Below are 55,280 nucleotides of genomic sequence, written 5' to 3' on the forward strand. Positions count from 1 at the left end.
GCTGACGCCGCATCGCGTCGACATGCTGTTGTCGGCGCTCGATCATCGTGACCGGGTCTACATCATCGAGACGTTTCACCGGCTCGGCCTGCCTGACGAGGTGATCGAGCGGCTGCTGTCGCTCGCCCGGCGCATCAACCGCCAGCCGCTCGCGGTTGCAGCGGGGTTGCTGGTGACCGCGCTTGAAACCGTGGAGGCCCAAGGCTGATGGTCAAGGCGCGTTCCACCGACCAGCTTGCGTTCGCGTTCGAGGCGCCGCGTCCCGCGACGCACGCCGCGGCGCTCGCGGGCATGGACGCGCGGATCGCGCGCATTCGCGCACGCTGTGGCGCAAGTTCCAGAAGGAAGTGCCCGAGCAGGTCGTCGTGTTCCGCCGCGAGGGCGAGGAAGCGCTGCGCAAGCTGCTACCCGCGCAAATCCGGTCGGTGCGCGAACTGCATGCCATGGAGCTGGTCAATATCGACGGCCACCGCTGCGACGTGTTCGTCCGCTGGCCCGACGGCCGCATCATCCGCCCGACGATGATCGCGATCCAGGACGTTTACTCGCGCAAGTTCCTGAGCTGGCGCATCGCAGAAACCGAGGACATGGTCACCGCGCGGCTCGTATTCGCCGACTTGTTCGCGAAATGGGGCATCCCCAAGGCTTTGCTCGCCGACAACGGCCGCGCCTTCGCGTCGAAGTGGCTGACGGGCGGCGCGAAGACGCGTTTCCGCTTCAAGGTGCGCGATGAAGACCCGACCGGCCTCCTGACCGCGCTCGGCATCCATATCCACTGGGCGAAACCCTATCGCGGCCAGTCGAAGCCGATCGAGCGGGGTTTCCGTGACCTGTGCGACGCGCTCGCCAAACATCCCGCGTTCGAGGGCGCCTACACCGGCAATCGCCCCGATGCGAAACCCGAGAATTATGGCAGCAAGGCGATCGACCTCGACACCTTCCTGCGCGTGTGGAACGCCGGGATGGAAGCGCACAACCAGCGCCTCGGCCGTCGCAGCGAAATGGCGATGGGGCGGCTGAGCTTCGATCAGGTGTTCGAGGAAAGCTACGTGCGGGCGCCGATCGGCAAGGCGACCGAAGAGCAGCTGCGCATGGCGCTGTTCGCGGCCGATCAGGTTCGCACCGACCGCAAGACTGGCGCGATCAATCTGGCGGGGAATCGCTATTGGTCCGCGGAGCTGGCCGAGCTGGCGGGGCAGCCGGTGACCGTGCGCTTCGACCCCGAGCAGCTCCACGCGCCGATCCACGTCTATGACCGTCAGGGCCGTTTCCTCGTCACCGCGCCGCTGTGGGAGGCCACCGGCTTCCTCGATATGGCGGCAGCCAAGAAGCGCCAGCGCCTCGAACGCGATTGGAAGAAGAAGACCAAGGCGGCGACCGATGCGCTCGACCTGCTCAGCGCGGACGAGCTTGTCGCGCGCATGCCGGAATATGACGAAGGTGATGCCGCGCCGACGCCGACCGTGGTCCGTCCCGTCCGTCATCGCGGCAACACCGCCGCCGCGCTGAAGCCCCTCTCACAAGCCGCTGAGCAGCCGCTGAGAACCCCCGCAGGTGAAGCCACCATCGACCGCCTTGCGCGCGCGGCCGAGCGGCACCTGCGTGCTGTCGATTAACCGCCCGTCCAAAGGAGAGAGAAGTGAACAATCCCGACGATTTTCCCGTCGATGAAGCCGAGATCAAGGCGTGGCTGTCCGAGCGCCGCACCACGACGGGTATGTCCTGGAAGGCGATCGAAGCCGAAAGCGGCATCCCGTCGGGCACGCTCTCGAACTGGGTGAACAACACCTATGCCGGCAAGGGCGAGAATGTCGCCCGCAAGGTCTTCCGCTATCGCCAGATGCTCGACAGCCAGGCCGAGCGCGCCGCCGATCGGCAGAGCGCCGGATTGACCGACGCCCCGTCCTACATCGAAACCGCCACCGGTCGGCGTCTGCGCGGCCTGATGACGACCGCGCATAGCGGCGAAATCACCTATGCCGCGACCGGCCCCGGCACCGGAAAGACGAAGGAAGCCGAGCAATATATCGCCTGCGTCGCCAACGCCTACATGGTGACGATGAAGCCGACGACGAAGAGCGTCACGGCGATGATGGGCGAGGTCATCCGCGCCTTGGGCGGAAAGTCGGGCACGAGCTGGGCGCGGCAGATGTCGGCGCAGGTCGTCGATATGGTCAAGGGGCGCCGGACGCTTCTGATCGTCGACGAGGCCAATTATCTGGAGTTCGAGGCGCATGAGGAGCTTCGCGCCTGGCACGATATCGCCGGCCTCGGCATCTGCCTGCTCGGCAACGAAGAACTGCATGCCACGAGGCGTTCGCCGTCGGCCGCATCACGGCCGAGTGCTGCGGATGCGGCTTGCCGCTGGCGATCGTCGCTTCCCGGAGGATCATGTGATGGATGCACGACCGGAACGGGTCCGCTGCGAACGGCAGATCGGAAAGGACGGCCTTCACGCCACAGAGCGCGAGGTACTGAGCCTTTTCGATGCCGGAGCCGGCATCAAGAATATCGAGTTCATCACCGGGCTGAAGAAGGCGACGATCCTGGCGATTACCAACCGCTTCTCCGTCACCGCCCTGGAACCCTGGAAAGAAGATGCCCGTCAGGGCAGCGCAGCGCTGCTCGCGGCGATCCGCCTGCACCATCCCGGCCATTGCGGGGTGGCATCATGAGCGCCGCCATCAAGATGATCCATGTCGCCAAGCGCGAGCTGGGGATGGATGACGACGACTATCGCGCCGTCCTCGGCCGCGCGACGCGCGGCGCCGCGACATCGCTGCGCGCGATGACCGACGGGCAGCTCCAGTTGGTCATTGGCGAGATGAAGAAGCTCGGCTTTGTTCCGTCGTCGCCCACGGGCACGAGCCGCAAGGTCAAAGGGCCGTTCGCGCCCAAGCTGCTCGCGCTCTGGCTGTCGGGCTGGAACCTCGGGATCGTTCATAGCCGCGACGATCAGGCACTGATCCACTTCGTCGAGCGGCAGACGGGCATCGCGCACGTCCAGTGGCTCCGCGATCCGCGCGATGCCGCCAAGGCGATCGACGGGCTGAAGCTTTGGATCGCGCGCGAAGCCGGCGTCATATGGCCCAAGTCGACGGTCGCGACTGGCCGGGAGATGAAGGTTGCGGTGATCGCCGCGCAGCATCGCCTGCTCGGCCTGGGCGAACATTATCGCGACAGCGCGGAAGTCTCCGACGCGCAGCTCGACAAGATCATCGGGGCGCTGGGCGCGAAGATCAGGGGCGCGAAGAATGGCTGAGCGTTCCCGCGCCGACGAGCTGCGCCGCCACCGTGAGGCGTTCGAATATGCCCGTGAGCATAATCTGACGCTCCGCGACGCCGAGAAGGCCATCGCGGCCGAGCGCAGCCGGATGGCGCGGGAAAGGCTCGCAGCTGTCCGGCAATGCGGCCGCAGCGCCGCCGCTCCGCTCGCCGCGATCGGTGCCGATCAGCCGCCGCGCCCGATCCCTGAAAACGCACCCTGGATGATGAGAGACTGATAGATGAGCGCTCCCCGCCTTTCCGATACGGCCGTCCTCCGCTTTCTTGAGCGATCGGGGGTGCAAGTCGAGCAGCTTCGCGCGACACTCGAGTCGGCGCTCGATCGTGCCGGCCACGCCGCGGCCGAACTGGGGGCGAGCGAGTATCTGATCGTTGTGGATGATCTGACCTTCGTCGTCCGCAACAGCACGGTGACCACGATCTTGCCCGATGGCTCGCCCAGCTCGCGCGCTCGCGCTCTCGCGGGCGGATATCTTCAGCGCCTCGCGTTCGGCGGGAAGGTCGAGGGGCGCAATTTCGGCGTGACGCGGACCGGCCCGGCACGGTTCGACCTGACAAAGCTGGTGCCGATGCTGGAAGCGGTCCACGAGCGCCTAGCGCCAGTTCATATCGAGCGGCTTCCCTTTGAGAAGCTCATCGCGCGCTACGATCGCCCAGGAGCGCTTTTCTATTGCGATCCGCCCTATCATGGGTGCGAGGATGACTACGGCCAGGGCGTGTTCTCACGTGCTGATTTTGCCCGTCTGAGAGACCTCTTAGAGGGCGCGAAAGGGCGCTTCATTTTGTCGATCAACGACCATCCCGACATCCGCGACCTGTTCGCCGAATGCGCGATCGAGGAGGTCGGCGTCACTTATCGTGTCAGCGGGCAGGTGACGGCCGCACGGGAACTGATTATCTCGGGCGGCAGAGGAGAATCGGAATGACCAACGACGTCGCTTTCATCAATACGCTGAACGAGAAGATCGCGGGCGAGAAGGGCGCTGGCACCAGATGCGTCGTGTTCGTCGATGGCTTTCCGAAAGGAATCGGAGGTGTGTCTATGATCGCCGTTGAAGGCGATGTCGCCATCATCGTTGCGGATGAAGAGGTGGCCTATGTGGACCCCGCGCGCGTCGTCGGGTTGAAGGTCATCGACTGAGGCAAGGCGCTTTCGAGTGCTACAACTTGTCTTGTCAGACACTCAAAAAGCTTTTGTCGCGCTTCAGGAGCCTCCGGCGGATCGGGGTGCTAAATTAGCGGCTAGCCAAGCGCGCTGCGTTCGTCCTATGTTCCGCCGATGACCTTGCCCCTGATCCTCGCCGTCGTTGCCGCCCTTGTCGTCGGTGCCGTGATCGGCTGGCTGTTCGCCGGACGGCAGGCGGGCGGGCTCAAGGCCGAACGCGACGGGCTCGCCGAACGATTCAGGATCGCCGTCACCGATCTCGCCGCCGAAGCGGAGGCACGCAAGGCCGCCGATATCCAGCTCGCGTCGCTGCTCGCCGAACAAAAGGCGCGCGACGCGGCACACGACGCGCAGGTCGCGCAGCTCAAGGAGGCACAGGCGGCGCTCACCGCGCAATTCCGCGAGGTCGGGCAGGCGATGCTGGGCGAGGCGCAGAAAAACTTCCTCGAACGCGCCGATCAGCGGTTCCGCCAGAGCGAGGAAAGCGCGGGGCAGAATCTGAAGGCGCTGCTCCAGCCGGTTCACGAGCGGCTGGAGAGATATGAGAGCGAGGTCAAGAAGGTCGAGGCCGAACGCCGCGACGCCTTCGGGCTGCTGCACGGTCAGATCGCCGCGATGCGCGAAGGCACCGAGCGGGTGTCGAGCGAGGCGGCGAAGCTGGTCAACGCGTTGCGCAACGCGCCCAAGGCGCGCGGCCGCTGGGGCGAGCAACAGCTGCGCAATGTGCTCGAAAGCTGCGGCCTGTCCGAACATGCCGATTTCCAGACCGAAGTAAGCGTCACGGATGGCGAAGGCGGGCGGCTGCGTCCCGACGTCGTGGTCAAGGTGCCCGGCGGGCAAAGCCTGGTCATCGACGCCAAAGTGTCGCTCAACGCCTATCAGGACGCGTTCGGCGCGGTCGACGAAGCCGAAAAGACCGCGCATCTCGCCGCGCATGCCGCGGCGATGAAGGCGCACGTCAACACGCTGAGCGCCAAGGCCTATTGGAACCAGTTCGACGACACGCCCGACTATGTCGTGATGTTCGTCCCCGGCGAACATTTCCTCGCCGCCGCGCTCGATCATGATGCCGAGCTTTGGGATTATGCCTTCGACCGCAAGGTGCTGCTCGCCACGCCGACCAACCTGATCGCGATCGCGCGCACCGTCGCGGCGGTCTGGCGGCAGGAAAAGCTGGCGGGGCAGGCGCGCGAGATCGCCGCGCTCGGCAAGGAGCTTTATGCGCGCATGGCGACGATGGGCGGGCATATCGCGCGCGTTGGCAAGAATCTCGATCAGGCGACCGGCGCTTACAACGCCTTTGTGGGTAGCTTCGAAAGCCAGGTGCTGACGCAGGCGAAGCGTTTCGAGGCGCTCGACGTAGAAACAGGCGGCAAGGAAATTCCCGTGCTGCCCGTCGCCGAACAGGCGGCGCGGCCGCTGGCGAAGCTTGCGGCGGCACCGGCTGCGGTGAACGACGCGAGCGAATGACCTATCGCCCCCGCTCGGGCGGAGGCGATATGGCGCGTCAGATCACGCGCTTCAGCACCGCCGTCTGGCCGCTTTCACCGATCAGCACCATCGTGCCGTCGGACGGGAAGCTCAGCCGCACCGGCGTCTTCATCAGGTCGAAGAAGGCGCGTTCCTGCGCCATGCCGGCGCCGGGGCAGGCCATCAGCGTCGCCGCAAGCTGTCCTGCGGTCAGCACGCCGTCCTCGACGGCATAGCTGCCTCCGAAGCGGTTGCAGCCCGCGCTGCCGCTCATCCGTTCTCCCTCGAAGGCGAGGTCGGTGGGGCGATCGGCGGCGACCGGCGTGCCGCCAATCGACACGAAGGTCCAGCGGGTGCCGGTAAGATCGGCGGCCGGCAAGATCGCACCGCCGCAGCCCTTAACCGTCTTGCCGTCGGCGGTGACGGTCACCGTGTCGCGATACCGGCGGTCGCTCATCCCGTCGCTGCACGCGCTGTGCGTCACATCGACGTTCAGCCGGTCGGTCACATAGCGCTCGCCGTTGAAACTCGGCCGCGCGCCGGGGTTGGCGACCGCGATCCGCGTCGCGCCATAATCGCCATTATAGGCGAGGCGCGCGGGCGTGATTTCCAGCGTCCAGCCCGGCTCGGTACCCAGCGCCATATAGGCCTCGGTCGGCGGAGCGGGCGTCGCGGGTCCGGTGCCGGTGGCAGCGCAGCCGGCAAGCGTCGCTGCGGCGGTTAGGGCGGGGACAAGCAGCATTTTCATGACAGATCCTTTCGCAGCGGCGGGTACATCGGGTCCAATGGCCGGCCGCTGAACAGGTTGCATGGCCAGCGTTCAGCTTCGCTGCTGGTTCAGCACTTCATAGGCCATGACCGCGGCCGCAACGGCCGCGTTCAGGCTGTCGGCCTTGCCCATCATCGGCATTTTTACGCGCACGTCGGCGGCTTCGGCATAGGCTTGCGGCAGGCCCTGCGATTCATTGCCGATCAGGATGAAGGTGGGGGCGGCATAACGCACCGCCTGATAATCCTTGGTGTCGTCGCCGAGCCAGGTTGCGACCAGTTCGCCGCGCCCGCTGCGCAGCCAGGGCAGAAACTCGTCCCATTCGGCCTGCACCAGCCGCTGGGTGAAGATCGCCCCCATGCTCGCGCGCACCGCCTCGACGCCATAGGGATCGGTCGATTCGCCGAGCAGGATCAACCCGCCGGCACCGACCGCGTCGCCGGTACGCAGCATGGTGCCCAGATTGCCAGGATCGCGCAGCCGTTCGGCAACCAGCCAGATCGGCGCCGCGTCGCGATCGAGGTCGGATAGCGCAGTCCGCGGCTCGGCATAGATGCCGACGACGGTCTGCGGATTGTCCTTGCCCGACAATTTGGAGAGGATCGCCGGCGTCGTGTCGATCACCTCGCCGCCGCTCGCCAGCGTCGCGTCGATCAGCGTCCGCGCGAGCGGATGCGCGGCGCCCTCGTCGGCCAGAAACAGCCAGCGCGGCAATATGCCCGCCTCGCGCGCTTCGGTCGCGATACGCAGCCCTTCGGCCAGGAACAGCCCTTCGGCCCGGCGATGCCGCTTTTCGCGCAACAGCCGCATCCGCTTGACGAGCGGGTTCGACAGGCTTTCGATTCGGGAACGGCGATGGGTCAACTCTGGTGTTCCTTGGGATTCCGTCTCCCTGAGCGAAGACGAGGGGCCCCTTCGAGCGAAGCGAGAACCCGCAATGTCCTTGCCTCGACTTCGCTCGCCATGCCCCCTCGTCTTCGCTCGGGGATGCGGCAGAAGGGAGGAGCGTATCTAGTCCTCGCCGAAGCTGTCCTTGACCAGCCCGACGAGCTTGAGCATCGCGGCTTCGGCGCCGTCGCCGCTGGTGTGGATGGTGATGCTGTCACCCTTCGCCGCGCCCAGCATCATCAATCCCATGATCGACGATCCCGATACGCGCGACCCACCCTTTTCGACCTCGACCGACACGGTTTCGGGCAGGCGGCTGACGAAGGTAACGAACTTGGCGCTGGCGCGGGCGTGCAGACCGCGCTGGTTGGTGATTTCTACCGTTTCGCTGATCTGGTTCATGGCCCCACCCCCAACATTTCCGATGCGACGGAAATATATTTCTGGCCTGCTTCCTTGGCCGCGATCACCGCGGCACGCAGGTCCATCGTCTTGCGCGCGCTTTCCAGCCGGATGAGCATCGGCAGGTTGACGCCGGCAATGACTTCGGTTCGCCCGCTTTCCAGCAGGCTGATGGCAAGGTTCGACGGGGTGCCGCCGAACAGGTCGGTCAGTATGACGACCCCGCGCCCTTCGTCGACGCGCTGGATCGCTTCGGCAATTTCGCCGCGGCGCACTTCCATATTGTCATTGGGGCCGATGCACACCGTCGCCACCGCGCGCTGCGGTCCCACCACATGTTCCATCGCCGTCACCATTTCCTCGGCGAGGCGGCCGTGTGTGACGAGAACCATTCCGAGCAGCGGCAGGGCTTTATCGGTGGGCATGAAAAGCGAGACCCTTATGTTTGTCCGCCGGGTGCGGGAGATGCGGGCGGGGGCTTGCCCTCAAGCCCATCTTGCGGGGCCGAGTCAAGGTTGCGGTGGGTCACCGTGGGCTCGTGGCCCGCGGCGCGTAGCGTTCGGGCAACACGATCGGCGACATGGACCGAACGGTGGCGCCCGCCGGTGCAGCCGAAGGCGATGGTGACATAGCTTTTCCCTTCGGCGCGGTAGCGCGGCAGCAGGGTGAGGAGCAGGGTTTCGATCTGCGCCACCGTCGCTTCATAAGCGGGATCGGTGCGGATATAGGCGGCGACGTCGGGGTCGAGCCCGGTGTGCGGGCGCAGCGCCGCGTCCCAGTGCGGATTGCGCAGATAGCGCATGTCGAACACCAGATCGGCGTGGCGAGGCAACCCGCGCGCGAAGCCGAAGCTCAATATGTTGAGCACCGGCGCATCGTCGCCGCCGCCGCCGAAGCGCTGGCGCACCTCTTGCTGCAGATCGTTGCTCGTATAGTTGGTCGTGTCGATGACATGCTCCGCCCAGCGGCGGAGCGGCTCCATCATCTCGCGTTCGCGCGCGATGCCGTCGGCGGCGGGGCGGTCCTCCGCCATCGGGTGGCGGCGGCGCGTCTCCGAAAAGCGCCGTTCGAGTTCAGCGCCCGCGCAATCGAGGAACAGCGTCTGCATGTCGCGCCCGCCCGCTTCGCGCAGTTCCTTCATGCGTTTGACGAGCAGCGCCGGCTTGAAACCACGGCTGCGACTGTCGATGCCGACCGCGATCGGCCGGTTCGCCGCGCTGCGCTGCACCGGCGCGTCAATCAGCGCGTCGAGCAGCGCGAGCGGCAGATTGTCGACAACCTCCCAACCCAGATCTTCCAGCACCTTGAGCACGGTCGACTTGCCGGCGCCCGAAAGGCCGGTGACGAGCAGGAGACGCGGTGCGGCGGGATCGCTCATGCGGCTGGCGCCAGCCGTTCGAGCGCGAGCAATATCTTGATCGGGGCCGATACTTCGAAGGCCGAAAGCAGCAGTGCGGGCAGGGGATGGCCGACAACCATTTCGACCTGATTCACCGCGGGCATGCGATCATAATGGTCGGTAAGCCGGACCGCGAGAGCCAGCGGCACCGGAGCGGTCCACGGTCGCTCGATGATGCCGATGCCGCGCACTTCCAGCTTTCCGGCCAGATTTTCGGGCGGGCGGCACCACAGGCGTCCGCGCTCGTACCATATGTCGCAGCGGTCGTCGGCGACGAGCCGCGCGCCCCGGTCGAGCAGGCGGAGCGCAAGATCCGACTTGCCTTGACCCGAATTGCCGAGAATCAGGACGCCGCCATTGCCCGCTGCCACGCAGCTCGCATGGATATTGTGGATCTCGGCCCTGGTCCTGCTCGGGAACATGGGTGCAGGCTTACCGGCGACGAAGCGGGGCTGCAAGGCGATAGGCGCCCGCGGCAAGTTCAGCCTGTGGGATCGGAGCCTTCGCGCGCGGGCAGGGTGATCAGCAGGCTGGCGCCGGGCCGGCCGTCGTCGCGGTCGCGCGCCGAGATGGTGCCGCCATGCCCCTCGATGATCGTTCGCGCGATGGCGAGGCCCAGCCCGCTATGCTTGCCGAACGCTTCCCCCGACGGCCGTTCGCTATGGAAACGGCGAAAAATTGCTTCGCGTTGCGACGGTTCGATCCCCGGCCCGTCGTCGTCGACCCGCACGTGAACCTCGTCGCCCAGCCGCGTGGCGGCGATGCAGACGAGGCCGCCTGCGGGCGAGAAGCTGATCGCATTGTCGATGACATTGTCGATCGCCCGCTCGATCCGATGGCCGTCGCCCATCACCGCAGTCGTCCCCTTGCGCGGCCGCGCAAAGGCGATGCGCGGTCGATCTTCGTTCTGGCTGTTGCGGGCGCAGCGCGCGGCGAGCATCGATTCGATCATCAGCCCGACATCGACGGGTTCAAAAGACGCGCGCGACAATTGCGCGTCGATCCGGCTTGCGTCGCTGATGTCGGTGACGAGGCGGTCGAGCCGGCGGACATCCTCGTCGGCGATAGCGAGCAACTGGGTGCGCTGCGCGTCGGACGTGACGCGCCCCAGCCCTTCGATCGCCGATCGCACCGATGCGATGGGATTTTTAAGCTCGTGGGTCACATCGGCGGCGAAATGTTCGCCCGCGTCGATGCGCTCGCGCAGCGCCTGCGTCATGTCGCTCAGCGCGCGTGCCAGCGTGCCGATCTCGTCGCGGCGGCTCGGCAGGCGGGGGACGACCACCTCGCGCGCGCGGCCCAGCCGGACGCGAACGGCGGCGCGTGCCAGTCGGCGCAGAGGGCGAACGATCGTGCGCGCCAGAAACAGCGACAGCAGGACCGATGCGATCACGACCATCGCGATGACGATCGCGAGGCGGAAGCGCTCGGCGCGCACCGTGCGCGTGATGTCGCGCGCGTTGAGCGTCATCAGCATCACCTCGGGTGTCTCCAGATCGACGACGCGGGTGGCGCTGAGCAGCGGGGTGCGTTCGGGGGCATAGCGGAATCGCGCTTGCGCTTCGCCGCTGCGCAATGTCGCTTCGGCCTCGGGCCAGGCGGCGAGCGTGTCTTGGGCCGGTTCGGTAAATTCGGGGTAGCTCGGCGCGCCGACGATCCAGTCGATGCCGCGGTCCATCGCGCGCGCCGCATCGCGCTGCCACGCCTGCAAATCGGGATCGCGAAGCGTATAGGTCGGCGGCCCATGATCGAAACTGTCGGACAGCTTGCGGCCATCGGCAGCATAGAAGCGCAGCCGCGATTCGGTCGCGCGCGTGAATTCGCCGATCAGCCGCGCACGCTGGTCGGGGCGCGCCGCCTCGAGCGCGCTGTCGAGCAGGCCGAGCTGGTCCTGCATTTCGGAAATGCGCGTATCGACGAGGCGGGTGCGATAGGTATCGAGATAGAAGAATCCGCCCGCCAGCAGCGCGATCGCCAGGATGTTGACGGCCAGGATGCGCGTCGTCAGCGACCAGCGCGCCGACCAGACGAGCGGCGCCTCTTCCTGTTCGGCAATCGACGCGTCAGCCATCATCGGAGAAACGATACCCCGCACCATAGAGCGTCTCGATCGCGTCGAAGTCCGAATCGACCTCGCGGAACTTGCGGCGCAGGCGCTTGATGTGGCTGTCGATGGTGCGATCGTCGATATAGACATCGTCCTGATAGGCCGCGTCGAGAAGCTGGTTGCGGCTGCGCACGATGCCCGGGCGGCTGGCAAGCGTCTCCAGAATCAGGAATTCGGTGACGGTCAGCGTCACATCCCTGCCGCCCCAGCTCACCTTGTGCCGCGCCGGGTCCATCGCGAGCCGGCCCCGCACGATCGGTTCGGCCGCAGGCTCGTCGTCGGCGGCCGCGGCATTGCGGTTGAGGTCGACGCGGCGCAGGATCGCGCGGATGCGGGCGATCAGCAGCCGCTGCGAAAAGGGTTTGGAGATATAGTCGTCGGCACCCATCGCGAGTCCCAGCGCCTCGTCGATCTCGTCGTCCTTGCTGGTGAGGAAGATCACCGGAAGCTGGCTTTTCTCGCGCAGGCGGCGCAGCAGCTCGAGCCCGTCCATGCGCGGCATCTTGACGTCGAAGACGGCCAGATCGGGCGGATTGTCGATGAGCGGCTTCAGCGCGGCTTCGCCGTCCGAATAGACGCGCGTGACAAAGCCTTCGGCCTGAAGCGCGATCGACAGGGATTGCAGGATGTTGCGGTCGTCGTCGACCAGCGCGATGGTTGCCGTCATGCTCTTTCCATTGGGCGGACCCGGCGCCGGACTAGCCGATCTGCCGCCCAGCGACAACTGCGCACAGCCGGACCGCGATTCACCTTTTAATCTTTTGACCTCGGCCTCGGCTATCGCTAACGCGGCCGGGATTTCGGAATCGGCGTGACGTCGGCACCCCATGTTCATGCGGGCCCATCGCTTTCGCATGGCATGTCCTGCATACCTATGCAAAGGTGCGCGCGGCGCAGAGGAAAGGCGAAGCAAATGACCAAGGTTGTGATCGGCACCGACACCGTCGAAACCAAAGCGGATGTGGCCGAAAACTGGGGCACCGCGCAGCTCGTCGAGGATGCCGTGCGCAATGGCGAAGGCCTGCTCGCGAAGGACGGCCCGCTCGTCGTCGCCACCGGCAAGCACACCGGGCGCAGCGCCAAGGACAAGTTCATCGTCCAGGATGCCGAAACGGCAGATACCATCTGGTGGGGCAAGACCAATGTGCCGATGACCCCCGATCATTTCGCCGCGCTCAAGGCCGATTTCTTTGCCCATCTCGCATCGCGCGACCGCGTCTATCGCCAGCAGCTGTTCGGCGGTTCGCAGCCCGAATATCGCGTCGGGGTGCAGGTCATCACCGAATTCGCCTGGCACAGCCAGTTCATTCGCACGCTGCTCTGCCGTCCGACGGCCGAGGAACTGGCGTCCTTCGCGACCGAATATACGATCATCGACCTGCCGAGCTTCCGCGCCGACCCGGCGAAACATGGTTCGCGCACCGAAACGGTGATCGCGGTGAACTTCTCCGAAAAGCTGATCCTGATCGGCGGCACGCAATATGCCGGCGAGATGAAGAAGTCGGTGTTCGGCATCCTCAACTATCTCCTTCCGGTGCAGGGCGTGATGCCGATGCATTGCTCGGCGAACATCGGCGCCGACGGCGATACGGCGGTTTTCTTCGGCCTGTCGGGCACCGGCAAGACGACGCTGTCGGCCGACGCCTCGCGCACGCTGATCGGCGACGATGAACATGGCTGGTCGGACACCGCGGTCTTCAACTTCGAAGGCGGCTGCTACGCCAAGATGATCCGCCTGTCGGCGGAGGCCGAACCCGAAATCTATGCGACGACGAAGCGTTTTGGCACGGTGCTCGAAAATGTGGTGATCGACCCCGCGACGCGCGAACTCGACCTCGACGACAACAGCCTCGCCGAAAACAGCCGCGGGTCCTATCCGATCGACTTCATCCCGAATGCGTCGGAAAAGAATATGGGCCCGGTGCCCAAGAATATCATTATGCTCACCGCCGATGCCTATGGTGTGCTGCCGCCGATCGCGAAGCTGACCCCCGATCAGGCGATGTATCACTTCCTGTCGGGCTATACTGCGCGCGTTGCGGGCACCGAAATCGGCGTGACCGAGCCCGAGGCGACCTTCTCGACCTGCTTCGGCGCGCCGTTCATGCCGCGCCATCCGTCGGTTTACGGCAACCTCCTCAAGGAGCGCATCGCCAAGGGCGGCGTCGAATGCTGGCTCGTCAACACCGGCTGGACCGGCGGCATGGCGACGATGGAGGGGATCAGCCGCATGCCGATCAAGGCGACCCGCGCACTGCTCAACGCGGCGCTCGACGGCAGCCTGAACAATGCGGAATTCCGCAAGGATCCGAATTTCGGCTTCATGGTTCCCGTTGCGGTGCCCGGCGTCGATTCGGGCCTGCTCGATCCGCGCGAAGCCTGGGCCGACAAGGCGGCCTATGACCGCACGGCGCAAACGCTGGTGCAGCAATTCATCGACAATTTCGCGCAATTTGCGGACCATGTCGACGAAGGCGTCCGCAACGCCGCACCACAGGCCGCCGTCGCGGCCTAAGGGTTAGAACCCGCCCAATACGCCGCTGAGGCGCCCAAATGGCAATGCTCACGAGCCAAATTGCTCGCCGGGAACAGTGGTTCTGTTTCCAAGAGCAATTTGGCTCGTGGGCGAAGCCATTTGGGCGTCCCTTCGGGATTTGACCGATTTCGTCCATTGCCGCGTCGAAGAGCCTTGGGATATATCTATATCCGGGCGTCTCTTCTCCTTGCACTGAACGAAATCGCTTCAAACCTCAGCGGTGTATTGGGCGGGTTCTAACCCCAACCCGGAAACTTCCGGGTGCTCATTCACCCGGAAGGACCGGACCCATGACCACCGACATGACCCCGCGCCTGTTCGAGCGCGATGCCGATATTCGCGCGATCGGTGCAGGCTTGCTCGCCTGCACCCTGCCGCGCGAGGCGTGGACGCACGAGGCGCATCTGGCGGCGTGCCTCTGGCTGCTGAGCGAGCGCCCCGACATCGACGTCGATGCCGAAATTGGGCCGATCATCCGCCGCTTCAACGAAAGCGTGGGCGGCGTGAACGACGACACGCAGGGCTATCACGACAGCATCACCCGCGCCTATGTCGCGGGGGTGCGGCTGTTCCTCGCTGAAACGGCGGAGACGGACCTGACCAGCCGCGTCAATGCGTTGCTGCGATCGCCCGTGGGCGCGCGCGACTGGCCGCTGCGCTTCTACAGCCGCGATCTGCTCTTTTCGGTGCCGGCGCGGCGCGGGTTCGTCCCGCCGGACCTCGCGCCGCTGCCTGCGCCGTGATAGCGTCGGTTCCGACTCGAAGCGAAGGAGCGCAGCCATGAGCATCTTGGACAATATTCTCGGACAGATTTCCGGAAACGACACGGTGGCTAACCTTGCCGCCAAGGTCGGCCTGTCGCCCGAGCATGTCGAATCGGCAATTGCCGCGCTCGCCAAGCATCACCCGATGCAGGGTGACACCGCCGAAGGCGCTGCCGCGACCACCGGTCTGCCGCTCGACAAGTTGCAGGAGATCATCGGCCAGATCGGCGGCGAAGGCTCGCTCGGCCGCTTTGCGCAGATGGTCCAGCAGGACGGCGGCGCGGGCATTCTCGGTGCGCTCGACCGCGATGGCGACGGCAACCCGCTCAACGACCTGGGCGGCATCGCGGGCTCGCTGTTCGGGAAGAAATAGGCAAACCCGTCAGGTCCGCCTACCGTCGACGATAGCGTCAGCGAAGGATCGCCTTGCCTTTTTCCGGGCGCTATCCTCTCGTTTCCGCGATATATTCGTCGACATTCTTCGCGAGCACGTCGAGCGGCACATTGCCGCCCAGCACGACCGTATCGTCGAAATCGCGCAGGTCATATTTGGCACCGCGCGCGGTCTGCGCGCGGCCGCGCTGGCGGACGATTTCGCTGTGGCCGACCTTGTAGCCGCAGGCCTGCCCGACCCAGCTGCAATAACGATCGACTTCGCTCGCGACCTCCAGCGGGTTCGATCCGTTGCGTTCGACGAAGAAGCGCACGCCCTCCTCGCGCGTCCAGCGCTTCGCGTGGATCCCCGTATCGACGACGAGGCGGCAGGCGCGAAAGGCGATCGACTGAAGATAGCCGAGCCGTCCGACCTCGAAATCGTCGTAAAGCCCCAGCTCGTCGGCAAGCTGCTCGGCATAGAGCGCCCAGCCCTCGGAATAGGCGTTGAAGGCGAGCATCGAGCGGATCAGCGGCATCTTGTTGGCATATTCGCCCTGCCAGGCATGGCCCGGGATCGCCTCGTGCATCGCGAGGTCGGGGAGCGAATATTTGCTGTGCAGATCGGTCGTGCGCAGGTTGATCCAGAAACGGCCGGGGATCGATCCGTCGATCGATCCGGCGCCGCCATAGGCCGCGGGCGCGCCGGGTTCTTCGGCGAGCGGCAGGCGCTTCACCTCGACATTGCCCTTCATCATCGTGCGGAAGGCGCGCGGCAACTGGGCGCGAATCTTGTTCAGCCAGCTCTGGATATAGGCGACGATCTCGGCCCGGCCTTGGTCATTGTCGGGGAATTTGAAGCGCGGGTCTTTCGCCAGCGCGTTCATCCGGTCGCCGACGGACCCTTGCGTATAGCCGAGCTTCTGAAGGATCGGGTCCATCCGCCCGTGCAACTCTTCGAGCTGCTCCAGACCCATTTTGTGAACCTCGTCGGGGGTCATCCGCGTCGTGGTCGATGCGCGCAGCGCCCAGGCATAGAATTCGTCGCCGTGCGGGCGTGCCCACATGCCCGCGTCCATCGTCGCCTTCGGCCGTTGCGCCTTGAGTTCGGCAAGCTGGCGTTCGAGCGCCGGTACCACCGTCTCGCGCGTGATCGTTTCGGCGCGCGGACCCCAGTTCCCCGCAATATTCTGTTCGCGCGTCCGGGACGCGAGGCTCTCGACCAGTCCGCCGCCGTCGCGGGCGTCGGCAAGGCTCGCCTCCATCTGCTTGACCGCCTTGTCGATCAGGAAGGCCGGGGCGATGAGGCCTTGGGCGGCGGCGGCCTTGAGCCGTTCGGTTTCGCCGTCGAGCGCGGCAGGATAGGCGGCGAGGCGCGCAAGATAGGCCTCGGCGTCGGCGCTCGTCTTGACCGGATGATCGCTGTCGAGAAATTTCGGCACGTCGAGATAGGCGCCGACATTCTGGATGACGACATAGGGCGTGTTGCGCCAACCGCCCACCGCAACATCGCCATAGGGCTGCGCAAAGCCGGCGAGCGCGACGTCATAGGCGCTGTCGACGACCGCAAGACTGGTTCGCGTCGCATGGTCGAGCCCCGCCGTGTCGAAGGCGCGGACGCGCGCCAGGTCGGCCTTCAGCGTCGCCGCCAGTGCCTGCTGCCCCGCCGCCGACCGATCGCCGAGCTGCGCCCGCATCGCCGCGCGCGCGCCGGTATCGATGCCGAGCGAGGTCGCTCCCTCGGGCGAATGGGCGAGGAGATTGTCGGCGATCGAGGTCAGCAGCGCGTCGGCGCCCGCCGTGCCGTCGCCGCTGGTCGCGGGCGCGAAGGCGCGGGCCGGCGCGGTCAAGGCCAGCCCCGCGACTCCGGCACCGAGGGTGGCGATCGTCTGACGGCGGCTGACGGGCGTATGGAATGGATCGGACACGGACGGCTCCCTCGCGACTTGTTTCTGTTGAAACCTGTCTAGGCACCGCGGCGCGGGGGTCAACCGGAACCCGTTCCTCCCTGCCGCAAGGCGGTGGGGAGGGGGACCATCCGAAGGATGGTGGAGGGGCGGCAACGTGGCGCTATCGCCCCTCCGTCAGCGGCCTTGCCGCTGCCACCTCCCCATCGCGTCGCGACGGGGAGGAGCAAGAAAAGGATCAGTCGGTCAGGTCGGCGGGAACCTTGCCGCCGTTTGCGGCAAGCTCGCGCATCACCGCTTTATGCAGCCAGATATTCATTTCGGCGCTGCCGTTGAGTTCGCCGGTATAGCCCAGTTCCTGCGCCAGCTCCTTGCGATTGGCAAGGCTCGAATCGATGTCGAGCAGCTTCATCAGATCGACGATCGAGGTGCGCCAGTTGAGCGGCTGCGTCACCTTGGCAGCTTCTGCGGCGAGGATAGCCTCGACATCGACTTCGCTGATTGCGGCAGTGGGCACTGCGACCGCGGCCGGACCAGCGGGGACCTCGGGAGGAGCAGCCGGTGCCGCTGGAGCGGGAGTGGCGGCTTCCGCCTTCTTGCCGAAGATCGCGTCTTTTATCTTGCTGAAAATGCTCATGTTCATGCTCCCACTTTGGTCCGGCGCTTCGGACGAAGCGCGCCAGACTCATTTATGCGGCGGGTGGATGACAGGAGAATGAACCGCTCCCCCGCGGTGCCCGCGCTGCTATACCAACCCCCATCGGCTGAGTTCGATCCCGCGCCGCGGTGGGAGAATTTGCATGAATCTCCCCGACATTCTGCAGCCGGTCGGCGGCATCAAATCTCGATGGTACGCGTGCTGGGGCTAGCGCCGGAACGCCGGGGTCAGAGCCCGGACGGCCCTGACCCGCAGCATTGCCCATCGCCTCAGCTATAGGGCGGAGCGTCCTCGAACTCTCCGAACGCCGGATAGTCGTTGGCGACGCTGGCGGTGAAGTTGGGCGCGCGCTTTTCGAGGAAGCTGGTTACGCCTTCGGCCGCGTCGGGGCTGCGGCCGCGAGCGAAGATCACGCGGCTGTCCCAGCGGTGGGCGCTCATCGGGTGCGGGGCGCCGAGCATCCGCCACATCATGTGCCGCGTCAGCGCGACCGATACCGGAGCGCTGTCGCCGGTCAGCTCACGCGCTTTGGCGATCGCGGCGTCGACCAGCTCGCCTTGCGTATGGACCGACTGTACCAGCCCCTTTTCATGCGCTTCGGCGGCGGGGATCAGCCGGCCCGAATAGCACCAGTCGAGCGCGGTCTGGATGCCGACCAGTCGCGGCAGGAACCAGCTCGATGCCGCTTCGGGAACGATCCCGCGGCGCGCGAAGACGAAGCCGTAGCGGGCGTTGTCGCTCGCCAGCCGGGCATCCATCGATAGCGTCATCGTCGCGCCGATGCCGACCGCGGCGCCATTGATGGCACCCAGGACGGGCTTTTTCGCTTCGAAGATGCGCATCGACACGCGGCCGCCGCCATCGCGGATCAGCGGGTGCGACCAGTTGATCGTGCCGTCTTCGCCGATCGGGCTGGCCGGGGTGCCGTCGGGCAGCAGCGCCTGCTTGTCGGCGCGCTTGTCATAATCGAAGGTCGCGGCGCCCGCGCCCAGATCGGCGCCCGCGCAATAGGCCTTTTCGCCATGACCGGTGAAGATCACCGCGCGGACGCCGTCGTCGGCATCGCATTCGTCGAGCGCGGTAATGATTTCCTGCATCATCTCGCCGGTGAAGGCATTCATGCGGTCGGGGCGATAGAGGGTCAGCAGCGCGATACCCTCATGCTTGTCGAGACGAATCTGTTCGAAACTCATCTTCTCTCTCCTTGGCTTTGGCCGCAGCGTTGCAAGCGACGGCGTCGAGTGCAAGCACTTTACGTAAACGTAAAGAAAGATCCTCTCTGTCGCGCAGCGATGGGGAGGGGCCATCCGAAGGATGGTGGCGGGGCAGCGGCGTTGCGCAAAGGCCCCTCCGTCAGCGGCTGCGCCGCTGCCGCCTCCCCATCGCTGCGCGACAGGGAGGATCGCTTTCAACCCGGGGATGACGCGCCCTCGCTTTGTCGCTATAGGCGCCCCGACCGCCCCGGCGTCGCGCTCACATTTGAGTCGCTTTGCCGGGGCCATTCATTTGGTTCCGACAGAAAGTTGACCGCCATGGCCCGTCGCCGCCAGATCTACGAAGGCAAAGCGAAGATCCTCTACGAAGGCCCCGAACCGGGCACGCTGATCCAGTATTTCAAGGATGATGCGACTGCATTCAACGCGCAAAAGCGCGGCACGATCAACGGCAAGGGCGTGCTCAACAACCGGATTTCGGAGCATGTCTTCACGCTGCTGGGCAATATCGGCGTGCCGACGCACTTCATCCGCCGCCTCAACATGCGCGAACAGCTGATCCGTCAGGTCGAGATCGTGCCGATCGAGGTGATCGTGCGCAATGTCGCGGCGGGCACGCTGTCGAAGCGCCTCGGGCTGGAGGAAGGCACACCGCTGCCGCGCACGCTGATCGAATATTGCTACAAGGACGATGCGCTTGGCGATCCGCTGGTCGCCGAAGAACATATCGCCTGCTTCAACTGGTGCAGCCAGGACGAACTGCACGACATTCAGGACATGGCGATCCGCATCAATGATTTCATGAGCGGCATGTTCGCGGCGGTCGGCATCCGCCTCGTCGACTTCAAGCTCGAATTCGGACGGCTCTACGACGGCGATTACAGCCGCATCATCCTGGCCGACGAAATCAGCCCCGACGGTTGCCGCCTGTGGGACATGAACACCAATGAAAAGCTCGACAAGGATCGCTTCCGCCGCGACCTTGGCGGCGAAGTCGAAGCCTATCAGGAGGTCGCACGGCGCCTTGGCCTGATGCCCGAAGGCGGCGACAATGCGGTGCTCGACCTCGAAACGCACCGCAAGAAGAAGGGCAGCTAAGGCCGCCCCGACCCCGCACGCGTCTGAGCGTTTACAGCGGCGTCATAGCGAGAAGCCGAAGTCGACGCGGCAATCCAGAGCGCGCGTAAACCGCTCTGGATTGCTTCACTCGGCCTTGCCGGGCTCGCCATGACGAAGTTTCGTCGCTGAAGCTGCCTCAGATATTGATGCTCGTCGGAATCAGGCTGGGCTGCAGATAGGGATAGGGCTGCCGCCGCTGCGCGTTGCGCGCGGCGATCGCGGTTTCGACATTGGCCAGCGCCCCCTTGAACCACGCGAGCGGCCCCTCGGGCGCGGTGACACGCGGATCCTGGAACCAGGGCGGGTAGGGGAAGCTGTTGCTGCGATAGTCGCCGAGCGGGCGGTAATGCACCGAACCCAACAGTTCGAGCACGTTGAGCTGTTCGAGCGCCAGCGCCATCGGTGGCATCATCGCGAGCCAGCCCGGCTTGTCCTGCCCACGCTCGCAATCTGGCGCGGCCTGCCACGCCGCGCCGGTGACGGCGGGCGCAAAGGCCATGATGTCCTTTTGCGGGAAATTCACCGCGGCATGCTGTGCGCTCGCGGTGAACATCACCATAGTGCAGACATCGGCAAGCTGGTCGCGCGTGGCGATCGGGCCGAAACCCGTGATCCGCGCTTCGCCGGCCAGGCTGTCGGCCCAGGCGGCGAGTTCGGTGTCGCCGACAACCGCGTCATCGTCGGCATAATAGAGCCAGACATATTGGCGCGCCCATTCGCGGATCGCATTCCACACCAGCAGCGCGTCGTCGCGATAGGGATAGTCGGCGAGCGTCGATCCGGTCCCGACCCCGCGTGCGGCCAGATCGGCCGGCAGCATCTTGCCGTAAAAGTCGAAGGCCAGCCGGTCGTCGGCCGCCGCGGCCTGGCTGGATGCGATAGTGCCTGCGAAAATATGGTCGATCGGCCCGTTCGCGGCGATCAGCGAGGTCGCGGCCTGATCGTTGATGAACAGTGTCCCTTCGAAATGCGGGACGAGCAGCGCCCATAGCGGATGCGCCTGGGCCAGATGGCGGTGTGTGGCGACCGCGAAAGCCTCGATCACCAGATGGGTGCGCGCCAGATGCGTGAAGAGTTCGTGATAATTGCCGTCGGCGACCTGAACGACCAGCTTCGCCATCTCCCAGCCCCATTGCGCATCGGCGGCGGCCGAGGGCGTGAAGATGGGGTGCAGCGCGGGATCCTGCCCGCACTGGATCGCGACCGGAACGAGTGCCGATCCGCCCGGCGGCACCGCGAACAGCGCAATCGGCTGCCAGACATATTTGGCAAGGCTGCCGTAGGTGCCCGGCGTCAGCACCGCGAGTTCGGCATAGTCGAGCAGGAACAGCCGGCGCTCGGCAAGCGCGGCGTCCAGCGTGTCGCCATTGACCACCGCGGCATAGCGCGCGGGGCTGAGCGGGAAATTGGTCGGGAGCGCGTCGCCCGCCGCGGCGATCAGCATATTGTTCGGCCCCTGAACGCGCAGCCGCGCGAAACAGGCATCGTCCTGAAAATCATAGGCGACACCGGGAACGGGCAGCGTCCGGAACAGGGCGCGATAAGCGTCGAGGCTGCGCGGCGCGCTGCTGCCGAGGCCGGCCACTTCGGCCGCGCTGACCTTGATCAGCGCTTCGATCCGCTGGCGATGCGCCTCCAGCTTCGCAAGCTGCGTGTCGGCTTCGACCGCAGCCACAACATGTTCGACCTCATCGACGAAATGGCCGAGGAGCGACGTGCCATCCTTCATCGCATGGCCCGCCGCGATCCGCGCGGTCGATTGCTCGATCGCGTCGCATTCGGCCAGCGCGGCTTCATAGGTGCTGCGCGGCGTATCGAGTTCGCCCTTGTCGACGCCGTCCAGCTTCACCGCGAGTGCATTGCGCACGATCGCCAGCCCGACGCCGATCAGGATCGCGAACCAGGCGATCGTCGGCATATCCTGTTTGGGCACGTCGGTTGCGAGCGGAACGCCGGGAAGCGACGGCTCGTCGGTCGTCCACATATAGACCTGCCGCGTCGCAGCGAGTTGCGCGGCGCGCGCGGCCTGCTCCGCCGGCGTGTCCTGCTGCGGCAGACTGGGCGCGGCGGGCGGAAGGATTGCGCCGTCGATCTGGCTGGGGGCGGTGAAATCGGGCGAAGGGAAGGACATGCGAAAGCTCCTGCGACATGAACGCGGCGCGAGGGATCGCAGAACATGGTTAATTTTTGGCATGCCGCAGGGAGGGGGCGGCCCGGTTAGGGCGATGAAAAACAATCCTTCCTTTGTTTAACGCATGCTTTACCCCCGCTTGATACCCAGCCGGAATGACGGGGGTTATAGCATGGATGCGGCGGCGCTTTTTTCCGCCATTGCCGGAGGATATCCGGGACGATGTCGCGATTCTGCGCGCCAATCGTATCGAGACGCTGACCCCGATGCTTTTTCTGATGCTCGCGGCGACAACGCCGACCGCCATTTATGGCGGCATGCCGAGCGTCCATCCGATCATCCGGATCGGCTTTCCGGTCGTTCTGGCGGCGGTGTGCCTGCTCGGCTTCGCTGCGCAGATGCATTATCGTGGCCGGCGCATGAGCCCGCGGCGCGCGCGGCGGGTGATCGTCGAGGCAGCGTGGGTGTCGGGCATGATGGGCGCGATGTGCAGCAGCTGGACGGTGGTCAACTGGCTCGCCGCGCCGCCCGAAAATCACAGCTATTATGCGATGATCATGGCGATGGGGTCGCTGGCGACCGCCTATTGCCTGTCGTCGACGCGCTTCGCGGCGTTGCTCAATCTGGGCATCGGGATGGTGCCGATCGCCTATCTGATGCTGACCTCCGGCCACGCGCCCGAGATTGCGGCGGGCACCAGCCTGGTCGTCGCGACGATGTTCCTGGTGCGCATGATCCTTCAGCAGCATGGCCAGCTTGTCGACCTGCTGGAATTGCAGCGGCAGATGCGCGATCTGGCGCATAGCGACGCGCTGACCGGGCTGCCCAACCGGCGTGCGTTCGACCTGCGGCTGGAGGAAGAAATCGCGCGCGCGGCGGATGACGAGATATTCGCGATCGCGCTGCTCGATCTCGACGGCTTCAAGCCGGTGAACGACCGGCACGGCCATGCCGCCGGCGATCAACTGCTGTGCGAAGTCGCGGCGCGGCTGCGCCGGGCGTGCGGCGATCATGCGCTGGTCGCGCGGCAGGGGGGTGACGAATTCGCCATTCTGGTGCCGCGCCGTTCACCGCTGCTTGCCACCGCGCTTGCCGATCATCTGCTCGCCGCGCTCGTCGCGCCCTACCGCATCGGCGGCCAGCCATTGCGCGTCGGCGCGAGCGTCGGGGTCGCCAACTGGCCCGGCGACGGTGGCAGCGCGCGCCGGCTTTTCGACACCGCCGACCGCGCCCTCTATGCGGCGAAGGCGGCTGGTCGACCCGACATGTCGCCGGTCGAAAGCATCGGCATCGCAAGCTGATGCGGGCTTGACCGCCCCATATGGGGCGGTCAGACCGGTCGCCATGAAGCGGACCATTTTCTGGCGCGTCTCGACCGCGCTCTCGCCCCTTGCCCTCATCGCCGTCAGCATATCGCCGGTTCTCGCGAAACCCGCCGCCGCCCCCGCCGCAGCGCAGGTCGTGCCGGTCAATCCGCAGACCGCCGCCGCCAAGGCCTGGAATTTCGCGGCCAGCGATGTGCCCGTCGATTCAAACATCGTCTTCGGCGTGCTCCCCAACGGGATGAAATATGCGCTGTTGAAGAACAGCACCCCGAAGGACAGCGTCGTCCTGCGCATGCGTTTCGACGTCGGCAGCTTTGCCGAAGCCGAGGATCAGCGCGGGCTGGCGCATTTCATCGAGCATATGGCGTTCAACGGATCGACCCATGTGCCCGAGGGCGAGATGATCAAGCTGCTCGAAAGGAAGGGGCTGGCTTTCGGCGCCGATACCAACGCCTCGACCGGCTTCGATCAGACGGTCTACCAGCTCGACCTGCCCAACGCGTCGGACGATCTGATCGACACCGGTCTGATGTTGATGCGGGAAACCGCGAGCGAACTGACGATCGACCCCGCCGCGGTCGACCGCGAACGCGGGGTCATCCTGTCGGAGCGCCGCGCGCGCGATACCTATCAGCTGCGCAATATCGTCGATCAGCTCGGTTTCCAGATGAAGGGGATGACGGTCGCGGACCGGATGCCGATCGGAACCGAAGAGGTCATCCGCACCGCGCCCGCATCGCGCCTGCGCGACCTTTACGATCGCTATTACCGGCCCGAACGCGCGACGCTGGTGATGGTCGGCGATTTCGATCCTGCCGCGGTCGAAGCGAAGATCAAGGCGCGCTTCGCCGACTGGCAGGGCCGCGGCCCGGCCGGTGCCGATCCCGACATCGGCACGCTCGATTTCAAGCGCCCCGCCGCCGCCGAATCCTTCGTCGACCCTGCGATCCAGGATTCGGTGACGATCGCCAGCTTCAAACCCTGGGTGCAGGAAGCCGACACCAAGGCTAAGCGCGCGCGCAAGCTCGCCGAAGACATTGGCGAAGCGATCCTGAGCCGCCGTCTTGCCAAGATTGCGCTCGACGAGGATTCCCCGATCCTGGCGGGCTATTTCAGCGAAGCCGACGGGTGGAAGGTCTTCGATCAGGTCACCGTCGGCGCGGTCGCCAAGGAAGGGGCGTGGACGGAGGCGCTCGGCCTGATCGAGCGCGAGCTGCGCCGCGCCGTCCAGTTCGGCTTCACCCAGGCCGAGGTCAACGAACAGATCGCCAATCGGCGCACCGCGCTCAAGAATGCCGTCGCCGGCGTGACGACCCGGCGCAGCGACGCGCTCGCCGATGTGCTGGTCGACGCGTCCGAAGGCGATTATGTCGTCGTGCGTCCCGAAACCTCGCAGGGGCTGTTCGATGCAATCGCGCCGCAGCTGTCGGCCGATGCGGTGAGTGCGGCTTTCCGCAAACGGATGGAGGGCTTCAGCCCGCCGCTCGCGCGCGTCACCGCCAAGACGCCGGTCGAGGGCGGCGACAAGGCGATCCTTGCCGCGCTCGACACGGCGCGCGCGGTCGCGGTGACGCCCCCGGCGCAGGCGCAGAGCGCGGCCTTTGCCTACGACAATTTCGGCACGCCCGGCGCGATCGTCAGCGATGACCGCATCGACGACCTCGGCATCCGGCGCATCCGCTTCGCCAACAATGTGATGCTCAACATCAAGAAGACCGATTTCCAGAAGGACAAGGTCTATCTGTCGGTGCGCGTCGACGGCGGGACGCTGCTTGCGACGCGCGACGACCCCACCAAGGTCGCGCTTGCGGGGTCGCTCAGCCTTGGCGGGCTGGAAGCGCACAGCCTCGACGATCTGCGCACCATTTTTGCCGGCAAGACGGTCAGTCCCAGTTTCGGCATGGCCGATATCGACGCTTTCGGCAGCAAGGCGATCACCTCGCCCGACGATTTCGCCGCGCAGGCCGAACTGATGGCGGCCTATCTGACGCATCCCGGCTACCGCGCCGACGGGCTCGCGCTGATCCGTCGCTATCTGCCGCAGCAATATGCCGCCAATGATGCGACGCCCGGCGCGGTGCTGGCGCGCGACAGCGGCGGCATCCTTGCCAATGGCGACCCGCGCGAGGAGACGCCGCCGCTTGCGACGATGATGTCGCTCGACTGGAGCAAATTGAAAGCGGCGGTCGCCGACAGCTTTGATCATGGCGCGATCGAGATCGGCGTCGTCGGCGACATCGACGAACAGGCGGCGATCGACGCGATCGCGGCAACCTTCGGCGCGCTGCCCGAACGCCGCGCGGCGTTCGATCCGCACAGCGACGCGCGCAAGCGCGACTATCCGGTCGACCACAGCGAACGCACGCTGATTCACAAGGGGCCGGCGGACCAGGCCGAACTGCGCGTCTATTGGCCCGCGCGCGACGACAGCGATCTGACCGAGGCGATGCGCCTCAACCTGCTGTCGCGCGTGATGCAGCTCATGCTCACCGACGAACTGCGCGAAAAGCTGGGCGAAACCTACAGCCCGTCGGCGGGAGCCAGCCTGTCGGACGAATATCCGGGCTATGGCTGGCTCGTCGCCGCGAGCAATGTCGATTACAAGGATCTGGCGACGACGCGCGCCGCGATCTTCGCGATCGCCAAGGAATTGCGCGACAAACCCGTCGATGCCGACACGCTCGATCGCGCGCGCAAGCCGCTGGTCGAGGCGATGACCAAGGCGCGGCGCGAAAATGCCTATTGGCTGGCCTATGTCGCCGAGGCGACGAGCCGCGCCGACCGGCTCGACCGCAGCCGCAACGGCATCGCGGCAGTCGAGGCTGCGACGCCGGCCGAGCTTGAAGCGCTCGCCAAACGCTATCTTGTCGACGACAAGGCGCTGGTGATCCGGGCGATCAGCGACAAGGCCGGAAAATAGCGGGACGCGCGGCCGGCCCGACGGGGCGGCCGCGGCCCGGTTCTATTTCTTGAGCCCGATTTCGCGGAGCCGTTCCTGCAGATATTCGTCGGCGGTGATCGGCGTCGGATACAGGTTCGGATGCTCGGCATCGATGCAATTATCCAGCGTCACGATCGGATAATCCGAACGGAAGTGCAGGAAGAAGGGCATCGAATAGCGCGCAACGCTGGCGCGGCCGGCGTCGGGATTGCGCACGCGGTGTGTGGTCGAGGGCAGGCGGTTGTTGGTCAGCCGTTGCAACATGTCGCCGACGTTCACCGCCATGGCGCCCGCAGGCGGCGATACCGGAAGCCAACTCCCATCCTTGTCGAGGATTTCGAGGCCCGCTTCTTCGGCACCGAGCAGCAGGGTGATCGTATTGATATCTTCGTGCGCCTCGGCGCGGATGCCCTTCGCCGGGCCTTCGACGGGCGGGTAATGCAGCAGGCGCATCACGCTGTTGCCGTCCTTCACCGTGTCGTCAAAGAAATCGGGTGCGAGGCCAAGGTAGCGCGCGATCCCGGAGAGCAGCTTGCCGCCGACGCGGTCGAATTCGGCGAACAGCCGGTCATAGGTTTCGCGAAAGCCCGCGACTTCGGCCGGCCAGACATTGTTCGGCTGTTGCGCGGCAAGCGGGTGGCCGGCGGGCAGGTCGCGGCCCACGTGCCAGAATTCCTTGAGGTCGACTTCCTTCGCGCCCTTCGCGATTTCGGTGCCGAAAGGAGTGTAGCCGCGCGCGCCGCCGCCGCCCGCGATATGATAGGCGCGCTTCGCCGCTTCGGGGAGTGCGAAAAATTCCTTCGCTTTTGTCCAGGCGTCGTCGATCAGCGCTGGATCGATGCCGTGATCGGTAATCATCGCGAACCCGAAGCGTTCGAACGATCCGCCGAAATCCTGGGCGAAGCGATCGTCGGGCAGCGACATGGAAATAACGGGAACGGCAGCGGTCATAAGGGGTGTGTCCATTTGTTGGTGCTGTGGCACGCCATGCCGGTCCCGCCGGGGCGCGTCTTTGACATGAATCAGGATTTAGGCGGGTCGGCGCGGTTGCGAAAGAGGAAAAGGATGCTTTCGCGTCGGCGCGCGCTGGGCTAGGCCCCCGCCATGGGCAAGCAATATTGGCTGATGAAATCCGAACCCGACGTCTATGGCTGGGACGACCTGGTCAAGGACGGCACGGGCATGTGGGACGGCGTGCGCAACCACAGCGCCAAGCTGAACATGATGGCGATGAAGGTCGGCGACGAGGCGCTGTTCTATCACAGCAATATCGGCAAGGAATGCGTGGGGATCATGCGCATTACCCAGGAAAGCGCGCCCGATCCGACCGCCGAGGAAGGATCGCCGTGGGTCATCGTGCGCGTCGCGCCCGTGCGCCCGCTCGCGCATCCGGTGACGCTGGCGGCGATCAAGGCCGATCCCAAGCTTGCCGACATGGACCTTATCCGCCTGTCGCGCCTGTCGGTCGGGCGCGTGACGCCCGACGAGTGGAAGCATATATTGAAAAAGTCGGAAAAGCCCGAAGCCTAGCGCAGTTTCGACTGCATGTGCGCCGCCACCGAGGGGTGGAGCGGATAGACGAATTCGCAGCCGAAGCTGTTGCCGTCGGCGCGCCGGATCACCGCTTCGAGCGGCTGCAGGCCCGGCAGGTTGACCCATATCTGCTTGCCGATCTGCGGCCGCGAAAAGGTGATCATGCGAAAGCCCGTCGACGACAGGTCGAACAGTTCGACGTCGAACGGGTTGAAGCCCGCTTCGCGATAGCGCGCGCGCCCGCGGACGGTGGCGCGTTCGGCGCGGCGCCCTTGCGGCGAAAGGTCTTCGGTGTCGGTCGTGCAGGCGTTGGCCACTGTATTCAATCCCACTGGTCGGATTATCGATTCGCATTTTTAGCGCCGCGCTGGTGAACGCAAACTCGACGGAATTGGTGAAAATCGCCTATACCATGGGGTCTTCGGCCAGCGTCATCTCCTGCCCCGGAAAGGGACGGGCGAGGCCGGCCGCGTCGCGCCAGTCGGCGGTCAGCCAGCGCGCATAATCGCCGGGACGGAGGATGACCGGCATCGCTTGCGCGCCGTGATGGCTAAGCAGGCGGTTCGGTTCGACGGTCAGGATCGCAAAGCTCGGCCAATCCTCGCCCTGACGATGGATGCCGGCAAAGGCGAAAACCGTCTGGTCGGCGGGCGCGGCCCACAGTTGTTGCCGCGCACCGGCCGTCCCCGACCACAGGGCGAAACGGGTCGCGGGGATCAGGCAGCGCAGTTCGGGATGACGCAGCGTGCCGATCCAGAAGGGACTCGAAAGGTTGCGCACCGTCGTCACCGGCTGGTCGCCGCGCGGCGGCGGCGGGACGCCCCACAGCTTGGGGCGCAGCCACGGGCGGCTCTGCGCGCTTCCGTCGCCGACGACCACCGGCGCCGGGCGTCCGGGGGTGACATAGCCGCCGGCCCAGGGATCGCGCCCTGCATCGGCACCGAGCGCCTGCGCGGCGATTTCGGCGGTCGCGTCGAGGCGATAGAGGTGCATGCCCGCCCGGCCCTAGTCGGTCGATCGCACGCGTCCGCGCATCGATTTGACCGCGCTGCGCGCTTTTTTACCGTCGACGCGGCGCGCCCTGGCCGCCTTGCTCGGCTTTGTCTTGATCCGCTTTTCAGGCCGGACCAGCGCCGCATCGACGAGCTCGTTCAGCCGCGCGCGCGCATCGGCGCGGTTGGCTTCTTGGGTGCGATAGCTGCGCGCGAGAATCACGAGTTCTCCCGCCGCCGTCATCCGGCTTCCCGCGAGCGTCTTGAGCCGGCGGTAGGCGTCGGGCGGGAGGCCGAGAGCGAACACATCGACGCGAAGCTGGCACGCGGTCGCGACCTTGTTGACATTCTGGCCGCCCGGCCCGGTACCAGCGAGGAATTTTTCCGAAATCGCGGCTTCGGGAATGTCAGCCACGGGTCGGGGCGGCGCCTTCGGGCGGTGAAAAGCCGAGCGCGGCGAAGCGCGCGGGGAAGGGAGCTTCGGCAATTATTGACGGCTTGACGTCACGTTTTACCACCAACCGCTCGGCGTGGAGCAGGGTGCGGTCCTTGCCGCGGCCGTTGCCGTACACGGGATCGCCAGCGATCGGCAGACCCAGCCCATCGAGCGCATGGACGCGAAGCTGGTGGGTGCGGCCGGTTTCGGGACGGAAACGCAGCAGCGCCCGCCCGTCGACGACGGCAAGCTTTTCCCAGTGCGACACCGACGGCTTGCCATTCGGATCGACGACCATGCGCCAGCCGGTCTCCGCGGTCGACGTCTTCGCGAGGGGCAGGTCGATCGTGCCGCCATCGCCATCAGGCACGCCGTCGATGATCGCGAGATATTGTTTTTCGACCTCCCGCCCCTCGAAAGCGCGGGTGAAACGGCCGTGCGCCTTGGGATTGCGCGCGAGCAGCAGGCAGCCCGAGGTGTCGCGGTCGAGCCGGTGAACGGCGAGCGGCCAGCGCTTGAAGCCGAAACGCAGGCTGTCGAGATGGTTTTCGAGGCTGAGGCTGCCGTCGCGCGGCGGATCGACGGGCAGGCCTTCGGGCTTGTCGACGACAAGCGCCTCGCCATCGAGGAACAGAATATGGTCAGAAAGAAGCATCGGCTGCCTATAGGCGGGCCGCTCCTTCGCCGAAAGCGTAAACGTCCATCGCCAGCAGGCCATAGGTCGTGCTGGCATGGAGCCGAGCGGCGTGCAGGCCATCCGCTTCGGTCCCCGCACCCATCGCGACGAACAAGGGCAGGATATGATCCATCGTCGGATGATTGTCGCGGCCATGCGGCGCGCGTTCTACGGCGTGTAGCACATCGTCGACGGCGTTCGCCGCCATATGTCCGGCCACCCAGTCGGTGAAGTCGGTGACCCAGGCGGGCGCGGGTGCGTCGATCGGAAGGCGCGCCGAAAAGAGCGCGCGAAGATTGTGCGTGATGCTGCCCGAACCGATCAGCAACACACCCTCATCGCGAAGCGGCGCGAGTGCACGGCCCAGCGCATAATGCCATTCGGGTGGCGCATGCGAGGCGATCGAAAGCTGGACCACCGGAATATCGGCCTTGGGATAGACCAGCGACAGCGGCACCCAGGCGCCATGATCGAGCCCGCGGTCGGGATCGGCGGCGACGGCGAGGCCCTGAGCGGCGAGCAGGGCCACGACCCGCTGCGCGAGCGCCGGATCGCCCGGTGCGGGATAGCGCATGTCGAACAGCGCTTGGGGGAAATTGCCGAAATCATGGATCGTCGGCGGCGCGGGCGAGGCGGTGACCGTCACCCGGTCGCCCTCGAACTGCGCGTCGTGATGCGCCGAGACGACCAGGATCGCGCGCGGACGCGGCAAGCGGGCGCCCAGCCCGGCGAGGAAGTCCCGCGCCGGGCTGGGCTCGAGCGCCATCATCGGCGAGCCGTGGGAGAGAAAGAGGCTCGGCAGACGGCGCATCGAGGTCAGGCCGCGAGCTTCGCCGCGGTTTTCGCGACGCGTTCGCCCAGATAGCGGGCACCGCCGAGATCGGCTTCGCTCGGCTGGCGCGATCCGTCGCCATCGGCGAGCGTCGTCGCACCATAGGGGGCGCCGCCCTTGACTTCATCGACGCCCATCTGCCCGGCATAACCATAGTCCAGCCCGACGATCGTCATGCCGAAGTGGAGGAGGTTGGTGAGGATGCTGAACAGCGTCGTTTCCTGTCCACCATGCTGCGACGCGGTCGAGGTGAAGGCCGCGCCGACCTTGCCGGTGAGCAGACCCTGCGCCCAGACGCCGCCGGCGGTGTCCCAGAAGCTCGCCATCTGGCTGGCCATGCGGCCGAAGCGGGTCGGCGAACCGACGACGATCGCGTCATAGTCGGCAAGCTGCTTGGGATCGCCGAGCAGCGGATGCGCTGTGTCGGTCTTGAAGCCGGCGGCCTTTACCACCGCCTCGGGCGCGGTCTCGGCGACGCGGCGAATATCGACCTCGGCACCCGCGGCGCGCGCGCCTTCGGCGACGGCGTCGGCCATCTGCTCGATATGTCCATAGCTCGAATAATAGAGCACCAAAATCTTTGCCATCTTCGGTTTCCTTTCAGTCGGGAGGGAAGGGGTGGGCCGCCGCCGCAAGGGAGGGGGATGGAAGGCGGCGGCCCGAGGGGGTGGGATCAGAGGCTGTCGACCAGCACCAGTTCGGCATCGTCGAGCGCTTCGACCTCGATCGTTGCGACGTCGCGGATCGCGATGCCGTCGCGCGGATCGGCATCCTGTCCGTTGATGCGGATGCGGCCCTTGGCGGCGACCAGATAGGCGTGGCGGCCGGCGCCCAGATCATAGGCGACCCGGCTCCCCGCGGTCACGGTCGCGGCCGCGACCCGGGCATCGGCACGGATCGGCAATGCGTCGTCGTCACCCTCGATCCCGCTGGCCAACGTCACGAAGCGTCCCGAACGGTCGGCCTGCGGGAATTCGCGCTGGCCCCAGCCGGGATTGCCGCCATCGCGATCGGGGATGATCCAGATCTGGAACAGCGTGGTTTCCTCGTCCTCGAGGTTGAATTCGCTGTGCGTCACCCCGGTGCCGGCGCTCATCACCTGGACATCGCCGGCCGCGGTGCGGCCGCTGTTGCCCATGCTGTCGCGGTGGCTGATCGCACCGGTGCGGACATAGGTGATGATTTCCATGTCGCGGTGCGGGTGCGGCGGGAAGCCGGCCTGCGCCCCGATGGCATCGTCATTCCAGACGCGCAGCGCGCCCCAGCCCATGCGGTCGGGATCATGATAGCCGGCGAAGGAAAAATGGTGGCGGGCGTCGAGCCAGCCGTGATTGGCGTGACCCAGCGTGTCGAATTTGCGAATGTCGATCATCGGGCATTTCCTTGCTGGCCGCCTTCCCGGACATCGGGGGCGGCGTGTTGAGGCCAAGATAGGCGATGCATTCGTTTCTGAAATAGCGTAGATCGAAACTTATCGTTTCCAATTGGAGGATGTTGTGGCGCTTCCCGATTATGAAGGCTGGGCCTGTTTCGTGGCGGTGGCCGACAGCGGCGGCTTCACCGCCGCGGCAAGCGCGCTTGGCCTGTCGAAGGCCAGCGTGTCGAAGGCGGTCAGCCGGCTCGAGGCATCGCTCGGGATCACCTTGCTCCATCGCAGTTCGCGATCGGTGACCGTGTCGACGGCGGGCGCCGGGCTGCTCGAAGAGGCGCGGGCGATGGTCGCCGCTGCGACCGCCGCGACCGAGGCGGCGCATGGCGACCGCTTCGACCTCGCCGGGCCGATCCGACTGGCGGCGCCGATGAGTTTCGGGATCAAGGTGCTCGGCGCGCCGCTCGCCGCCTTCATGGCCGAGCATCCCGCGGTCGAGATCGAACTGACGCTCAGCGATGCGCGCCACGATCTGATCGCCGAAGGCTTCGATCTGGCGCTGCGCGTCGCCAGCCTCGACGACAGCAGCCTGCTCGCGCGCACCATCGCGCCGATCCCGACGTCGGTGATCGCCAGCCCGGCCTATCTCGATCGTCACGGCACGCCGCGCCACCCGCTCGAACTCGCGGGGCATCGGCTCGCTGGCTACGGCCACCGCGAAAAGGCGCGGCCGCTGCGTTTCCACCGCGAAGGCGAGGAGGCGACGATCGTTCCTGCAGGCCCGCTGTTCACGAACAATGGCGATGTGATCGTGCCGATGCTGGTCGCGGGGGGCGGCATCGCGGTGCTGCCGCACTTCATCATCGACGCCGAACTGCGCGCCGGCAGGCTCGTTCCGATCCTGACCGACTGGTCGCTGCCGCAGGCCCATCTGCACCTGTTGTCGCCGCCGTCGCGCCTCCGCCCGGCGCGGGTGCGGGCCTTGTCCGACTATCTCGCCGACACGCTGAAACGCAGCTGCGCGGGCCGCGACTCGTGGATTTCTGCGGGTTAAATCAAAATTAACCTTTTCCCTTCACAAGTTTCATGGTTAATGTTCCGCCAGCCCTGCAACGGGGGCGTTGGTGGCACTGCGAGGGAGCCGCGGACGGGTTGCGGGTCCATCGTGGGAAACAGTCAAGGGGTGCCTAATGCGCGTACTGCTGATCGAGGACGAGCCGACGACCGCGAAGGCGATCGACACGATGCTCACAACCGAAGGCTTCAACGTCTATACCACCGATCTGGGTGAGGAAGGCTTGGACCTTGGCAAACTCTATGATTACGACATCATTCTGCTCGACCTGAATCTGCCCGACATGCACGGCTATGACGTGCTGAAAAAGCTCCGCACCGCGAAGGTGCAGACGCCGGTGCTGATCCTGTCGGGCATTTCGGAAATGGATTCCAAGGTGCGCTCGTTCGGCTTCGGCGCCGACGATTATGTCACCAAGCCCTTTCACCGCGACGAGCTGGTCGCGCGCATCCACGCCGTCGTCCGCCGCTCGAAGGGCCATAGCCAGAGCGTCATCAAGACGGGCAAGCTGGCGGTCAATCTCGACACCAAGACGGTCGAAGTCGATGGCGTCCGCGTCCATCTGACCGGCAAGGAATATCAGATGCTGGAGCTGCTTTCGCTCCGCAAGGGCACGACGCTGACCAAGGAAATGTTCCTGAACCACCTTTATGGCGGCATGGACGAGCCCGAATTGAAGATCATCGACGTCTTCATCTGCAAGCTGCGCAAGAAGCTCGCGCTCGCGTGCGGCGGCGAAAATTATATCGAGACGGTCTGGGGTCGCGGCTATGTGCTGCGCGATATCGACGAAGAAGGGAATGAAGTGCGCCGGGTCGCCTGACGCGCTTTACCTGCGAAAATCAGTAAACGGGGGACCCGGCGCGGAGCGATCCGCGCCGGTTTTCCTTTGTGTGGCGGCGACGCGCGGATCAGATCTTCGGTTTGCCGTAATGACCCGGCAGCGACGAAACCTGCCGCAGTCCGGGGCGCCAGGTCGACATTTGCGTCGGCGCCATGATCTGGAATTCGGCCTTGCTGTCGGCGGCGACGAGCTGATCGGCGTGCGCCGCGCGCAGCCGTGCCGGCTCGATCGTCCGTTCGGTCTGCAGGCCGAAGCGCTTGTCGCTGACCCAGCGGACGACGCCTTCCATCGGCTGATGACCCGGAAGATAGACGGTCAGCCGCTCGCCGACCTGCAGCACATGCGGCGACTGCCCGCCAACGCCGGTTTCGGAAATATTGCGCAGGGTCACATCGAAGCGCCCCAGGCGGTCGCACGCAAGCGACGCCTTCACCAGTCGCGACTGGCGCGGTTGGCGCTTTTCGGCTGAAGCCGTTGAGGCGGAATCGGCCTCGAAATTCGGCATGGGCGACCCAATAAGCTTCTGCCGCCTGTCACCCACGTCAGGCGGTTATTGTGGTCCCATCTCCGCGCATAACGAAAGAAGGTAAATTTTCGTATAGCGCGCATGTAGATTTTGCGACTTTTGCGACGGACCGAGTGCGGGCTCCATCGATATGCTTCGGATACGAAGCATCTGAATTGACGCGGGAATATTCTGCGACCTGCCGAGCGTCGGCCGAGCCGCTCGCCTCCGGCCCACCGCCGCGTTAACCGCGCCCGGCAACGCTCTTGTGCAAGGCAGCCCGCCGCACGCCGAAGCGTGGGCGGGCCGGGAGAAGGGGCTCCGCGTTACCGCAGACCCGAATAATCGACGTCGACGACGCGGCCATACCGCACGTCGCAGCTGAACTTGCCGCGATCATAGGAACCGCCGCGACCCCAGCGTCCGCGCCAGCCGTCGTTGACGACGACGCGGCCCTTGACGCGATAGCCGTCGCGCTTGCGATCGATGCTCGTGACCTGCGTCACGTCGGTGCGGCCATAGCGGCTGGTGCCGCGCTCGACGGCACGGACGCACTGGCCGACCGCTGCGCGACTGTTGCCATAGCGGCCATAATCATAACCATAGCCGTATCGCGGATCATTGTAACGGTCGCGATAGCGACGATCGTTACGGTCATAGCGATCGTAACGATCGTTGTCGGCCGACAGGATCGCGGCGAGGCCGCCGAGGACGACGGCGCCGGCGATGATTTCGCCTGCGCCGATCCCGTCGCGGTCGCGGTGATCGTACCGGTCGCGCGCGAGCGCGGGGGTGGCGCTCAACATCGCGCCGGCGGTGGCCGCACCGATTGCGGCCTTGGTCCAGTTCATGGGCTTCTTCGCCATGGTTCGGTCTCCTATTCAGCAGGCGGCACCCGTGCGGCCTGCGATGCCCCTTGCTAGCGAAGGCGCCGTGACGCGGTGCTGAACCCGGCGCTTATCTGCGGTTCAGCCTTGGTTCGGCGTGGGTTCAGCTTGACGGAGGCGCGCAAAAAAAGGCCCTCCGCCATCGCTGGCGAAGGGCCGAAAATCCAATGACAATGGAGTCAGTTGATGCTGACGTCGACCACGCGCCCGCCGCGATAGCTGCACCCGAAACTGTGCAATTCGCCGCCCGGACGCGATATGCTTCCGGTGACGTACCAGCCGTCGCCGCCGTTCGCAGGCCGCGTGTCGGTGATGCTTTCGACGCGGGCATCGTCGCCCATTTCACCCTCGGCCGCCCAGCCGCAGGCATCGGCCGCGCGCTGCTCAATCTCGCCGCCGCGATAGGCGTCGCCGGTGCCATATCCGTCCGGACCGCGATCGTCGCGGCGCTGATAATCGGGGGCGTCCTGCGCGCGATCGTCGCGATAGGGCGGGTCGTACCGATAGTCGCGGTTGCGCGCTTCGCGATTTTGCTTGCTCGCCGCGCTGGCAACCGCCGCGATCGTGCCAAGGATCAGGATGCCGCCGATGATCTCGCCCGCGCCGATCCCGTCGTCATGGCGATTGTGCCAGCCGCCGTGGCGTCCGCGTGCCTCGGCCGGGGTCGCGCTGAGCCCGACCGTCGTAACCAGAACCGCCGCCGCTGCGGTGAAGCCGGTCATCTTGCGCATTTTAGTCACTCCAGAGCGCGGACAAGGGCGTCCGCCGTCGCCCGATTACCTAGGCGCGCCATGCTTTCGCGCCGCTGAACCGTGGCGAAAGGGCGGCGAAAGGAAAGGCCCGCCGCTCCCTGATGGATCGGCGGGCCTCACTAAACCAAGCCTGGCGACCAGACCAGTTCAGGGCGCGTCAGCAGACGCAGCGCGGCTTGGCTTTGGGTTTCGGCTTCCTCTTGGCCACATAGCGTTTCCGCACCGGCACATTTTCATAATAGGTCTTGGTCGTGGTCACGACGCGTTCGGTGACGACCGGCGGGCCGTTGATGATCGTCGTGACGACGACGCCCGGCGTGTAATAGCCATAACCATAGCCGTAGCTATAGGCATAACCACCCGGGTAGCCGGGATGGCCGGGGTAATAGCCGCCATGGGCACCGCCACGGCGCGCCCACCATTCGTCGCACTTCTGCTTGTCGGCCTCGCTACCGACCGCCGCGCCGGCGAGCGCCCCGACGCCGCCGCCGATCAGCGTGCCGGCGGTACGGTCGCCATGACCGGCAACGCGATTGCCGACGACACCGCCGACGATCCCGCCCACGACCGCACCGGTCGTCGCGCCGCCATGGCCGCAGCGACGACCCATTTCCATGTCCTCGCGCGGGTCGAAACCGCCCTGATAATAGGGGGGCGGCGGATAGTCGGCGCCGGTGCGCCCCTCGACGCTGCCTTCATAGCTGCCCTCGTACCGGCGGCCGTCGCGATCTTCGTAGGTGCCGTTCCACGTGCCCGTCCAGCGGCCTTCGGACTGATAGCCGTCGATGTGGCGATATTCGACTTCGCTCGGCATCCGGTCGGGATAACCGGTGTAGACGCGCACGTCGGGCGCGGCGGGCGCCTCATAGTCGAGCCGCGGGGCCGCTTCGTCGGTGGTCGTGACGACGGTGGTCTGGGTCTTGGTGACCTCGGCGCTGGTCGCATGGCCGGCCAGCAGCAACGATGCGGCGGCAGCCCCCAACAACAGAACGGTGCGCATGCTAAACTCCCTGTTCCAGCGGAATCGCCCGTGGGGGCAATGGCTTGGTTAACAGTCTGTTAGCAAAATCGGCGCTTTTCCGCGAATCCGTTAACCGTGCGAATCGCGTCCCATTTTGACGCAGCTTTATCCCGCGAGCGCGGCGGCGATGCGGATGATCAGCGCTTCGGCGCCCGCCTGATCGTCGGCGGTGAAGCGCGCGGGCGAGGGGCTGTCGAGGTCGAGCACGCCGATCAGGCGGCCTTCGGCGACGATCGGCACCACCAGTTCGCTGCGGCTGGCCGCATCGCAGGCGATATGCCCGGGAAAGGCGTGGACATCCTCGACCCGCTGCGTCGTGCGCAGCCGCGCCGCGGCGCCGCACACCCCCTTGTCGAGCGGGATGCGGATGCACGCCGCCTTGCCCTGAAACGGGCCGAGCACCAGTTCGGTGCCGTCGAAGCGGTAGAAGCCCGCCCAATTGAGATCGGGAACAGCCTGCCAGATCAGCGCCGCGACATTGGCCATATTGGCGATCGCATCGGGCTCACCTGCGACGAGAGCGGCGGCGGCGTCGGCCGCCTCCGCCCACAGCGCGGCAGGATCGGTGGCGGTGAAGGATAGGGCGTAGGACAAGGCGATGGCTTTCGGCTGGTGGGCGGTGGCGAACGCTATCGTCCGCCGCCGCCGCGCGATCATTTGACGTCGAGGCCGGTCCATTTGGCAGCGAAGGCATATTTGTCCGCCGCCTCGGCGATGATCTTGTCGGTCGGCTTGCCCGACCCATGGCCGGCGCGCGTCTCGATGCGGATCAGGTGCGGCTTCGGACCGATATCCTCATGCTGCAGCTCGGCGGTATATTTGAAGCTGTGACCCGGGACGACGCGATCGTCGGTGTCGGCGGTCGTCACCAGGATCGCCGGATAGGTGCGGCCGCCCTTGATATTATGATAGGGCGAATAGCGCAGCAGATTGCGGAAATCGGCCTCTTTCGACGGATAGCCATAATCGTCGGTCCAGTAGCGGCCCGCGGTGAAGCGATCGAAGCGCAGCATGTCCATCACGCCCACAGCGGGCAGTGCCGCCGCGAACAGGTCGGGGCGCTGGTTGGTGACGGCGCCGACCAGCAGGCCGCCGTTCGATCCGCCCTCGATCGCCAGTTCGCCCTGGCCGGTGATCCCTTCGGCGATCAGATATTCGCCTGCCGCGATGAAATCGTCGAAGACATTCTGCTTGTTGGCGAGCCGACCGGCGTCGTGCCACGCCTTGCCATATTCGCCGCCGCCGCGCAGGTTCGCGATCGCGACGACCCCGCCCTTGTCGGCCCAGGCGAGCCGCGTCGGCGAAAAGCCGGGGGTCAGCGACACGTTGAAACCGCCATAGCCATAGAGCAAAGTCGGCGATCCCTTCGACCGGTCGAGCCCCTTTTTCATCACCAGGAACATTGGCACCTTGGTGCCGTCCTTCGACGTGTAGAAACGCTGTTCGACTGTGAAATCCTTGGGATCGAAGGTCAGTTTCGGCGCCTCGAAAACCTCACTCTTCCCGCTTACCGTATCAAGGCGATAGATGGTCGTGGGCTGCGCAAAGCTGGAGAAGGCGTAGAAGGTTTCAGGATCACCCGGCTTGCCGCCGAAACCGCTCGCGGTGCCGATTTCGCCCAGATTGATGTTCGCCACCGGCTTGCCGTCGAGCGCGACCATCCGGGCTTCCGACTTGGCGTCGCCGAGGTAGGACAGGATGATGCGGTCGCCGACGCGCGACGCGCCGACTAGCGTCCCCTCCTGTTCGCCGACGATCTGGGTCAGCGCCGCAGGCTTGCGGATGTCGAGCGAAACAAGGCGCTGACGCGGGGCATCCTTGTTGGTGAGGAAGGTGAACCGCGTGCCCTGGTTGGTCACATATTCCCAATTGTTCGCATACTCGTCGACCAGCGTGATCGCCTTGCCGCCCTTCACCGGATGCAGTGTCAGGCCGAAGCGTTCGTCGGTCCCTTTGGACGAGACGACGAGGACATATTGGCCATCATCGGTGACGAGCGCGCCGTGATTGAGTTCGGGCTGGTCGGGCGTCGCGTGGATCAGCACGTCGGCGCTCTGCGGCGTGCCGAGCTTGTGGAAATAGACCGCGTGATTTTCGTTGAGCGACTGAAACGCCTCGCCTTCCTTGGGTTCGGGGAAGCGCGAATAATAAAAGCCGCTGCCGTCCTTCGCCCAATCGAGCGACGAGAATTTGACCCAGCGAATCTCGTCGGCGATATCCTTGCCGGTCGCCACGTCCATCACGCGCACGATCCGCCAGTCGGTGCCGCCATCCTGCACGGAATAGAGCAGATATTTGCCGTCTTCCGACGGCGTCCATTCGGCGAGCGCGGTCGCGCCGTCCTTGGCCCATGCATTGGGATCGATCAGCACGCGGCCTTCGCCGGTCAGGCCCTCGCGCACTGTCAGCACCGATTGCGGCTGCAACCCGTCGTTGCGCGTGTAGAAATAGCGCGACCCCGCCTTGCGCGGCAGGCCGAAGCGTTCGTAATTGTAAAGCTCGGTCATCCGCGCCTTGAACGCATCGCGGCCGGGCAGCGTCGCCAGATAGGCGTCGGTGACCTTATTCTGCTCGGCGACCCAGGCTGCGACCTTCGGATTGACGCGAACATCGTCTTCCAGCCACCGATAGGGGTCGGCGACATCGACGCCGAATTGCGGATCGACGGTGTCGCCGCGCTCGGTCGCCGGATAGGCCAGCGCAGCCGCAGACGCCGCCGCCGCGGCATCTTCGGCCGCCTGTGCCGCCGCGGGCGTCATGAACAGGGCGACCAGCGCGAGCGGCGCGCGAAATTTTCTACGGGGCATGGCAAGGCGATCCTCATCGTTCGGGTAATAATCGTGCGCGCCACTGTAAGCATCGCTTGTGGGCGGGCAAGGGGATTTGCGCAGGGCGCCTCGGCCAGCCGGCTCGGCACGCGGCCGGTCGCGCCGCAGGCCAGCGTCGGGGGTTACCCCTTTGCGACATTATCCCTTTGCGACAAAGAATATGCGTTCCCCCGCGAAGGCGGGGGCCCAGTTCCAACGAAGAGACGCGCGGCAGCGCGACCTCCGACGCTGCGTGTCGAAACTGGACCCCCGCCTTCGCGGGGGAACACTTATGCTACCCGTGTCTGGGGCGTCGAAGCGCTCGCGCGCCCGTTTCTGATGTTTGTTCCGACCCTAGGCCGGGCGGCCGAGCCAGCGCTCGAGAACCTCGGCGCTGTCCTGACCGACGGCCAGTGGCGCGGGCCGCCGCACGCTGCCCGGCGTAGCGGACAATTTGGGAAAGACGCCCTGCATCGTCACCTCGCCCAATTCGGCGTCGGGAACGGTGACGAGCGCCTCGCGCGCCGCGAAATGCGGGTCGGCGAGCATATCCTCGGCATCATAGACGCGGCCGGCGGGGACGCTCGCGTCGATCATCTTCGCCTCCAGTTCGGCGATCGTCATCGTGCGCGTCCATTCGCCGATCAGCGCGTCGAGTTCCTCCTGCCGCGCACCCCGCGCGCGGTGGGTCGCATAGCGCTCGTCGCTCGCAAGTTCGGGGCGGCCCATCGCCGCAGCCAGCCGCGCGAAGACCGCATCCTGATTGGCGCCGATCAGATATTCGCCGTCCTTGCAGGGATAGACGTTCGACGGCGCGATGCCCGGCAGGGTCGATCCGGTGCGCCGCCGCTTGGTGCCGCTCGCCGAATAATCGGCGACGGTCGATTCCATCACCTGCAACACCGCCTCGTAAAGTGCCGAGTCGACGATCTGGCCCTCGCCGGTCTTGCTGCGGTGATGGAGCGCCGCGAGCGCGCCGAGGCAGCCATAGGTCGCGGCCAGCGTGTCGCCGATCGACACGCCCATGCGTGCCGGCGGCAGGTCGGGATAGCCGACGATCCCGCGCCAGCCGCCCATCGCTTCGCCGATGCCGCCGAATCCGGCGCGCGCCGAATAGGGGCCGGTCTGGCCATAGCCCGATACGCGCACGACGATCAGGCCCGGATCGGTCTTGCGCAGCTCTGCGGGGTCGAGGTTCCATTTTTCGAGCGTGCCGGGACGAAAATTCTCGATCAATATGTCGGCTTTGGCAATGAGGTCGCGGGCAAGCTGTTGCCCTTCCGCACTGCGCAGGTCGACGGCGACCGAATATTTGTTGCGCGCGATCACGCGCCACCAGCTCGGGCGGTCGCCCTGGCCCCAATGGCGCATCTGGTCGCCGGTTTCGGGCGGCTCCAGCTTGACGATTTCGGCGCCCATGTCGCCGAGAAGCTGGCCGCAGAACGGGCCCGCGATCAATTGGCCCATTTCGACCACCCGAAGGCCGTCCAGCGCTCCCCCGCCGCTGTTGCTGTCTGTCATGTCGTTCCTTTCGCGGCCCCGATCCTCTATGTCGCCCTTGCTGGCGACCCATCGAACGCAGCCCATGGACTCTTTATACTTAGAATACTATGTAATTTTCAACCCCGCTTGAACAGCATTTGAACCGAGGCGCGAAAATGGCCAGCAAAACCCGCATCGAAATGGTCGAAGTCGGACCGCGCGACGGGCTGCAGAATGAAAAGGCGGTCGTTTCGACGGCCGACAAGGCCGAGCTGATCCGCCGCGCCATCGCCTATGGCGCGCGGCGGATCGAGGTGACGAGCTTCGTCAATCCCAGCCGCGTTCCGCAGCTTGCCGATGCCGAGCAGCTGGCCGCAATGCTGCCCGATCGCGATGATGTGACCTATATCGGGCTGGTGTTGAACCGGCGCGGCGCCGAGCGCGCGCTGGCGACGGGGCGGATCGACGAGCTGGGCGCGGTCTGCGTCACCAGCGACGCTTTCGGCATCCGCAATCAGGGGCAAAGCTCCGACGAATCGCTCGCGGCGGCGATCGAGATCGTCGAGCTTGCCCATGCCGCCGGACGCAGCGCACAGATCACCATCGCGACCGCCTTTGGTTGCCCATTCGCGGGCGAGGTGCCTATGGCGCGCGTTATCGACATGGCGAAGCGCGCCGCCGATGCGCAGCCGCGCGAGGTCGCGCTCGCCGACACCATCGGCGTCGCGGTGCCGGCGCAGGTCGCCGAAACGGTCGCGCGCGTGCGCGAAGCGGTCGGGCCGCTGCCGGTGCGCGTGCATTTTCACAACACACGCGGGGCGGGGCTTGCCAATGTCTGGGCGGCGGTCGCGGCAGGGGCGACGATCGTCGATGCGTCGCTCGGCGGCCTCGGCGGCTGCCCCTTCGCGCCGGGCGCGGCGGGCAATGTGGCGACCGAGGATGTCGTCTATATGCTCGAACGCAGCGGCATCGCGACCGGTCTCGCGCTCTTGGACCTCGTCGAGGCGGCGGCATGGTTTACCGGAGTGATGGGACGTCCGCTGCCCGCGATGGTCAGCAAGGCGCCGGCCTTTCCGGCGTCCTGAGCGCTCAGCGGGGATGGTCGGCGTCGAAATGGCGTTCGAGCAGTTTCATGCGGTCGACGATCGAGAAGAAGAAGGCGGTCGACCAGCCGATCAGGATGATGCCGCTCGCCCCCTCGATCGCGCCCAGGATGCGGAGACCGGGCGGCAGGACGATGTCGCCATATCCGATCGTCACATAGGTCGAGGTTGAAAAGTAGAGCGCATGCTCGAAATCGGCGAAGGCGCCGAGCCACTGGAACACCCCCGCCCATATCCATATCTCGACCGAATGCAGCGCGAACAGCCCGAAAGCGGCGACCAGGATCGCGGCACCGTTCAGCAGGACGATCAGGATACGGCGCTCGGCGCGGCGATAGCGGCGCAGGACCGCGAGCAGGATCGCCAGCCCGACAAGGTGCACGATGACCGTCGTCCCGACGACGAGCGTGGCGAGCATGAGCTGATGGACAAGCGTCATGCGCCTATTCACCCAGATTGCCGTCGGCACGCAAGCGGCTTTGATCCTAGCGCACGGCCTGCGCGAGCAAGCCCGTAATCGAGCGGGTGATTGAGACGCGCGCGATCGTGATGCGATCCTGAGCAAAGCCCGCGCGCGTGAAGATGCGCTCCAGCGCTGCCTCGTCATAAAGCTGGTGCAAGCCGACGCGTGTGAAAGACCAGTCGCGCATCGTGTCGCGGTGGGTGACATAGGCGACCGCGCGGCCGCCGGGGCGCAATATCCGGTGGAGAGGCGCAAGGTCGCGGCCGTCGGGATCGCAGAAATAAAGCATGTTAAGCAGTAGCGCGGCGTCGAACGAGGCCGGCGGAAAGGGCATCGCGGCAAGCTCGGCGCAGCGTATATCGGCGCCCACCCCCAGCCGGGTCGCGGCCATCGCGGCCATGACGGGTGACGGGTCTATCCCGGCAGCGTCCACGTCGGCGCGGCGCCGCACCGCTGCTAACGCGGCGCCGGTCCCGCACCCGATGTCGATGACGCATTCGCCCGCACGCGGCGCCAGCAGGTCGATCGCGAGCCGCGTCGGCCGGCGGTTCGCCAGATCCATTGCCCGGCCGAGCAGCCGCCCTGCGATGCCGCGCGGGCGCGCGAGCTGTCCCGCGAAGGCGGCGGCCATGCTGGCCGCCAAGTCAGCGCGCCTTGGCGAGCAGCGCCTGCACCTCGCGGCGACGACCGGCATCCCACACGGGCCGCGTGCCGTCGTGCGGCGCGCGCAAAGCCTTTTGCAGAAAGGCGCGGGCGCCAGCCTTGTCGCCCTGATCGAGCAGGAAGTCGCCGTAGAAATAATTGGCGTCGAGCCCGCCCGGATCTTGCGCAAGCGCTTCCTTCAGCAGCTTGCGCGCCTTGTCGGTGTCGCCGAAGCCGATCGGCGATCCCGGCACCTTGTAATAGAGGACGCCCAGGCTCATTGCCGCGCCGCCCTTGGCGGCGTGCGGATCGAGCGCATAGGCGCGGGCGATGATGTCGCGCGCGCGCGTCGCAAGGCCCAGCTTGTGAAAGATGTTGGCGCGGTTCGCCTGCTCGCTGGTGACGATGCCCTGCCACAGTAAAGGTTCGGCGCGGCCGGGATAGCGGGCGACCAGCACGGCGGCCTGCTTGGCAAGCGCGTCGAGTGCCTTGGTCTGGGTGCTCGATCCGTGCACCTCGTATACGATGTGCGCCCAGCCGTCGTTGATCGACTTCACATCTTCGGCGGCACCGGCCATCACCACGGCCGGCACGGCCGCAACCACCATCGCCGCGACCGCCGCGGCGCGCGTCATTTGCAATTTCATCGGGCTACTCCTTTGTCGTGCTTCACGAAAATTCCGCGCGGGCGCGCCGGATCTGCGGCGCGAGGCCGGTGTCGATCAGGCGCGGCGAAATGGCATTGAGCGCGGCATAGACGCGCTCCATCGCGCCGATGCTGAGCGTCGGGCGCCGGGCAAGGATCGCGGCGACGATCCGCTGCGCGACCCATTCGGGGGCATCGGCCTTCATTCCGGTAATTTCGAGGAAGCGGTTGACCTCGGCATTGTTGAAGGCGGTGCGCGCGGCGCGCGGATTGACGTGCGTCACGCTGACGCCGCTGCCGCCCAGTTCGCGCCGCAATCCCTGGCTGAACGCGGCGAGTCCCGCCTTGCTGCTCGAATAGGCGGCGAACCAGGGGTAGGGGATGGCTCCCAGCACCGATCCGATATTGACAATCTGCCCGCTCCCGCGCCGCCGCATGGGCGCCGCGACTGCCCGGGCGAGCACCGCGGGAACGAGCAGATTGATCCGGTAACACAGCGCCAGCGCCTCGACGGGCTGGCTTTCGTGCAGGCCGAATCGCATGACCCCGGCGATGTTGACCAATATGTCGGGGGTGTCGCCCGTCAGCCGTTCGGCCAGCGCGGCGAGCGCATCGTCGTCGGAAAGATCGGTGACGATGCTGTCGTGGCATGCCGCGCTTTCGCTGCGGTCGATACCGATCGTATGGGCGCCCGCCTGCGCAAGCAGCATGGCGACGGGGGCGCCGAGCCCGCCCGCGGCGCCGGTGATGGCGACACGCTGTCCGTCAAGCCGCCGCACGCGCCGGTTCCATTTCGATGCCCGCGAAAACCCCGCCGAACAGCGCGAACATCTCGCGCGCCATCCCCAGGATCGCCGCGCGGTCGGCGGGGTCGTCGAGTCCGTTCACGAGCTCAGCGAAAAAGGCCATATGATCCTGATCGAGCGCCCCGTGCGAGGTCAGATAGGTGAAGGCCTGCGGCGGCAGACCCAAATTCTTCGCGACTGCCGAGGCGCCGCGCGTCGCCAGCGCGACGCTGACGCTTTCAAGGACATAGACCATGCCGAAAAAAGCCATGGCATTGCCCGTCGCGATCCGGCGATAGGCGTGATCGACCATCGCCGCCGTCGCGGGCGCGGGCGCGCTGGCGCGCACCGCCGCAGCGTCGCCGCCCGCTACCGCGATGTCGGACAATATCCATTCCTCGTGGCCGGTTTCCTCGGCGATATAATCGTCGAGCGCGGCCACGATCGCAGGGCGTCCGCCGAGCCGCGCGCGCGCCGCCCGCATCAGCGGGACGGTGTGGCTGACATGGTGATAGGCCTGCGCCAGATAAGCGAGGTACACGTCGCGCGTGATCGTGCCGGTCAGTCCCGCCTGCAATTGCGGAATGGTCAGGAAGCGCAGGCGCTCGCGCACCGTTTGCGCCTCGAGTTCGGTGAAAAAGTCTGGCGTACCGTCCAGATAGGCCGCGGCAATCGCGGCGCGGCGCAGGCGGCCGTTGCCGGTCAGCTGCCCGTTCATCGGCGTGAAGTGCGCGGCTTCGCGCCAGCCACCGATGCGGGCATAGGCCGGCAGCAGGGCATTGGCGGCGGCGACCGCTGCATCCAGATCGGCGTCGGCATGGGCCGGCACGATCAGCGCCTCGGGCGCCGGCCGACCCTCGCCCCAGACCATCGCCTGTGCGATCGCCGGTTGCTGGGTGAGCGCGCTTTCGACCCATTCGGGCGAGATATTGCGGCCGAAACTGGTGATGATCAGGTTCGACTTTCGCCCGTCGATGTGCAGCCGTCCTGCGGCGTCGATCGTGCCGATGTCGCCGGTGTGGAGCGGTGCATACGGTGCCGCGCCGCCGACCGCGCCGAGGCAGATCGGGCCATCGAGCACGATCTCGCCATCGTCGGCGACACGCGCCTGCATATGCGAAAGCGGCCGGCCGACCGACGTCGGATCGTCATCGCCCGCGTCCTGCAGGGACACGACCGATGCGCATTCGGTCAGGCCATAGCCTTGCCGGACGGGCAGGCCGAGTCGGCGGGCGCGCTCCACCAAGGGGACAGGGGTGCGCGCACCGCCGACCGCGACCAGCGTCAACAGCGGCAGGCGGATATCCGCCGCCTCCATGACGCGAACGATGCCGTCGAGATATTCGGGAACCAAGATCAGCGAGGTGATGCGCTGTTCGGCGATCAGGCGGACCGCCCTGGCGAAATCGGGCCGAAAGGGGTCGGCCATCCCGACCTCGGCCTGCGGCGGACAGACATAGGTGCCGCCCGCGATCAGCGTCGGGAAAAAGCCCGCCACCGTTTCCAGCAGGATGCCCGGCGGCAACAGCGCGAGGTGCCGTCCGGCGTGCTCGGCCCCGACCGCGGCGACGATCGCATGGGCGACGGTGAGCATATGGTCGGCCGAAAGGCAGATGCCCTTGGGCATGCCAGTCGATCCCGAGGTGAAGCTGATCCGCGCCGTCCCACCGGGGAGGGGGACGGGCGCGGACTGGCGGGGCTTGCCCGACCCGGCGGAACGGATCGTCGGATCGGGTACGGCCCCGCACAAGCCGGTGGCGTGGCGCGATTGGTCGGCGGTGAAGAAGCCGGGAAGCGACAGCACCGGAATCGCCGCCGCGAGCAGCGCGAGTTCCAGTTCGGCGCTTTCGCGGCCATGGTCGCGCTGCAACGCGACCGGCACGCCCGGTTGCAGTCGCGGCGCGAGGTCGGCGATACGCGCCGTGACGCGATCGCGCAGCGCGGCATAGGACAGCGGCTGGCCGTCAAGCGCGTCGATGGCAACGGCGTCGGGGCGCGTGGCGGCCTGGGCGGTCAGAATGTCGAATATGGTCATGTCAGGCCGCCTGCCGCGCGGCGCGGCGTTCGAGGAAGCTGTTGATGGCGGCTTGCCCGTTGGCGATGACGCCGGCGCAGACCCAAGGATCCTGATCGTAATAGCGTCCCCACGCCGATGCCGCCGATCCCAGCCGCTCGCCGCGGGCAGGGGCGATGGCGGCGATCGGGATGCCGATGCGGCGAAACATGGCGCGCAGCGGGGCGGTCAGCGTCGCGACCGCGACATCGCCCAGCGCGGCAAGATCGTTCGCCGCCGCGCCCCAAAGCGCGATCATCGCCAGCGGATTGACGGCTGCCAGATTGCCGATCTCGACGATCTGGCTGCGCGCAACGGGTCTGCCCAGTGCAATTGCCGCCAGCTCTTCGACGGGCGCATCGAGATAGGCTTCCAGAAACAGGGGCGCATCGGTGGCACGCGCATAGCCGAGCGCGGCGGTCGATCCGCCGGTGCCGGGACGATGAATATAGTCTGAAAAGCCGGGGGACAGTTCGGCAGCGAAGCAGTCGCGATACCGTTGGCGGATCATTCCGAATTCGTCGCCTGGCGTCATGCCAATCTCCCTATGTTACAGGGATGAGACGCCGCGATGACACGCACCCCGCAAAGGAATGCGAAAATTTTCCGGTAGGGCGCCTCGAAACGGCGGCGAACCGGCGGTGCCCGCGTTCAGCGAACCTGCCGCTTTTCCAGCTTTCGCGCCAGCGTGCGGCGGTGCATGCCGAGCCGGCGGGCGGCTTCGGAAATATTGAACCCGGTTTCGACCAGCGTCTGGTGGATATGTTCCCATTCGACGGTCTTGATCGACGATTGGCGTCCGTCGAGCGGCGCCTCGACATTGCCCTCGGCGCGGCCGAAGGCGGCTTCGATATCGTCGGTGTTCGACGGCTTGGCGAGATAATAGGAGGCGCCGAGCTTGATTGCCTCGACCGCGGTGGCGATGCTGGCAAAGCCTGTCAGCACGACGATGCGCATCGCAGGGTCAAAGGCGCTCAGCGTCTGGACGCAGCCGAGGCCCGAAGCGGCGCCGAGCTTCAGGTCGACCACCGCGAAATCGGGATGGAATCCGGCGAGCAGCTCGTCCAGCCCCTCGGGCCCATGCGCCACCCGCACATCATAGTCGCGCCGTTCGAACGACCGCTTCAGCGTCCGCGCAAAGGCTTCGTCATCTTCGACGATCAGCAGGCGCCGTTCGGTCATCCCCTTCTCCCTTCGCCCCGCGCGATCGCCGCGATCGGCAGCGTGATCCGCACCACCGCACCCCCCGCGTCGCGGTTATCGGCGCTGACCAGCCCGCCCAGCTTGCGCACGACATTGACCAGCAGGAACAGGCCGAGCCCGCCGCCGGGGCGGCCCTTGGTCGACCGATAGGGTTGGCCGATCGTCTCCAGCATTTCCGGATCGAATCCGGGGCCGCGGTCGGCGATCTCGATCACCAGCATCTCGCCGTCGCGCAGTGCGGTGAGGCCGATCCAGTCGGGGGAGACTTCGGCCGCATTGTCGATGACATTGTCGATCACCTGACGCAGCGCGGGGTCGGAGACGATATCGACATCGGGACCGATCCGGTCGCTGAAATCGAGCGTGCCCGGTAGACGCCCGGCGCGCCAGTCGTCGACTATGTCGGTGACGAAACGGCGCGCAGTCGTTAGCTGCGGTGCGATTCCGCGCGCTTCGCCCGCCGACATCAGGATGCCGCTGACGATCGATTTGCAGCGACCGACCGCCGCGTCCATATCGGCCAGATCCTCCTGCAATTCCCTGTCTTCCGCCAGCCGCGGTGCCGCGCGCCAGTCGCCGATTAGCACCGACAGCGTCGACAGCGGCGTCCCGAGTTCGTGCGCGGCGCCCGAGGCGAGCAGGCCCATGCGAACGATATGATCCTCCTCCGCCGCGCGCTGGCTGGCGGTGGCCAGCGCCGCATCGCGCTCGCGCAGGTTACGGCTCATCCGCGTGACGAAGGCGACGAGCAGCACCGCGATCAACAGGAAGCAGACGAGGCTGCCCTTGAGATAGAGCGCCAGCGGATCGGCGGCATAGGGTTGCGGCAGGACGAGCGGCGTCGGATCGATGCGCAGCGCGACCATCGCAACGATCGCGCCCGCCACCACGGCCCAGGACGAACGCGGCGTGAGCAGGATCGCGCCCATCACCACCTGAAGCAGAAACAGCGAGGCGAAGGGATTGGTGAGGCCGCCGCTATGGTGGAGCTGCCACCCCAGCGCCGCGACATCGAACAGCAGCACGGCCGTCAGCTCGCGGTTGGCGACCGAATGGCCGCCGCGTAGCCGCGCAAGACTGGCGAGATTGATCGCGATGAGGACGATGATCGCGCCGAGCAGCGGCGCAAGCGGCAGCTTGATGCCCATCAGCCCGTTGACGACCTCGATCGTCGCGAGCTGGCCGCCGACCGCGATCCAGCGCAGCTGGATCAGCAGCGACATGTTCCGCTGGCCGGCGTCGGCTGCCGGAAGCGCGATCGGTGGGGCCGTGGCTTCGCTCATTCGTCCGGCATATTGGACGCATCGGCGCCCGGACGCCACAGCCGCCAGGCAAAAAACAGCGCAAGCAGCATCAGCGCGAACCAGGTCAGCGCATAGACCAGATGATTGTCGGGGAATTTGACGACGGTCAGCCCGCCCACGGGCAGGCCGCCGGGGTTCGGCGCCGCATCGGCATCGACGAAATAGGGTGCGGTGCGGCCCAGGCCGCGCGCCGCTGCGATCGCGGCGACGTCGCGCGAATACCAGCGGTTTGCGGCGGCATCATTGGCGCGCAGAAAGCCGCCGCCGGGCTCGGTCATGCGCAGCAGCCCGGTCACCGTCGTCGGTCCGACCGTATTGCCCGCGGCGCGCGTTGCCGGATCGCGGCGCTCGCGCGGCACGAAACCGCGATTGACGAGCAGCGTGAAGCCGGGCGTTTCGAGCGGCGTCATCACCCAATAGCCGGCGCCGCGATCGGTGACCGCCTGAACCAGCGTTTCGCGGTCGTGACGGAAGCGGCCGGTCGCGGTGACGCGGCGATAGGCGTCGTGCGCCGCGTCGATGCCGCGCCATGCGGCCGGCGGCGGCGCGGGAACGGGGGCGGCGTGGATGCGCGCATCGACCGCCGCGACCAGCGCATGTTTCCACTCGCGCCGTTCGAGCTGCCAGACGCCGAGCGCCGCGAGCAGCGCCGCCGCGACCAGCGCCGCCGCGGCAAAGGCCGCGCGGCGCGGCCGGGTCACGGCAACTGGCTCATGTCGTGCGGCATCGGCATCATATTGGTGTTGAGGTGGTGCATCACCCATAGCGACCCCGCCAGCATGATCACGACGACGATGATCGTGAACAGCAGCGAGGTCATCGACCAGCCGCCCTCCGCCTTCGGCGTCATGTGCAGGAAATACACCATGTGGACGACGATCTGAACCACCGCGAAGCCCATGATGATCGCCGCGGTCACACCGGCCGACAGCGGCATCGTCATCACCATCCAGAAGGGGATGGCGGTCAGGATCACCGACAGGACGAAACCGATCGCATAATCGCGCATCGATGCGTGCGGCATCTCGATCTCGTGATGCGCGTGGTTGGCGGCGTGGTGGTCGTGGTTCGCGCTCATCGCAGCATTCCCATCAGATAGACGATCGTGAAGACGCCGATCCACACGACGTCGAGGAAGTGCCAGAACATCGACAGGCACATCACGCGGCGCTTGTTCGCGGCGATCAGCCCATGCTTGCCGAGCTGGATCATCAGGGTCACCAGCCAGATGATGCCGAAGGTCACGTGCAGCCCGTGGGTGCCGACCAGCGTGAAGAAGGCCGACAGAAAGGCGCTGCGCTGCGGCGTCGCGCCAAGTTCGATCAGATGGTGGAACTCGTAAAGCTCGATGCTCAGGAAGGCGAGGCCGAACAGTCCGGTGATCGCCAGCCAGAGCTGGGTTCCCTTCACCTTGCCCTGCTGCATCTGGAGCACGGCGAAGCCATAGGTGATCGACGAAAAGAGCAGCATCGCGGTGTTGAGCGCGATCAGTTTCAGGTCGAACAGATCCTTGGGCGCCGGTCCCGCGGCATAATTGCCGCCGAGCACCGCATAGCAGGCGAACAGGATCGCGAAGATGAGGCAGTCGCTCATCAGATAGATCCAGAAGCCCAGCATCGTGCTGTGCCCTTCGGGATGGGGATGCTCGTCGAGTTCGTAGAAGGCGGGCGCTTCGCCCGCGGCGGGGAGGGTGGTGCTGCTCATCGATCAGGCTCCGGCCGCCGCAAGCTGGCGGGTGCGCGCATCCTCGACCTCGGCCACTGTCGCGGCGGGGATATGGAAATCGCGCTTATAGTTGAAGGTGTGGGCGATCGCGCCGCCGACCAGGCCGACGAAGCCCAGCGCGGCGAGCCACCAGATATGCCAGACGAACGCGAAACCCATCACCAGGCTGATCCCCGCAAGGATGATCCCAGCGCCGGTGTTGCTCGGCATATGGATGTCGCGGAAGCCGCCGACCGGGCGCTCGGCACCGCGCGTCTTCATGTCGTGCCACGCGTCGAGCGAGTGGATCACCGGCGTGAAAGCGAAATTATAGTCGGGCGGCGGCGAACTGGTCGCCCATTCGAGCGTGCGGCCGCCCCACGGATCACCGCTTTCGTCGCGCAGCTCGTCGCGCTTCCAGATGCTGACCGCAAACTGGACGAGCATGGCGGCGATCCCCACCGCGATGACGGCTGCACCGATGGCGGCGATCACGAACCAGATTTGCAGGCTCGGGTCGTCGAACACGCGCATCCGGCGGGTCACGCCCATCAGGCCCAGGATATAAAGCGGCATGAAGGCGAGCCAGAAGCCGACGACCCAGCACCAGAAGCTGATCTTGCCCCAGAAGACGTCGAGCTTGAAGCCGAAGGCCTTGGGCCACCAATAGTTGATCGCCGCGAACAGGCCGAACAGCACGCCGCCGATGATGACATTGTGGAAATGCGCGATCAGGAACAGCGAGTTGTGCAACACGAAGTCGGCGGGCGGCACCGCGAGCAGCACGCCGGTCATCCCACCGACCACGAAGGTCAGCATGAAGGCCACCGTCCACATCATCGGCAGGTCGAAACGGATGCGGCCGCGGTACATGGTGAACAGCCAGTTGAAGAGCTTGGCGCCCGTCGGGATGGAGATCACCATCGTCGTGATCCCGAAGAAGCTGTTGACGCTCGCGCCCGATCCCATGGTGAAGAAATGGTGCAGCCAGACGAGGTAGCTCAGGATCGTGATGACGATCGTTGCATAGACCATCGAGGTATAGCCGAAGAGCTTCTTGCCCGAAAAGGTCGAGGTCACTTCGCTGAACACGCCGAACAGCGGCAGGATCAGGATATAGACTTCGGGATGCCCCCAGATCCAGATCAGGTTCACATACATCATCGGCGATCCGCCGAAGTCGTTGGTGAAAAAATTGGTGCCGAGATAGCGGTCGAGCGTCAGCAGCGCGAGCACCGCGGTCAGCACGGGGAAGGACGCGACGATCAGGATGTTCGCGCACAGGCTGGTCCAGGTGAAGACCGGCATCTTCATCAGGCCCATACCGGGCGCGCGCAGCTTCAGGATGGTGACGATCAGGTTGATCCCCGACAACGTCGTGCCGACCCCCGCGATCTGCAGCGCCCAGATATAATAATCGACGCCGACATTGGGGCTGTAGGCGATGCCCGACAGCGGCGGATAGGCCAGCCAGCCCGTCTGCGCGAACTCGCCGACGAACAGCGAGATCATGACAAGCACGGCGCCCGCGGTCGTCATCCAGAAGCTGAAATTGTTGAGAAAGGGGAAGCTGACGTCGCGCGCGCCGATCTGCAGCGGGACGATATAGTTCATCAGGCCGGTGATGAAGGGCATCGCCACGAAGAAGATCATGATCACCCCGTGCGCGGTGAAGATCTGGTCATAATGGTGCGCGTTCAGATAGCCTTCAGACCCGCCGAACGCCATCGCCTGTTGCAACCGCATCATGATCGCGTCGGCAAAGCCGCGCAGGAACATGATCAGCCCCAGGATCATGTACATGATGCCGATGCGCTTGTGGTCGACGGTGGTGAACCACTCCTTCCACAAATAGCCCCAGAGGCGATATTTGGTGATCAGGCCGAGCACCGCGATCCCGCCGATCACCACCGCGGCGAAAGTGAAGATCAGGATCGGTTCGTGGATCGGAATCGCGTCGAGCGACAGGCGGCCGAGGAAGGGGCCGGTTTCGGGGGCGGGGTGCGGGGTCATGGCGATCTCGGCGACAAAAATCAGGAAAGCGGGCGGGGCGAGGCGGCGTTGAGCGCGGTCTGCGCGGGCGCGGCGCGCTTGCCGGGGCTGGGCAGGCCGGCGCCGGTCAGCGGCGCTTGGCTCGCCGGGGCGGCGTCGGGGGTTTCGGCCTTCGCCATCAGCGGCGAACTGCACAGCGCGGCGACATAGCGCTTGCCCCAATATCCGGGCTCGGAGCCGCGCGCGGCGAACTTGTCATAGGTCAGGCTGCGAACATTATGGATGCCCGCAATGCCGGCACCGCCCGCGGCGTCGATCGACATCATGTCGTGCATGCACATCTTGCCGGGTTCGACGCACATGTTGACCACGGCGTCGAAAAGCTGCGGTTCTACCGCCGCGAAGCGCTGAACGGGCGCCCTTTCGCTGGGCTTTTCGAGCGCGAGATAGGCGTTGCGGTCGAGCGTCTTGCCCTCGGCCTTTGTGGCGGCGACCCAGGCGGCGAAACCCGCATCGTCGAGGCTCTTCACCGCGAAACGCATGTTCGAAAAGCCGGCGCCCGAATAATTGGCCGAAAAGCCCGTGAAGTCGCCGGTCTGGTTGAAGACGCCGTGGAGCTTCGTCTCCATGCCCGGCATCGCATAAATCTGACCGGCAAGCGCGGGGACGTAAAAGCTGTTCATCACCGACGAGGCCGAAATGCGGAACCGCACCGGATGATGCGCGGGCAGCGCCAGCTCGTTTACCGTCGCAATGCCCTGTTCGGGGTAGATGAACAGCCACTTCCAGTCGAGCGCGACGACCTGCACGTCGATCGGCTGCGTCGCCGCTGCGACCGGCTGACCCGGCGCGGTGCGCGCCAGCGGGCGATAGGGATCGAGCAAATGGGTCGCGACCCATGTCACCGCCCCCAGACAGATGATGATGAGCAGCGGCGCTGCCCAGATCACCAGCTCAAGCTGCGTCGAATGGTCCCAGTCGGGCTTGTAGGTCGCGTCCTTGTTCGCGGCGCGATAGCGCCAGGCGAAAAAGATCGTCAGCGCCATCACCGGCACGATGATGAGCAGCATCAGCACGGTCGAAACCAGGATCAGATTGCCCTGCTGCTGGGCGACGTCGCCCGCAGGATCGAGCACGACCATGTTGCAACCGGCGAGCAGCGGAAACGCCGCGAGCAGCGGCAACAACCGGAATCGGGTGGACGGACGGGAGAGCTTTTCTGGCATGGCGGCGCGCCTAGGCCCGCTTTGCTGCACCGCACATAGGACATTTTGTCCAATCCCTTGATCGCGATCAATGACGCAGGGGCATTTTCATGAAGGGGCGCCGCGCCCTATAACCCGACTCGCGCCATCCCTCCGTGCATGCCCGCCGCGCATGCCGGCGGCGGCGCCCGATGCAGGACCGCCTACCCATGTCTGCCGATACCGCGCCCACCACCACCCAGGCCGAACGGGACGCCCGCGCGCTTCACGACGACGGCCATCCGATCGCGCCGGGAGAGATCGCCATCGGCGTGGTCATCGGGCGCACGTCGGAATTTTTCGACTTCTTCGTCTATGCGATCGCATCGGTGCTCGTGTTCCCGAAGCTGATTTTTCCGCAGCTCGATCCGCTGCAGGGGACGCTCTGGTCCTTCGCGATCTTCGCGCTCGCCTTCGTCGCGCGTCCCGTCGGCACGGTGATCTTCACCGCGATCGACCGCGCCTATGGCCGCGGCGC

59 protein-coding genes and 1 pseudogene (1 of these 60 running past the window's edge) are annotated in these 55,280 nt (G+C 66.0%); 20 read left to right on the forward strand and 40 right to left on the reverse strand.

All coding sequences use genetic code 11. The annotated features are described in order from the left end of the window. From ATE59_RS18025 to ATE59_RS11790, 9 genes and pseudogenes are all read left to right on the forward strand, one after another. Nucleotides 1–208, forward strand: a 208-nt coding sequence (locus ATE59_RS18025) for a hypothetical protein (RefSeq protein WP_197409169.1), incomplete at its 5' end; no start/stop codon positions are given. Beyond that, complete coding sequence (locus tag ATE59_RS11765; RefSeq protein WP_082657409.1) at nt 183–1,616, forward strand: transposase domain-containing protein; 1,434 nt, start codon at nt 183–185, stop codon at nt 1,614–1,616. The genes ATE59_RS18025 and ATE59_RS11765, both read left to right, overlap by 26 nt. Nucleotides 1,617–2,050: 434 nt before the next feature. Continuing rightward, nucleotides 2,051–2,245: pseudogene (locus ATE59_RS18395) on the forward strand (hypothetical protein); the annotation flags it as partial. A 106-nt stretch (nt 2,246–2,351) separates the two neighbouring features. Next, nucleotides 2,352–2,675 (forward strand): hypothetical protein, encoded by a 324-nt coding sequence (locus tag ATE59_RS18240; protein ID WP_231737320.1) that lies wholly within the window; start codon nt 2,352–2,354, stop codon nt 2,673–2,675. Further along, the gene (locus ATE59_RS18245) at nt 2,672–3,262 is read left to right on the forward strand and encodes a regulatory protein GemA (RefSeq protein ID WP_231737322.1); all 591 of its coding nucleotides are present in this window, start codon (nt 2,672–2,674) and stop codon (nt 3,260–3,262) included. The genes ATE59_RS18240 and ATE59_RS18245 overlap by 4 nt, the downstream gene beginning before the upstream one ends. Continuing rightward, nucleotides 3,255–3,503, forward strand: a complete 249-nt coding sequence (locus ATE59_RS11775) for a hypothetical protein (RefSeq protein ID WP_058812578.1) — start codon at nt 3,255–3,257, stop codon at nt 3,501–3,503. The genes ATE59_RS18245 and ATE59_RS11775 overlap by 8 nt, the downstream gene beginning before the upstream one ends. A gap of 60 nt (nt 3,504–3,563) precedes the next feature. Further along, nucleotides 3,564–4,211, forward strand: a complete 648-nt coding sequence (locus ATE59_RS11780) for a DNA adenine methylase (protein WP_058812579.1) — start codon at nt 3,564–3,566, stop codon at nt 4,209–4,211. Next, nucleotides 4,208–4,426 (forward strand): hypothetical protein, encoded by a 219-nt coding sequence (locus ATE59_RS11785; protein WP_058812580.1) that lies wholly within the window; start codon nt 4,208–4,210, stop codon nt 4,424–4,426. Before ATE59_RS11780 ends, ATE59_RS11785 begins: the two co-directional genes overlap by 4 nt. Nucleotides 4,427–4,564: 138 nt before the next feature. After that, nucleotides 4,565–5,920 carry a DNA recombination protein RmuC gene (locus tag ATE59_RS11790; RefSeq protein WP_058812581.1) on the forward strand — a complete coding sequence of 452 codons (1,356 nt, stop codon included), beginning with the start codon at nt 4,565–4,567 and terminating at the stop codon, nt 5,918–5,920. Between the two features lie 37 nt (nt 5,921–5,957). Here the strand turns inward: ATE59_RS11790 and ATE59_RS11795 are convergent, their stop codons facing one another. The 8 genes from ATE59_RS11795 to ATE59_RS11830 all read right to left on the reverse strand — a co-directional run bounded on the left by ATE59_RS11795 (nt 5,958) and on the right by ATE59_RS11830 (nt 12,152). After that, nucleotides 5,958–6,668, reverse strand: coding sequence for an META domain-containing protein (locus tag ATE59_RS11795; RefSeq protein ID WP_058812582.1), 711 nt, complete (start codon nt 6,666–6,668; stop codon nt 5,958–5,960). A gap of 72 nt (nt 6,669–6,740) precedes the next feature. Further along, nucleotides 6,741–7,553, reverse strand: a complete 813-nt coding sequence (locus ATE59_RS11800) for a TrmH family RNA methyltransferase (RefSeq protein ID WP_440514121.1) — start codon at nt 7,551–7,553, stop codon at nt 6,741–6,743. A 147-nt stretch (nt 7,554–7,700) separates the two neighbouring features. Then, nucleotides 7,701–7,979 carry an HPr family phosphocarrier protein gene (locus ATE59_RS11805; protein WP_003040349.1) on the reverse strand — a complete coding sequence of 93 codons (279 nt, stop codon included), beginning with the start codon at nt 7,977–7,979 and terminating at the stop codon, nt 7,701–7,703. Further along, a complete protein-coding gene (locus tag ATE59_RS11810; RefSeq protein ID WP_040589359.1) occupies nt 7,976–8,380 on the reverse strand; it encodes a PTS sugar transporter subunit IIA in 405 nt (134 codons plus the stop codon). Before ATE59_RS11810 ends, ATE59_RS11805 begins: the two co-directional genes overlap by 4 nt. Nucleotides 8,381–8,418: 38 nt before the next feature. Next, the gene (gene rapZ / locus ATE59_RS11815) at nt 8,419–9,357 is read right to left on the reverse strand and encodes an RNase adapter RapZ (protein WP_003040345.1); all 939 of its coding nucleotides are present in this window, start codon (nt 9,355–9,357) and stop codon (nt 8,419–8,421) included. Next, nucleotides 9,354–9,800, reverse strand: coding sequence for an HPr kinase/phosphorylase (locus ATE59_RS11820; RefSeq protein WP_003040343.1), 447 nt, complete (start codon nt 9,798–9,800; stop codon nt 9,354–9,356). Before ATE59_RS11820 ends, rapZ begins: the two co-directional genes overlap by 4 nt. 59 nt (nt 9,801–9,859) lie before the next feature. Next, nucleotides 9,860–11,452 (reverse strand): sensor histidine kinase, encoded by a 1,593-nt coding sequence (locus tag ATE59_RS11825; protein ID WP_371830024.1) that lies wholly within the window; start codon nt 11,450–11,452, stop codon nt 9,860–9,862. Then, the gene (locus ATE59_RS11830) at nt 11,442–12,152 is read right to left on the reverse strand and encodes a response regulator transcription factor (protein WP_003040337.1); all 711 of its coding nucleotides are present in this window, start codon (nt 12,150–12,152) and stop codon (nt 11,442–11,444) included. The genes ATE59_RS11825 and ATE59_RS11830 overlap by 11 nt, the downstream gene beginning before the upstream one ends. A gap of 246 nt (nt 12,153–12,398) precedes the next feature. On the opposite strand from ATE59_RS11830, the gene ATE59_RS11835 reads away from it, so the two are divergent. The 3 genes from ATE59_RS11835 to ATE59_RS11845 all read left to right on the forward strand — a co-directional run bounded on the left by ATE59_RS11835 (nt 12,399) and on the right by ATE59_RS11845 (nt 15,158). Then, nucleotides 12,399–14,000, forward strand: a complete 1,602-nt coding sequence (locus ATE59_RS11835) for a phosphoenolpyruvate carboxykinase (protein ID WP_003040334.1) — start codon at nt 12,399–12,401, stop codon at nt 13,998–14,000. Nucleotides 14,001–14,311: 311 nt separating this feature from the next. Then, nucleotides 14,312–14,764, forward strand: coding sequence for a hypothetical protein (locus ATE59_RS11840; protein WP_058812584.1), 453 nt, complete (start codon nt 14,312–14,314; stop codon nt 14,762–14,764). Nucleotides 14,765–14,801: 37 nt separating this feature from the next. Beyond that, entirely contained in the window at nt 14,802–15,158 is a 357-nt protein-coding gene (locus tag ATE59_RS11845) for a hypothetical protein (RefSeq protein WP_003040328.1), read from the forward strand. Between the two features lie 70 nt (nt 15,159–15,228). Here ATE59_RS11845 and ATE59_RS11850 read toward each other — a convergent pair whose 3' ends face one another. From ATE59_RS11850 to ATE59_RS11860, 3 genes are all read right to left on the reverse strand, one after another. After that, entirely contained in the window at nt 15,229–17,085 is a 1,857-nt protein-coding gene (locus tag ATE59_RS11850; RefSeq protein ID WP_058812585.1) for a DUF885 domain-containing protein, read from the reverse strand. Between the two features lie 217 nt (nt 17,086–17,302). Further along, nucleotides 17,303–17,701: a DUF3597 domain-containing protein gene (locus ATE59_RS11855; RefSeq protein ID WP_040589350.1), complete on the reverse strand. Its 399-nt coding sequence runs from the start codon at nt 17,699–17,701 to the stop codon at nt 17,303–17,305. Between the two features lie 290 nt (nt 17,702–17,991). Continuing rightward, nucleotides 17,992–18,915 (reverse strand): crotonase/enoyl-CoA hydratase family protein, encoded by a 924-nt coding sequence (locus ATE59_RS11860; RefSeq protein WP_058812586.1) that lies wholly within the window; start codon nt 18,913–18,915, stop codon nt 17,992–17,994. Nucleotides 18,916–19,254: 339 nt separating this feature from the next. On the opposite strand from ATE59_RS11860, the gene purC reads away from it, so the two are divergent. Further along, nucleotides 19,255–20,034 carry a phosphoribosylaminoimidazolesuccinocarboxamide synthase gene (purC, locus tag ATE59_RS11865; RefSeq protein WP_003040316.1) on the forward strand — a complete coding sequence of 260 codons (780 nt, stop codon included), beginning with the start codon at nt 19,255–19,257 and terminating at the stop codon, nt 20,032–20,034. Nucleotides 20,035–20,191: 157 nt separating this feature from the next. On the opposite strand, the gene ATE59_RS11870 is transcribed toward purC, so the two are convergent. Then, nucleotides 20,192–22,186, reverse strand: a complete 1,995-nt coding sequence (locus tag ATE59_RS11870) for a lipoxygenase family protein (protein ID WP_058812587.1) — start codon at nt 22,184–22,186, stop codon at nt 20,192–20,194. Between the two features lie 176 nt (nt 22,187–22,362). Here ATE59_RS11870 and ATE59_RS11875 point away from each other — a divergent pair, with 176 nt between their 5' ends. Continuing rightward, entirely contained in the window at nt 22,363–23,487 is a 1,125-nt protein-coding gene (locus ATE59_RS11875) for a GGDEF domain-containing protein (RefSeq protein WP_058812588.1), read from the forward strand. A 43-nt stretch (nt 23,488–23,530) separates the two neighbouring features. Then, complete coding sequence (locus tag ATE59_RS11880; protein WP_058812589.1) at nt 23,531–26,431, forward strand: M16 family metallopeptidase; 2,901 nt, start codon at nt 23,531–23,533, stop codon at nt 26,429–26,431. 42 nt (nt 26,432–26,473) lie between these two features. Here the strand turns inward: ATE59_RS11880 and ATE59_RS11885 are convergent, their stop codons facing one another. Beyond that, entirely contained in the window at nt 26,474–27,403 is a 930-nt protein-coding gene (locus ATE59_RS11885; RefSeq protein ID WP_003040305.1) for an isopenicillin N synthase family dioxygenase, read from the reverse strand. A 153-nt stretch (nt 27,404–27,556) separates the two neighbouring features. Between ATE59_RS11885 and ATE59_RS11890 the strand changes: the two genes are divergently transcribed. Continuing rightward, nucleotides 27,557–27,982, forward strand: a complete 426-nt coding sequence (locus ATE59_RS11890) for an EVE domain-containing protein (protein ID WP_058812590.1) — start codon at nt 27,557–27,559, stop codon at nt 27,980–27,982. Here the strand turns inward: ATE59_RS11890 and ATE59_RS11895 are convergent. The 7 genes from ATE59_RS11895 to ATE59_RS11925 form a co-directional block, all read right to left on the reverse strand. Then, nucleotides 27,979–28,302: a PilZ domain-containing protein gene (locus ATE59_RS11895; RefSeq protein ID WP_058812591.1), complete on the reverse strand. Its 324-nt coding sequence runs from the start codon at nt 28,300–28,302 to the stop codon at nt 27,979–27,981. The genes ATE59_RS11890 and ATE59_RS11895 overlap by 4 nt on opposite strands. 88 nt (nt 28,303–28,390) lie before the next feature. Then, the gene (locus ATE59_RS11900; protein ID WP_003040296.1) at nt 28,391–28,978 is read right to left on the reverse strand and encodes an SOS response-associated peptidase family protein; all 588 of its coding nucleotides are present in this window, start codon (nt 28,976–28,978) and stop codon (nt 28,391–28,393) included. Nucleotides 28,979–28,990: 12 nt separating this feature from the next. Beyond that, a complete protein-coding gene (arfB, locus tag ATE59_RS11905) occupies nt 28,991–29,392 on the reverse strand; it encodes an alternative ribosome rescue aminoacyl-tRNA hydrolase ArfB (protein WP_003040293.1) in 402 nt (133 codons plus the stop codon). Continuing rightward, nucleotides 29,385–30,068: an RluA family pseudouridine synthase gene (locus ATE59_RS11910; RefSeq protein ID WP_003040291.1), complete on the reverse strand. Its 684-nt coding sequence runs from the start codon at nt 30,066–30,068 to the stop codon at nt 29,385–29,387. The genes arfB and ATE59_RS11910 overlap by 8 nt, the downstream gene beginning before the upstream one ends. A gap of 7 nt (nt 30,069–30,075) precedes the next feature. Then, on the reverse strand, nt 30,076–30,900 hold the full coding sequence (locus tag ATE59_RS11915) for a DODA-type extradiol aromatic ring-opening family dioxygenase (RefSeq protein ID WP_058812592.1): 825 nt from the start codon (nt 30,898–30,900) through the stop codon (nt 30,076–30,078). Between the two features lie 5 nt (nt 30,901–30,905). Then, on the reverse strand, nt 30,906–31,508 hold the full coding sequence (wrbA, locus tag ATE59_RS11920) for an NAD(P)H:quinone oxidoreductase (RefSeq protein WP_058812593.1): 603 nt from the start codon (nt 31,506–31,508) through the stop codon (nt 30,906–30,908). Between the two features lie 86 nt (nt 31,509–31,594). Next, nucleotides 31,595–32,293 carry a pirin family protein gene (locus tag ATE59_RS11925; protein ID WP_058812594.1) on the reverse strand — a complete coding sequence of 233 codons (699 nt, stop codon included), beginning with the start codon at nt 32,291–32,293 and terminating at the stop codon, nt 31,595–31,597. Nucleotides 32,294–32,417: 124 nt separating this feature from the next. Here ATE59_RS11925 and ATE59_RS11930 point away from each other — a divergent pair, with 124 nt between their 5' ends. Continuing rightward, nucleotides 32,418–33,344: a LysR family transcriptional regulator gene (locus ATE59_RS11930; protein WP_058812670.1), complete on the forward strand. Its 927-nt coding sequence runs from the start codon at nt 32,418–32,420 to the stop codon at nt 33,342–33,344. Nucleotides 33,345–33,480: 136 nt separating this feature from the next. Beyond that, the gene (gene ctrA / locus ATE59_RS11935; RefSeq protein ID WP_003040277.1) at nt 33,481–34,188 is read left to right on the forward strand and encodes a response regulator transcription factor CtrA; all 708 of its coding nucleotides are present in this window, start codon (nt 33,481–33,483) and stop codon (nt 34,186–34,188) included. A gap of 88 nt (nt 34,189–34,276) precedes the next feature. Here ctrA and ATE59_RS11940 read toward each other — a convergent pair whose 3' ends face one another. The 7 genes from ATE59_RS11940 to ATE59_RS11970 all read right to left on the reverse strand — a co-directional run bounded on the left by ATE59_RS11940 (nt 34,277) and on the right by ATE59_RS11970 (nt 41,702). Then, complete coding sequence (locus ATE59_RS11940) at nt 34,277–34,714, reverse strand: PilZ domain-containing protein (protein WP_058812595.1); 438 nt, start codon at nt 34,712–34,714, stop codon at nt 34,277–34,279. A gap of 326 nt (nt 34,715–35,040) precedes the next feature. Further along, nucleotides 35,041–35,580: a hypothetical protein gene (locus ATE59_RS11945; protein ID WP_058812596.1), complete on the reverse strand. Its 540-nt coding sequence runs from the start codon at nt 35,578–35,580 to the stop codon at nt 35,041–35,043. 200 nt (nt 35,581–35,780) lie between these two features. Then, nucleotides 35,781–36,332 (reverse strand): hypothetical protein, encoded by a 552-nt coding sequence (locus ATE59_RS11950; RefSeq protein ID WP_058812597.1) that lies wholly within the window; start codon nt 36,330–36,332, stop codon nt 35,781–35,783. Between the two features lie 178 nt (nt 36,333–36,510). Next, the gene (locus tag ATE59_RS11955) at nt 36,511–37,353 is read right to left on the reverse strand and encodes a glycine zipper domain-containing protein (protein ID WP_058812598.1); all 843 of its coding nucleotides are present in this window, start codon (nt 37,351–37,353) and stop codon (nt 36,511–36,513) included. Between the two features lie 126 nt (nt 37,354–37,479). Further along, complete coding sequence (locus ATE59_RS11960; protein ID WP_231737326.1) at nt 37,480–38,031, reverse strand: GAF domain-containing protein; 552 nt, start codon at nt 38,029–38,031, stop codon at nt 37,480–37,482. Continuing rightward, entirely contained in the window at nt 38,028–40,181 is a 2,154-nt protein-coding gene (locus ATE59_RS11965; RefSeq protein ID WP_197409170.1) for a prolyl oligopeptidase family serine peptidase, read from the reverse strand. Before ATE59_RS11965 ends, ATE59_RS11960 begins: the two co-directional genes overlap by 4 nt. 354 nt (nt 40,182–40,535) lie before the next feature. Beyond that, a complete protein-coding gene (locus ATE59_RS11970) occupies nt 40,536–41,702 on the reverse strand; it encodes a CaiB/BaiF CoA transferase family protein (RefSeq protein ID WP_058812673.1) in 1,167 nt (388 codons plus the stop codon). A gap of 137 nt (nt 41,703–41,839) precedes the next feature. Here ATE59_RS11970 and ATE59_RS11975 point away from each other — a divergent pair, with 137 nt between their 5' ends. Further along, nucleotides 41,840–42,748, forward strand: coding sequence for a hydroxymethylglutaryl-CoA lyase (locus ATE59_RS11975; protein ID WP_058812599.1), 909 nt, complete (start codon nt 41,840–41,842; stop codon nt 42,746–42,748). Between the two features lie 4 nt (nt 42,749–42,752). On the opposite strand, the gene ATE59_RS11980 is transcribed toward ATE59_RS11975, so the two are convergent. The 13 genes from ATE59_RS11980 to cyoA form a co-directional block, all read right to left on the reverse strand. After that, nucleotides 42,753–43,205: a potassium channel family protein gene (locus ATE59_RS11980; RefSeq protein ID WP_003040251.1), complete on the reverse strand. Its 453-nt coding sequence runs from the start codon at nt 43,203–43,205 to the stop codon at nt 42,753–42,755. Nucleotides 43,206–43,251: 46 nt separating this feature from the next. Then, nucleotides 43,252–43,872, reverse strand: coding sequence for a class I SAM-dependent methyltransferase (locus ATE59_RS11985; RefSeq protein ID WP_231292852.1), 621 nt, complete (start codon nt 43,870–43,872; stop codon nt 43,252–43,254). Between the two features lies 1 nt (nt 43,873). Beyond that, nucleotides 43,874–44,518, reverse strand: coding sequence for a tetratricopeptide repeat protein (locus ATE59_RS11990; RefSeq protein WP_003040245.1), 645 nt, complete (start codon nt 44,516–44,518; stop codon nt 43,874–43,876). Between the two features lie 22 nt (nt 44,519–44,540). Continuing rightward, nucleotides 44,541–45,296 carry an SDR family NAD(P)-dependent oxidoreductase gene (locus tag ATE59_RS11995; protein WP_003040242.1) on the reverse strand — a complete coding sequence of 252 codons (756 nt, stop codon included), beginning with the start codon at nt 45,294–45,296 and terminating at the stop codon, nt 44,541–44,543. Next, nucleotides 45,283–47,337: an AMP-binding protein gene (locus tag ATE59_RS12000; RefSeq protein WP_156416780.1), complete on the reverse strand. Its 2,055-nt coding sequence runs from the start codon at nt 47,335–47,337 to the stop codon at nt 45,283–45,285. Before ATE59_RS12000 ends, ATE59_RS11995 begins: the two co-directional genes overlap by 14 nt. Before the next feature lies 1 nt (nt 47,338). After that, entirely contained in the window at nt 47,339–47,890 is a 552-nt protein-coding gene (locus ATE59_RS12005; protein WP_003040237.1) for a thermostable hemolysin, read from the reverse strand. A 116-nt stretch (nt 47,891–48,006) separates the two neighbouring features. Then, entirely contained in the window at nt 48,007–48,537 is a 531-nt protein-coding gene (locus ATE59_RS12010) for a response regulator transcription factor (RefSeq protein ID WP_003040234.1), read from the reverse strand. Next, nucleotides 48,534–49,841 (reverse strand): ATP-binding protein, encoded by a 1,308-nt coding sequence (locus tag ATE59_RS12015; RefSeq protein WP_058812600.1) that lies wholly within the window; start codon nt 49,839–49,841, stop codon nt 48,534–48,536. The genes ATE59_RS12010 and ATE59_RS12015 overlap by 4 nt, the downstream gene beginning before the upstream one ends. Beyond that, nucleotides 49,838–50,563: an SURF1 family protein gene (locus ATE59_RS12020; protein WP_058812601.1), complete on the reverse strand. Its 726-nt coding sequence runs from the start codon at nt 50,561–50,563 to the stop codon at nt 49,838–49,840. The genes ATE59_RS12015 and ATE59_RS12020 overlap by 4 nt, the downstream gene beginning before the upstream one ends. Beyond that, nucleotides 50,560–50,940: a cytochrome o ubiquinol oxidase subunit IV gene (cyoD, locus tag ATE59_RS12025; protein ID WP_058812602.1), complete on the reverse strand. Its 381-nt coding sequence runs from the start codon at nt 50,938–50,940 to the stop codon at nt 50,560–50,562. Before cyoD ends, ATE59_RS12020 begins: the two co-directional genes overlap by 4 nt. After that, complete coding sequence (cyoC, locus tag ATE59_RS12030; protein ID WP_058812603.1) at nt 50,937–51,566, reverse strand: cytochrome o ubiquinol oxidase subunit III; 630 nt, start codon at nt 51,564–51,566, stop codon at nt 50,937–50,939. The genes cyoD and cyoC overlap by 4 nt, the downstream gene beginning before the upstream one ends. A gap of 3 nt (nt 51,567–51,569) precedes the next feature. Beyond that, nucleotides 51,570–53,579, reverse strand: a complete 2,010-nt coding sequence (cyoB, locus tag ATE59_RS12035) for a cytochrome o ubiquinol oxidase subunit I (RefSeq protein WP_058812604.1) — start codon at nt 53,577–53,579, stop codon at nt 51,570–51,572. 20 nt (nt 53,580–53,599) lie between these two features. Beyond that, complete coding sequence (gene cyoA, locus ATE59_RS12040; protein ID WP_058812605.1) at nt 53,600–54,784, reverse strand: ubiquinol oxidase subunit II; 1,185 nt, start codon at nt 54,782–54,784, stop codon at nt 53,600–53,602. Nucleotides 54,785–54,972: 188 nt separating this feature from the next. Between cyoA and ATE59_RS12045 the strand changes: the two genes are divergently transcribed. Continuing rightward, nucleotides 54,973–55,280 carry the start of an MFS transporter gene (locus ATE59_RS12045; RefSeq protein ID WP_003040213.1) on the forward strand. It continues 1,021 nt past the right edge of the window, so the window shows 308 of its 1,329 coding nt (coding positions 1–308); its start codon is at nt 54,973–54,975; its stop codon lies beyond the right edge, outside the window.

This window comes from Sphingopyxis sp. A083 (assembly GCF_001468495.1).
Taxonomy (GTDB): domain Bacteria; phylum Pseudomonadota; class Alphaproteobacteria; order Sphingomonadales; family Sphingomonadaceae; genus Sphingopyxis; species Sphingopyxis terrae.

Bases quoted from the DNA above. Each gene is read 5' to 3' on its own strand.
- ATE59_RS11835 (WP_003040334.1), top strand. From the start codon at position 12,399: ATGACCAAGGTTGTGATCGGCACCGACACCGTCGAAACCAAAGCGGAT.
- ATE59_RS11885 (WP_003040305.1), bottom strand. From the start codon at position 27,403: ATGACCGCTGCCGTTCCCGTTATTTCCATGTCGCTGCCCGACGATCGC.
- ATE59_RS11945 (WP_058812596.1), bottom strand. From the start codon at position 35,580: ATGGCGAAGAAGCCCATGAACTGGACCAAGGCCGCAATCGGTGCGGCC.
- cyoA (WP_058812605.1), bottom strand. From the start codon at position 54,784: ATGCCAGAAAAGCTCTCCCGTCCGTCCACCCGATTCCGGTTGTTGCCG.
- ATE59_RS11990 (WP_003040245.1), bottom strand. From the start codon at position 44,518: ATGAAATTGCAAATGACGCGCGCCGCGGCGGTCGCGGCGATGGTGGTT.
- cyoC (WP_058812603.1), bottom strand. From the start codon at position 51,566: ATGAGCAGCACCACCCTCCCCGCCGCGGGCGAAGCGCCCGCCTTCTAC.
- ATE59_RS11910 (WP_003040291.1), bottom strand. From the start codon at position 30,068: ATGCTTCTTTCTGACCATATTCTGTTCCTCGATGGCGAGGCGCTTGTC.
- ATE59_RS11790 (WP_058812581.1), top strand. From the start codon at position 4,565: ATGACCTTGCCCCTGATCCTCGCCGTCGTTGCCGCCCTTGTCGTCGGT.
- cyoD (WP_058812602.1), bottom strand. From the start codon at position 50,940: ATGAGCGCGAACCACGACCACCACGCCGCCAACCACGCGCATCACGAG.
- ATE59_RS12015 (WP_058812600.1), bottom strand. From the start codon at position 49,841: ATGAGCGAAGCCACGGCCCCACCGATCGCGCTTCCGGCAGCCGACGCC.
- ATE59_RS11860 (WP_058812586.1), bottom strand. From the start codon at position 18,915: ATGAGTTTCGAACAGATTCGTCTCGACAAGCATGAGGGTATCGCGCTG.
- ATE59_RS11805 (WP_003040349.1), bottom strand. From the start codon at position 7,979: ATGAACCAGATCAGCGAAACGGTAGAAATCACCAACCAGCGCGGTCTG.
- ATE59_RS11855 (WP_040589350.1), bottom strand. From the start codon at position 17,701: ATGAGCATTTTCAGCAAGATAAAAGACGCGATCTTCGGCAAGAAGGCG.
- ATE59_RS11775 (WP_058812578.1), top strand. From the start codon at position 3,255: ATGGCTGAGCGTTCCCGCGCCGACGAGCTGCGCCGCCACCGTGAGGCG.
- ATE59_RS11785 (WP_058812580.1), top strand. From the start codon at position 4,208: ATGACCAACGACGTCGCTTTCATCAATACGCTGAACGAGAAGATCGCG.
- ATE59_RS11955 (WP_058812598.1), bottom strand. From the start codon at position 37,353: ATGCGCACCGTTCTGTTGTTGGGGGCTGCCGCCGCATCGTTGCTGCTG.
- ATE59_RS11900 (WP_003040296.1), bottom strand. From the start codon at position 28,978: ATGCACCTCTATCGCCTCGACGCGACCGCCGAAATCGCCGCGCAGGCG.
- ATE59_RS11875 (WP_058812588.1), top strand. From the start codon at position 22,363: ATGCGGCGGCGCTTTTTTCCGCCATTGCCGGAGGATATCCGGGACGAT.
- ATE59_RS11845 (WP_003040328.1), top strand. From the start codon at position 14,802: ATGAGCATCTTGGACAATATTCTCGGACAGATTTCCGGAAACGACACG.
- purC (WP_003040316.1), top strand. From the start codon at position 19,255: ATGGCCCGTCGCCGCCAGATCTACGAAGGCAAAGCGAAGATCCTCTAC.
- ATE59_RS11840 (WP_058812584.1), top strand. From the start codon at position 14,312: ATGACCACCGACATGACCCCGCGCCTGTTCGAGCGCGATGCCGATATT.
- ATE59_RS11820 (WP_003040343.1), bottom strand. From the start codon at position 9,800: ATGTTCCCGAGCAGGACCAGGGCCGAGATCCACAATATCCATGCGAGC.
- ATE59_RS11940 (WP_058812595.1), bottom strand. From the start codon at position 34,714: ATGCCGAATTTCGAGGCCGATTCCGCCTCAACGGCTTCAGCCGAAAAG.
- ATE59_RS11825 (WP_371830024.1), bottom strand. From the start codon at position 11,452: ATGATGGCTGACGCGTCGATTGCCGAACAGGAAGAGGCGCCGCTCGTC.
- ATE59_RS11830 (WP_003040337.1), bottom strand. From the start codon at position 12,152: ATGACGGCAACCATCGCGCTGGTCGACGACGACCGCAACATCCTGCAA.
- ATE59_RS11960 (WP_231737326.1), bottom strand. From the start codon at position 38,031: ATGATCGCGCGGCGGCGGCGGACGATAGCGTTCGCCACCGCCCACCAG.
- ATE59_RS11880 (WP_058812589.1), top strand. From the start codon at position 23,531: ATGAAGCGGACCATTTTCTGGCGCGTCTCGACCGCGCTCTCGCCCCTT.
- ATE59_RS11965 (WP_197409170.1), bottom strand. From the start codon at position 40,181: ATGCCCCGTAGAAAATTTCGCGCGCCGCTCGCGCTGGTCGCCCTGTTC.
- ATE59_RS11970 (WP_058812673.1), bottom strand. From the start codon at position 41,702: ATGACAGACAGCAACAGCGGCGGGGGAGCGCTGGACGGCCTTCGGGTG.
- ATE59_RS11915 (WP_058812592.1), bottom strand. From the start codon at position 30,900: ATGCGCCGTCTGCCGAGCCTCTTTCTCTCCCACGGCTCGCCGATGATG.
- ATE59_RS18240 (WP_231737320.1), top strand. From the start codon at position 2,352: ATGCGGCTTGCCGCTGGCGATCGTCGCTTCCCGGAGGATCATGTGATG.
- ATE59_RS11980 (WP_003040251.1), bottom strand. From the start codon at position 43,205: ATGACGCTTGTCCATCAGCTCATGCTCGCCACGCTCGTCGTCGGGACG.
- ATE59_RS11975 (WP_058812599.1), top strand. From the start codon at position 41,840: ATGGCCAGCAAAACCCGCATCGAAATGGTCGAAGTCGGACCGCGCGAC.
- ATE59_RS11870 (WP_058812587.1), bottom strand. From the start codon at position 22,186: ATGTCCTTCCCTTCGCCCGATTTCACCGCCCCCAGCCAGATCGACGGC.
- ATE59_RS12000 (WP_156416780.1), bottom strand. From the start codon at position 47,337: ATGACCATATTCGACATTCTGACCGCCCAGGCCGCCACGCGCCCCGAC.
- ATE59_RS12010 (WP_003040234.1), bottom strand. From the start codon at position 48,537: ATGACCGAACGGCGCCTGCTGATCGTCGAAGATGACGAAGCCTTTGCG.
- ctrA (WP_003040277.1), top strand. From the start codon at position 33,481: ATGCGCGTACTGCTGATCGAGGACGAGCCGACGACCGCGAAGGCGATC.
- ATE59_RS11925 (WP_058812594.1), bottom strand. From the start codon at position 32,293: ATGATCGACATTCGCAAATTCGACACGCTGGGTCACGCCAATCACGGC.
- rapZ (WP_003040345.1), bottom strand. From the start codon at position 9,357: ATGAGCGATCCCGCCGCACCGCGTCTCCTGCTCGTCACCGGCCTTTCG.
- ATE59_RS11795 (WP_058812582.1), bottom strand. From the start codon at position 6,668: ATGAAAATGCTGCTTGTCCCCGCCCTAACCGCCGCAGCGACGCTTGCC.
- ATE59_RS12005 (WP_003040237.1), bottom strand. From the start codon at position 47,890: ATGACGCCAGGCGACGAATTCGGAATGATCCGCCAACGGTATCGCGAC.
- wrbA (WP_058812593.1), bottom strand. From the start codon at position 31,508: ATGGCAAAGATTTTGGTGCTCTATTATTCGAGCTATGGACATATCGAG.
- cyoB (WP_058812604.1), bottom strand. From the start codon at position 53,579: ATGACCCCGCACCCCGCCCCCGAAACCGGCCCCTTCCTCGGCCGCCTG.
- ATE59_RS18245 (WP_231737322.1), top strand. From the start codon at position 2,672: ATGAGCGCCGCCATCAAGATGATCCATGTCGCCAAGCGCGAGCTGGGG.
- ATE59_RS11890 (WP_058812590.1), top strand. From the start codon at position 27,557: ATGGGCAAGCAATATTGGCTGATGAAATCCGAACCCGACGTCTATGGC.
- ATE59_RS11950 (WP_058812597.1), bottom strand. From the start codon at position 36,332: ATGCGCAAGATGACCGGCTTCACCGCAGCGGCGGCGGTTCTGGTTACG.